This window comes from Deltaproteobacteria bacterium, assembly GCA_035063765.1.
Lineage (GTDB): Bacteria > Myxococcota_A > UBA9160 > UBA9160 > PR03 > CAADGG01.
This window is the reverse complement of record JAPSFT010000023.1, coordinates 1-55643: the sequence shown is the minus strand read 5'-3', so window position 1 is coordinate 55643 and position 55643 is coordinate 1. Positions and strand designations below refer to the sequence as shown.

Here is a 55643-nt window from a genome sequence, read left to right as displayed (position 1 = left end):
GACTTCGCGACCACCCCGCTGGACCAGACGCTGTGCGCCGGGGCCGGCACGTTCCAGAAGGTCGGCGTCTGCAGGAACAGCTCCAGCTACGACATCACGATCTCGCAGGCGCTCCAGACCGTGCACCAGTTCCCGCAGGCGCGGGGCAGTGAGCCGACCGGCGCGAGCCCGTTCATCGCCGACTCGCTCTGGACGGCCACCAACACGAGCGGCGAGACCTACGGGCGGGTGCTCCTGCTGTTCAGCGCGGTGAACCTCGCGCCCTACCCCGGGGCCATCAACCCGGGCGGCTACCCGGACCTCGAGGTGGGGCTCGACGGCGACCTGCTCGAGATCGTGAAGTACACGGCGGGGGGAAGCGACTACTTCTTCGGCGCCGTCGATCTCGGCGTCCTCGATCCGGGTGAGTCGCGGCAGTTCACGGTCCGCTATATCGTGAGCTCGGGGGTGATGCCGATCGTGAACAACCAGGTGGTGATGCCGCCGCTCAAGCTCGTGGCGCAGGTGGTGCCGGAGCCGGGGACGCTCGTGCTCCTCCTGACGGGCCTCGCCGGAATCGGGTACGCCGGGCGCGCGCGATGAGCTTTGGCCGCCGCGCAGCCGGCGCGGGCGCGTCGATCACGCTCGGAGTGCTCCTCGGGCTCGCCAACGGCGCCGCCGGGGCCGCCGAGGACCCCGCTGCGCTGCGCGATCGCGCCCGCGAGCAGGCGAGCGCCGGCCACTGCGACGAGGCGCTCCCGCTGCTCGACGAGGCGCGCGCCGGGCTGCCCGACGACGCCGGGGTCGCGAACCTGATCGGCCTGTGCCGGATGCAGCGCCAGGAGTGGGAGGCGGCCGCGCAGGCCTTCGCCGATGCGAAGCGCCTCGATCCCGACACACCCGACGTCGACCTGCACCTCGCGGTCGCGCGCTTCCACGCGGGCGACGTCGACGGCGCCGAGCTCGCGCTCGACGACGCCCGCGTGCGCTCGCCGGGCAGCGCCGAGGTGGACCTCTACGACGGCCTGATCCGGCTCGAGCGCGCCGAGGAGCCAGTGGCCGCGGCCGAGGCCCTCGAGCGCGCGCGCGGGCGCGATCCGGTCGGGGTCGAGCCCGTCGCGTCCTACTACGCCGGGGTGGCGTGGCTGCGCGCGAAGGAGCGCGAGCGCGCCCGCGAGGCGCTCGAGCGCGTGCAGCGCGAGGCGCCCGGCACGAGCTGGGCGGCTGCCGCCGAGCGCGCCCTCGCCGGCTCGGAGGGCCGCGCCCTCCTGCCCGACCGCCGCGACCTCCAGGGCCTCCAGCAGGCCGAGCGCCCGCTCGGTCGCGCGCCGGTCGAGGGCGAGCGCCAGGGTCCCTGGGTCGTCCTCTCGGGCGGCTTCGAGTACGACAGCAACGTCCTCCTGCGCGGTGACAACGTGTCGGTCCCCGACGAGATCTCCGACGAAGGCGACGTCCGCGGCGTGTGGACCGCGCAGGTCGGGACCGAGGTGTTCCGCAACCGCGACTGGGCGGTCGGGATCCTGGGCGCCTTCTACGGCTCGGCGCACTTCGAGCAGACCGACTTCGACACCCAGTATCCGTCGGCCACCGCCTGGGTCGACCGCCGGCTCGCCGAGGCCACCCTCGCGCGGCTCCAGTACGACTTCAGCTACGCCTGGGTCGGCTACGACGGCTACCTGCTCGAGCACTCGCTGACGCCGGCGCTCTTCCACGACTGGGGCGGGCGCTGGGGCAACTCGCGGCTGTTCGCCGAGCTGAGCTGGGACGACTACCGCTTCGACAGCGACGACGTGCCGGACGGGAGCCCCCCGCCGGCGGGCGGCCCGGGCAGCGCCTGCCCCGACCCGAACGAGCCCTGCGGCCCCTTCGGCCTCGACGAGAGCGAAGAGCGCAACCGCGACGGCTTCTGGTCGATCGTGGGCTTCGACCACATGGTGCCGGTCGAGGAGCTGCGCACCCAGTTCTCGGCCGGCTACCGCTGGCACCACTACGACGCCGAGGGCGAGGAGTACGACTTCCAGGGCCACGAGTTCGTGCTCGGCACGCGGACGCTGCTCCCGTGGCAGGTCGTGCTCGACCTCCAGGGCAGCTACACCTATCGGCCCTACGACCATCCCTCCACGTACCCGAACCCGAACGACCTCGTGAACGGCGTGGAGTACAGCCTGCGCAATGGCGACAAGCGGGAGAACGTCTGGCAGGCGGACGTGATCGTGGAGCGGCCGATCACGAACTGGCTGATCGGGTCGCTCCGCTACGAGTACACCCGCAACGACTCGAACGTCGAGGTCTTCGACTACGACCGCCACGTCGTGGGCGGCTACCTGACCTTGTACTACCAGCCCGACCTCTAGGGTTGCGGGCTGGTCGGGAGAAGGAGAGCTGGACATGCGGAAGACGAGCTGGATCGCCGGCATCGTGGTGGCGTTCGCGATCGCGACGAGCGCCCGTGCGGACGAGATCGAGGTGCCTGCCTGGACGCCGGAGCCCCCCGCGGTGAGCGCCGGCCCGGCGCTGCCGGCGGTCGCGGACCGCTTCACGCCGAACGACGTGGCTGCGCCGGCTCCGCCGGGCGTCCTCTACGCGCCGGGCCCGCCCGCCTTCGACCGCTTCTCGTGCGACACCTTCACCTGCGGCGGCGGCCGCGGTGGCGCGTCGCTCGGCGTGATCGAGTCGCCCGCGACCCCCGGCGAGCTGCCCGGCTTCGACAACTGAGGGTCGCGGATCCGTGAAGGAGGAGGCATGGACCGATCGACCGTCCGCGTGGCGCTCGGCGCCGTCGTGGCACTCGCGCTGCTCGGGGGCTGCGCGACGCGCGGCAGCGTCCGGGACCTCGAGCAACGCGTGAGCACGCTCGAGCAGCGCCTCGACGAGGTGAGCGCGACGGCCGAGCGCGCCGTCAGCGGCGCCGAGGCCGCCCAGGCCGCGGCCGAGCGCGCCGCCGACCGTGCCGACGACGCCGCCCGCACCTCCGAGGCGATCTTCCGCAAGGGCGTCTCGAAGTAGGGTCGGGGGAGGGGCCGCCTACAGGCGTCCCACGGCGACCGGGATCCCGCGCGCCTCCTCGACCGCCCGGCGCACGCGCAGCGGATCGACGGAGTCGGCGAGACCGAGCGCATGGAGGCGCTGGTACGCGCTCGCCAGCGCGTCGGGCTCGCGGCCGTAGAGGTCGGGGTGCGCCTCCACGTAGATCGTGCCGTCGCGCTGGCCGATCTTCACGGTCTGGTAGACGAGCCGCAGGGGGGTGCGCTCCCGGGTGCGCGCGAACAGGCGCGCGACCTCGTCGTTGTAGAGCCGGATGCAGCCGTGGGTGGCCTCGCGGCCGATCGACCACGGGTTGTTCGTGCCGTGGATCCCGTAGCTCGTGCTCCCGATCGTCATCCAGTGGTCGCCGAGGGGGTTCTCGGGGCCCGGCGGCACCACGGCCGGCAGCTCGGGCTTCTCGGCGCGGATCGAGGCGGGCACGGTCCAGGTGGGGTGCTCGCGCTTGCGCCCGATCCGGAACGCGCCCACGAGCGAGGGGTCCATCTGGTCGCCGATCGCGATCGCGAAGACCTCCGGCTCCGGCCCGGCCGTGTAGTCGTAGAGCTGCATCTCCGGGACGTTCACGACGAGCCCCTCGTGCGGCGCGTCGGGCAGCACGTGCTCGGTCGGGAGCTGCACGACGGTGCCGGGCTCCGGGATCCAGTGGTGGACCTCCGGGTTGAGGCGCGCCACGCGGTCGAAGCCGAGCCGGTGGCGGTAGGCCACGTCGAGGAGCGTGTCGCCCGGCTCGACGAGGTCGCTGCTCGGCGCGCCCACGAGCGGGGGGATCTTCGCGAGATCGGGGCGTGGCGCGGGCGGCAGCGGCGCGCACAGCGCCAGCGTGCAGGGCAGGAGCAGCGCGAGCACGGGCCGCGACATCGCGGGATCGTATAGCCTCCGCTCCCATGCTTCGCGCGCGACCCTGGCGTCGGATGGCGCTCGCCCTGGCCGCGGGCGCGGCCGCCTGGACCGGCGCCTGCGCGCGGCCGGCCCCCGCGCCACCGCCCGCCCCGCCGGCGCCCGAGGCCCGGGCACCCATCCCGCTCCCCTGCGAGCGCATCGAACGCATCGTCGTGAGCAAGGCGGCGCGCGTGCTCGTCGCGGCCTGCGCGGGCGGGGGCGAGCTGCGCCTGCCCGTGGCCCTCGCGCGCGCACCGGGCCCGAAGCGCGCGAAGGGCGACCAGCGCATGCCCGAGGGCGAGTACCGCATCGCCGGCCCGGCGCGCCCGAGCCGCTTCCACCGCTTCCTCCCGATCGACTACCCCGCGCCCGCCGACGCCGAGCGCGCGCTCGCCGAGGCCCGGATCGACCGCGCCGAGCGCGACGCCATCGTCGCCGCCCACCGCGCCGGCCGGCTACCACCCCAGACGACCGCCCTCGGCGGGCACCTCGGGTTCCACGGCGAGGGGAAACGCTGGCGGGGAGAGGGCGATCTCGACTGGACGGAGGGCTGCATCGCGCTCAGCGACGGCGACGTCGAGCGGCTCGAACGGCTCGCACCGCCGGGCACGCCCGTCCGCATCGAGCCCTGAGCCGGAGGGGCGCGGGTGCGGGTCTGCGCCGGGATGTCCCTGATTCCGGGGACAGCAGGACGCCGTCATGGGCTCGCGGCTTCGAGACGCAGTGCGGCACGAGCTCTATCATCGGCCTCTCGCCCGACCGCCTGCCCAGTCCGGCGCCCGCCACCACCAGGAGACCCCCCTGCCGGCCCACCTGCGCACGCCCCGAGCTGCCCCGGCTGTGACCGACCTCACAGCGCCCGCCTCGACCGCCGAGCGATGCTGTACGCCGCGAAGGAGGCGGGCCGTGATGCAACCCGAGGACCGGGGCCTGGTGGAGCGGATGCAGGCGGGTGACCGCGAGGCGTTCGGCGAGGTCTACGAGCAGTACGCGCGGCGCGTCTACGCCTTCGCGCTGCGGCGGCTGCGCGATGCCGACGAGGCCGAGGACGTCTGCCAGGACGTGTTCGTCGAGGTGGCGCGCTCGATCCGGGGCTTCGAGGGTCGCTCGACGCTCGGCACCTGGATCCTCGGCATCACCTTCCACGAGGTCTGCAACCGCCGCCGCCGCTCGAGCCGCCGGGCGGTCTCGCTCGAGAGGCACCAGGACGGCGTGCGGCCCGACGAAGGCTCGCCGGTCGACCGTCACGTCGAGGCCGTGCGCGTGCTCGCGCGCTGCACCGACGTGCTGGGCAGCGAGATCGGCGAGGCGCATCGCGTGATCTTCGAGCTCGCGCTCGCTGGCGCCACCGACGTGGCGGCGATCGCCGACCAGGTGGGAAAGTCGCGCCAGGCGGTGAAGATCAGCCTGTTCCGCACGCGCCGGCTCCTCGGCGAGCGCGTGGTGGGCCTGCGCGAGCTGCTCGCCCGGCACGCGTAGGCCGCTCGGAGCCGCCGCCGCGTCGTCCGGGCCAACTCCTCCGGTGCGCCCGCGCCCGGCCGGGGTCGCGCCGGCGCGCCCCTGGCGGCGCGTCCCCGGTGCGCCCCGTCGCAGGCACACCTGCATGCGACGCTATGGTCTCGCTGCACCCACGGAGGCCCCCGGATGCTTCGCGTCACGCTACGGCTGTCCTGCCCTGCCCTGCTGCTCGCCGTCCTGGCGATCGGGTGCGCTTCGACGAAGCTCACCTCCACCTGGCGGGACCCGGCGCTCGGCTCGCTCCAGTTCCGCAAGGTCGTGGGCATCGCGTTGACCGCCGATCCGACCGTGCGGCGGCTCGCCGAGGACGAGTTCGTGCGCGCCGTGGGGCCCGCGCAGGGCATCGCCGGCTACACCCTGATCCCGGACGAGGAGCTGCGCGACCGCGAGCGCGCCCGCGCGCGGCTCGAGGCGGCCGGCGTCGACGGCGCCGTCGTCTTCCGGCTCGCCTCGGTGGAGGATCGCGAGCGCTGGGTGCCGCCCACCAGCTACGGGACCCTGTGGGGCTACTGGGGCTGGGCGGGTCCGAGGGTCTGGGAGCCCGGCTATCTCACGACCGATCAGTTCGTGCAGGTCGAGGCGGCCGCCTACACGGTCTCCGATGCCCGCCTCGTGTGGGCCGCCCGCAGCGAGACGATCAACCCCTCGTCGGTCGAGGACCTGATCGGCGGGGTCGTGCGGGTGTCGGTCGACGAGCTGCGCCGGGAGAAGCTGATCCCGTGAGCGAGCGCGAGCGCAGCGCCACGCTCGAGCGGGCGATCCGCTGGCTGGCGGATCGGCGCCGCGAGGCGCCGGAGGCGCGGCCGGCCGCGCTTGCCGACGAAGCGGCGCGCCGCTTCGACCTCTCGCCGCGCGACGCGGAGTTCCTGCTCGCCTTCGCGAGGGACGCGGGCGAGCGCCATCCAGGCTAGGGATCCGCGCCGCGGAGGAGGAGCGATGGCGACGACGACCGGCCGCACGCTCGGGATCTCGGCCGCGCTCGCCCTCGCCCTGCTCGGCGGAGCGTGGATCGCGTTGCGCACGCTCGCGGGGGGCGGGGAGGAGCCGCCGCCCGCAGCGGCCGCCGCCGCGGACCCGGCCTCGCGCCGCAGCCCGCCCGCGGGTGAGGTGGTGGGCCGCGTCGGCCGCTACGGGAGCCACGTCTGGCTCGGCATCCCCTACGCGGTGCCGCCGGTCGGCGAGCGCCGCTGGCGGGCGCCGCAGGCCGCGGAGCCCTGGAGCGGGGTGCGCGAGACGCTGGCCTTCGGCTCGCCCTGCGTGCAGTACACGAGCCCCTTCGCCGGCATCGAGGGCCCGCCCGGCGAGCTGCGGGGCAGCGAGGACTGTCTCTTCCTGAACGTGTACGCGCCGAAGCTCGCGCCGGGCGCCGTGCCGCGCGGCGCGGAGCGGCTCCCGGTCCTGGTGTGGATCCACGGCGGCGGCAACGTGATCGGCCGCGCCGATTTCTACGACGGCGGCGCGCTGGCCGCGCGCGAGCGCGTGATCGTCGTGACGCTCCACTACCGGCTCGGGCCCTTGGGCTGGTTCCGCCACGCGGCCCTGCGCGAGGCCGACGCGAGCCCCGCCGAGCGCTCCGGGAACTTCGGCACGCTCGACCTGGTGCGCGCGCTCGAGTGGGTGCGCGACGACATCGGCGCCTTCGGCGGCGATCCCGGCCGCGTCACGATCTTCGGCGAGTCGGCCGGCGGCACCAACGTCGTGTCGCTGCTGCTCGCGCCCCAGGCGCGCGGCCTCTTCCAGCGCGCGATCGTGCAGAGCGGCGGCACCTTCTTCGCGACGGCGGCGGAGGCGGAGCACTGGCGCGACGACCCCGAGCCCGGCCACCCGCGCTCCTCGAACGAGATCGCCGCGCAGCTCGCGATCGACGCGGGGGAGGCGCCCGACCGCACCGCTGCGAAGGCGCTCGTCTCCGGGATGCCGCCCGCCGAGCTCGCGCGCTGGCTGCGCGCCGCCACGCCGGCCGCGCTGATGGCCGCCTACCGCGGCGCGGGCGATCCGCTGCTCGAGATGCCCCGCGTCTTCGCCGACGGTGCGGTGCTGCCCGCCGGAGACCCGCTCGCGCGCTTCACCCGCGCCGACGGCTGGAACCGCGTGCCGGTCGTCCTCGGCACGAACCGCGACGAGAACAAGCTCTTCCTGTTCCCGGACCCCCGCTACGTGCGCCGCTGGCTCGGGATCGTCCCGCGCGTGCGCGACCCCGATCTCTATCTCGCCCTCGCGGACGCGCAGAGCGCGATGTGGAAGGCCACCGGCGCCGACGCGCCCGCCGCGGCGATGGCGCAGGTCTCGCCCGAGGTCTTCGTCTACCGCTTCGACTGGCACGAATGGCCGAGCCTGCTCGGCTTCGACGCGGCCACCTACGTGGGCGCCGCGCACGGCCTCGAGATCCCCTTCGTCTTCGGCCACTGGAGCCTCGGCACGCGCGGCCGCTTCCTGCTGCGCGCCGAGAACCGCCCTGCGCGCGAGCGGCTCTCCGACGCGATGCGCTCCTACTGGGCCCACTTCGCCGCGAGCGGCCGGCCGGGTGCCGGGCTCGCCGGCGACCTCCCGGAGTGGAGCGCCTGGGACGCCCGCCCGGGCGGGCACAAGACGATGCTCCTCGACTCGGCGGCGGGCGGCGGCCTGCGCATGGGCTCGGAGCCGGTGACCGTCGAGACCGTGCTCGCGTCGGTGGCGGCGGACCCGCGGCTCGCGGACCCGAAGCGGCGCTGCTGGGTCTACCACGAGCTCGCTGCCCGCGGGCGCGGCTTCGAGCGCGCCGACTACGAGCGCGTCGGCTGCGACGACTTCCCCTTCGACGCCTTCCCCTGGCACTGAGGACCGAACCATGCCCGACCGATCCGACGCGCTGGTCGTCTTCGGCGCCACCGGCGACCTCGCCTACAAGAAGATCTTTCCGTCGCTCTACGCCATGGCCCACGACCGCGGGACGCCGCCCCTGATCTGCGTCGGGCGCGAGCCGGTCGAGGTCTCCTGGCTCGTCGAGCGCGCCCGCCGGAGCATCGAGGCGCGCGGGGGGAAGCTCGACGAGCAGGTCTTTGCGAAGCTGGTCGGCGCGCTCCGCTACGTGGGTGGCGACTACACGACGGCGGCTTTCTACACGGAGCTATGTCGAGCGCTGGGAGATGCGAAGCGCCCCGTCTTCTACCTCGCAATCCCCCCGAGCGCCTTCCCGACCGTCGTGCGCGGGCTCGGCGCCGCCGGCTGCGTGGAGAACGCGCGGATCGTGGTCGAGAAGCCCTTCGGGCGCGACCTCGAGTCCGCCCGCGCGCTGAACCGCACGCTGCACGAGCGGTTCCCGGAGCCCGCGATCTTCCGGGTGGACCATTTCCTCGGCAAGGAGCCGGTGCTGAACCTGCTCTACTTCCGCTTCGCCAACTCGTTCCTGGAGCCGATCTGGAACCGCCAGCACGTCGAGCACGTGCAGATCACGATGGCGGAGAGCTTCGGCGTGCAGGGGCGCGGGCGCTTCTACGAGGAGGTGGGCGCGATCCGCGACGTCGTCCAGAACCACCTGCTCCAGGTGGTGGCGCTGCTCGCCATCGAGCCGCCCACCTCGGGGCGCGCCGACGCGATCCGCGACGAGAAGGTGAAGGTCTTCCGCTCGATGCGCTCGGCGGAGCCGGCGCGGCTCGTGCGCGGCCAGATGCGGGGCTACCGCGACGAGCAGGGCGTTGCGAAGGACTCGACGGTCGAGACCTACGCCGCGCTCGAGCTCCACATCGACTCCTGGCGCTGGGCCGGCGTGCCCTTCCTGATCCGGACCGGGAAGTCGCTGCCCGTGACCGCCACGGAGGTGCGCGTGTCGCTGCACCGGCCGCCGCAGCAGGTCTTCGGGGGCGTCGCGCTCGAGCAGGGCCGCGAGCCCAACTACCTGCGCTTCCGGCTCGGCGGCGAGGCCGAGATCGCGCTCGGCGCGCGCACCCTCGGGCCGGGTGAGGGGATGCGCGGCGAGTCGGTGGAGCTCTCGGTCTGCCCGAGCCGTGGCGTCACGGCCGCGGCCTACGAGCGGCTCCTCGACGACGCGATCGACGGCGATCCCACGCTCTTTGCGCGCGAGGACGAGGTGGAGGAGTGCTGGCGCATCGTCGACCCGCTGCTCCGCGAGCCGGGGCCGGTGCATCCCTACGAGCCCGGCTCGTGGGGCCCGCCGCAGGCCGACGCGCTCGCCGCGCCGGTGGGCGGCTGGGACGAGCCCGGGCCGCCGCGCGGCGAGGGCCCGTGAGCCTGCGCCTCGAGGTGCTCGACGACGAGGAGGCGGTGGCGCAGCGCGGCGCGGGCGAGATCGCCGGCGCGGCCCGCGACGCCTTCCGCGCGCGCGGCCGCTTCGGCCTTGCGGTGAGCGGGGGGCGTACGCCCTGGCGCATGCTGGCCTGGCTCGCCGAGACGCCCGAGGTGCCCTGGCGCGCGATGCACGTCTTCCAGGTCGACGAGCGCGTGGCGCCCGACGGCGACCCGGCCCGCAACTGGGCGCCGCTCGAGGACGCGCTGCTCTCCCATGCGCCGCTTCCGCCCGGCCATGCCCACCCGATGGCGGTCGGCGCCTGCCGCGACGACGGCGACCTCGCCGCCGCGGCCGCCGCCTATGCACGCACGCTCGAGGCCGTCTGCGGGCGGCCGCCGGTGCTCGACCTCGTCCACCTCGGGCTCGGCGCCGACGGCCACACCGCCTCGCTCGTGCCCGGCGACCCGGTGCTCGACGCCCGCGCTGCCGACGTCGCCTTCACCGCCGTGCCCTACCAGGGACACCGGCGCGTGACGCTCACCTTCCCGGCGCTGGCCCGCGCGCGCCGCATCCTGTGGGTCGTGACGGGCGCCGAGAAGCGCGACGCGCTCGCGCGCCTGCTCGCGGGCGATGCCTCGATCCCGGCTGGCCGGGTCCGCAGCGACGCTGCGCTGGTGCTCGCCGATCGCACCGCCGCCGCCCGATGACCCGCGTCCGCCCGACGAGCCTCGCTCGCCCGAGTCAGGCCTAGGCGCCGAGCCCCTCCGCCATGAGGTCGAGGCGGAGCTTGCGGAAGAGCATGCAGTAGTTGGGCGGCTCACGGTCGTAGAGCGGGGTCCAGAAGGCGGAGAGCCCCGGCAGCGCGCGGGCGGCGAGCGTGCGCAGCTCGGGCGGGTTCAGGAAGCGCACCGTGCCGCGCGAGAGCGCACGATCCGTGATCCAGCCGAGGCCGGCGCGCAGGCCGCCGGGCGCGAACTCCTTCACGATGAAGAGCGCCTCGGGCGCCGCGCGCTCCTGGACGCGCCGCAGGTAGCCTTCGCGCGCTTCCGGGGCCAGGTGGTGCAGGACGTCGGAGAGCAGCACCACGTCGGGCTGCGGCGCTCCGGGGACGGCGTCCTCGGCGAGCACGATCTCGGGATCGAGCGGGCGCAAGTACGGGTTGCGCGCGAGCACCAGGTCGAGGAGCGCCCCGCCGTCGGCCGTGAGCGCCAGGATCGACGTGCGATCGGGAAGCGAGGGCAGGCTCGCGGCGACGGCCTCCGCGTGCGCGAACACCGTCGCGTGCCAGACGTGGGCGGCACGCGCCAGGAAGCCCATCTGGGCCGCTGCGCGCACCGGGAGTGCGCATACCCCTCCGATTGCACCCGACACAGCAGCCACCCTACCTCCCCGTCGATGACCTCCCGGTGAACGGCTGTCGGGCTCGTGACGCACTGCAGCAGCAATGCGTCGGATCGCCAACTTCCCGCAGCCGCTCGGCCACGGGCGCCTCCCCCGGGGCCTGCCGACCACCCGCGCCGGCAGTGCCCCCCTTCGCACTCAGGCCGCGAGGCCGATCTCCCGGTACTTCGGCGCCGTGCGCTCCGTGATGAGCCCGAGCTTCTGGAGCTGCGGGATCACGTAGTCGCGGAACGGGCTCGGCTGGCGCGCGCGGAAGGCCGGGTCGGAGAACTTCTGGCGGAACTCGGCGATCGCGGTGTCGCGGTCGACGCCCACCTCGGCGAGCACGTTCAGCGCCGAGATCCCGCCGACGCCCTGGCGCCCGATCATCGCGGAGACCGCGCCGAAGGCGAAGTCCTCGAGCTCGTCGTGCTCCTTCTCGGGCATGCGCGGCAGCTCGTCCTTCAGGTAGATGATCCCGTAGGAGACGTGGCGGGCCTCGTCCTGTGCGGTCAGCTCGACCACGTTGCGCAGCAGCTCGTCCTTGCTGCCCTCCTTCATGAGCTTGAAGGCGCCCATCGCCAGGCTCTCGACGATGATTTGCATGCCGACGCACTTCTTCTGCCAGGTGTCGGCGGCGAGGATCGCGTTCAGCACGGCCTGGAGCTGCGGGTCGATCGGGTAGACGCGGTCGAGGCGGGTGATGTAGCGGTGGAAGACCTCGACGTGGCGCGCCTCGTCGACCACCTGGGTGGCGGCGTAGAGCTTGCCGTCGGTGTCGGGCACCACGTCCACGAGCTGGCCGCAGCAGAGCAGCGCCCCCTGCTCGCCGTGCAGGAACTGCGAGAGCCGCCACGCCGCGATCCGGATCGCGAGGTCCTTGCGCTTGCGCTCGGGCAGCGCCTGGTAGAAGTCGAACTGGGTCATCGGATTCTGGCGCGGATCGAGGATGTCGCCCTCGCGGTCGATCTCGAGGTTCCAGGGGATGTCGGTGGCGGCGTTCCACTGCTGCTTCTTCGCGACCTCGTAGAGCTCGCGCAGCGCCTTGATCTTGGGCTCGTAGTCGAAGCGCCAGAGGGTCGTCATCTGGCTCGTGAGCTGGTCGATGGACATCGTGTCTCCTTCACTCCTCGACGAGGATTCCCCCGGTCGGGCAGTACTCCGCGGCCTCGCGGCACGCGGCCTCTTCGTGGTCGTTCGCCGGCTGCCGCACCACGCGGGCGACCGAGCTGCCGGGCCCCGTCTCCATGTTGTCCGGGGCACGCTCGCGGCACAGCCCGCAGCCGATGCAGAGATCCTCGTCGATCTCGAAGTGGCCGTGCGCGGCGTGCCCGTGCGGATCTGCGTTCGCGGCGCTCCGGTCGTCCACGGGCTGCTGCGCCATCAGCCGGCCTCCTCCACGAAGACGTAGCGATCCACCATCTCGATCAGCTCGGCGAGCACCTGCTGCGGAGCGGGCTCCGTCATGCGGTGCACGAAGACCTCGCGCGCGGCCGCCTGGATCGAGCGGCGGATCAGGAACGCGGCCGCGAGCGGGTCGAGCCCCGCGCGGACGATCCCGCGGTGCTGGCCGAGCACGAGCAGGTCGCGCAGGCGCTCGATCCCGACCTGGTGGATGCGCTCGAGGCGCGTACGCACGTCGCCGTCGCGCTCGGCGAGCTCGAGCAGGACCAGGTAGAAGCCGCCCTCGCGGCGCAGGCGCTCGTAGTTCGTGCGCAGGAAGTCGGCGAAGCCGCTGCGCAGGTGCTCGCCGAAGAGGCTGCCGACGTCGTGGGCGTCGCGCGCGCGCGTGAGCTCGCGGTCGCCCCAGTCGTCGATCAGCGCGAGCAGCAGCGCGCGCTTGTCGGGGAAGTGGTGGTAGAGCGTGCCGACCCCGACGCCGGCGCGCTCGGCGACGTCGGCCATGCTCGTCGGCTCGTAGCCGCGCCGCGCGTAGAGGGCCTCGGCGGCGTCGAGCACCCGGCGGCGGGTGGCGAGGGCGCGCGCCTGCGGGCGCCTCCCGCGCCTGCCGATCCGCGCAATCTCCGCGCCTGCCGGCCGAGCCATGAGGATCCCGATCCTACTCCGATCGAAAACCGAATACAAGCTCGATTTTTATAGGTAACCGACTGTTTTCAAAAGCAATCTAGAATCTGTCCAGATGGATCAGGACCTCAGCGTACGACCGTGAGATCCGCGTAGCGCGGGAGCAGGCAGCGCTGGTCCTGCATCGCGTCGCGGCGGAAGGGCGCGCCGAGCTCCCGGTTGAGCACGACCTCGACGAGCGTCGTCGTGCCCTGCGCCTGCGCGGCGCAGGCGTCGGCCACGGCCCGGGTGAGCTCGGGGGCGCGCGTCGCGCGCACGCCGGCGAGCCCGAAGGCGCGCGCCACCTCGGCCCAGGAGAAGTCGTCGCCGAGCTCGGTGCCGACGAAGCGCTCGCCGAACCAGAGGATGTCGTTCTTCTTCTCGGCGCCCCACTGCCCGTTGCGGAACACCACGATCGTCGCGGGGATCCCCATGCGCCGGCAGGTCGGCAGCTCGTTCATGCCGATCCCGAAGGCGCCGTCGCCGGCGAGCGCCACGGCCGGACGGTCGGGCCGCGCCACCTTGGCGCCGAGGATCGCCGGGAAGGCGTAGCCGCAGTTGCCGAACATGCCGGGCGCCAGGAAGCTGCGCGGCTGCTCGAAGTGCAGGTAGCTGTTGGCCATCGCGCAGACGTTGCCGATGTCGGTCGACACCATGGCGTCGTGGGGGAGCCCGGCCTGGATCGCGCGCAGCGCCTGGCGCGGCGAGAGCACCTCCGGCGCCTCGGCGCGGGCGCGCGCGTTCCAGGTGCTCCCGGGGTCGTCCTCCTCGTGGTCCCAGGTGGCGAGCTTCTGGGCCCAGGCGGCCTTGCGCGCCTCGGCCTCCTTGCGCCGCGCCTCGCCGGCCTCCCCCGGCGCGTGGCCCGCCAGGGCCTCGAGCAGCTCCTCCGCCACCGCCCGCGCGTCGCCGCAGATCGCGACGTCGACCCGCTTGGCGAGGCCCAGCATGTCGGGATCGACGTCCACCTGGATGACGCGCGCCTTCCCGGTCCAGTACTCGATCCCGTGCTGGGGCAGGGTGCTGAAGGGATTGAGCCGCGTGCCGAGGGCGAGGACCACGTCGGCCTGCCACAGGAGGGCCATGGCCGCCTCGGAGCCCTGGTAGCCGAGGGGCCCCACCGCGAGCGCGTGGCTCGCCGGGAAGCTGTCGTTGTGGAGGTAGCTGTTCGCGACCGGCGCCGCGAGGCGCTCGGCGAGGCGCCGGCAGGCGTCGGCGGCGCCGCCGAGCACCACGCCCGCCCCCGCCACGATCACGGGGAAGCGCGCCGCGGCGAGCAGGCGCGCGGCTGCCGCCACGGCCTCGCGGTCGCCCGGCTGGCGGGCCGGCGCCGCGGGTTCGGGGATCTCGCAGTCGACGACCTGGCAGAAGAGGTCGCGCGGCAGGTTGAGCTGCACCGGCGCCGCGTGCCGGCGCGCGCGCGCGAAGCAGCGCGCGATCGCCTCCGCCATGCGCGAGGGCTGGGTCAGCGTCTCCTGGTGGCAGGTGATCGGCTCGAAGTAGGGAAGCTGCCGGGTCTCCTGGAAGCCGCCGAGGCCGATCGTGCCGGTGCCCGTCTCCGGTGTCACGACGACGAGCGGCGTGTGGTTCCAGTAGGCCGCCGCCACCGCGGTCACGAAGTTCGTGACGCCGGGCCCGTTCTGGGCGATGCACACCCCCACCTCACCCGACGCGCGCGCGTAGCCGTCGGCCATGTGGCCCGCGCCCTGCTCGTGCGCCACGTCGACGAAGCGGATCCCGGCGCGCGGGAAGAGATCGAGGCCCGGCATGAAGGCGGAGCCGACGATGCCGAAGACCACCCGCACGCCCTGCGCCCGCAGCGCCTCCGCGAACGCCTCCTGCGACGTCATCCGCATCGCCCGCCTCCTTCCGGCCGCGCCGGCCGGCCCGTGTCTCCGCCTCGCCCCTCGCGAACGCCCGAGCGTGCCGCCCGCGCCCGGGAAGCGCTACCCGCGGCGGCCGCCGGCGCTATCGTCGCCCGCGTCATGCGCGCGCGCCCGGCATCCACGGTTCCGCAAGCCTGCTCCGGCCGTGCCGTCCTGCTCGCCGCCGCCTGCGCCCTGCTCGGCGCCCTGCCCGCGCGGGCGGCGCTCGTGCCCGTCGCCCTCGAAGTCGAGGTGGTGGCCGTCGATCCGGGGGTCACCGGGATCACGGTCGGCGACCGCTACGCGCTCGCCTTCACGATCGACGACCAGGTGACGGACACCGACGACTCGCTGGGCGCCGGCCACTTCCCGGGCCTGGTGACGGCCTTCTCCGCCGTGGCGGACCCGGGCAACGCCGGGGCCTGGAGCCCGGACGCCGGCGTCTTCTCGATGGCGGGCTCGAACTTCGTGACCAACGCCTACGGCGAGAACCTCACGCTCCAGATCCGCGGCACGGGCTTCCCCGCGGCCGGCTTTCCCTTCTACGACTTCGACCTCAGATTCGCGTGGCTGCCCGGCATCAGCGACTCCGGGCTCGGGGATCCCTTCTCGACACAGCTCGGCGTTGCGCCCGGAACGCTCGACCTCGCCGGCGCACCCTTCTACGGCTCGGTCCGCTTCACGGACGGCTACGACTACTTCGTCGCGACGATCGCCGTGCCCGAGCCCGCCCGCGCCGCAGCGGGCTGCGCGCAGCTCCTGGCGCTGGTCCTCGTGGCGGCCGTGCGGCGCCGCGGCTGCGCGGGCCGGCGGGCGGCTGGCTAGCTAGCGGCGCTGCTCGCGGGCGACGGCCCGGCGCAGCGCGGCGACCTGGCCGGCGAACTCCACGACGAGCTCGCGGCGGCCGCGGTTGGCGTTGGTCACGATCGCGCCCGAGAGCGCCCGCGCGGGGTCGGCGAAGCCGAGCGCGCAGAAGGCGCCGGCGTGGCCGAAGACGCCGCGGGCGTCGAGCAGCCCGTACACGCTCGGCCCGAGCGTGCCGAAGAGGAGCCCGCGCCCGACCGCGAGCGGCGCGCGGTTGCTGCGGTCGAAGCCGGTGTGCTCGCACCGGGTCCAGCGCGCGAGCGTCCCGTCGTCGAGCAGGCCCGGGCGGGCGGCGAGCGACGACGGCAGCAGGAGGTCGTAGAAGCGCGCGAGCGCCGGCGCGCTCGCGACGAGGCCCGCGCCCGGCACGCTCGCGGCGTGCAGCAGCGGCGAGTCGTTCACCGCCTCGAAGTCGCGCGCCACGTCGCGGCCCGCGACCACGACCGGGCGGCGCCCGAGCCAGTAGCTGCGGGCGATGCGCGGGCGCACGGACTCGTCGGCGCCGAAGCCGAAGTCCCCGAGGCCGGCGGGCGCCGCGATCTCCTCGCCGACGAAGCGCTCGAAGCGGCGCCCGTCCACCTGCTCGACGATCTCGCCGAGGATCCAGCCGTACTCGAGCGGCGCGTAGGCGAGTCTCCCGCGCCGGTACGCGGGCCGCGCCGCGGCGAGCGCCGCGCGCACCCGCTCTCGGTCCGCCCAGGCGGCGGGCGTCGCGCACAGCTCCGGGAGCAGGATCCCCGAGCGGTGGGTCAGGACGTCGAGGATCGTGACCGCGTCCCAGGCGGGGCCCCCCAGGCGGGGCGCATGCTGCGTGACGAGGTCGCCCGCCGCGAGCCGGCCGCGCGACTCGAGCAGCGCCACCGCGAAGGCCACGACCGGCTTGCCCGCGGAGAAGCAGGGGAAGCGTGTCTCGGGGCCGACGTCGAAGGCGCCCTCCTCGGCCGCGCGCAGGCCGCGGGCGACGCCGCCCCAGGCGCGCGCGACCTCGACCCCGCGATGGCGCAGCGCGAGCTGGGCGCCGGGGAAGCGGCCGCTCGCGATCCGGCGCGCGAAGCGCTCGACGGCCGCCTCGAGGCGGCGCGCGTCGACGCCCGGCGACCGCGAGAGCACGCGCTCGACCCCGACCGGCATCCGCCCTCGCATCCTCGCTCGCCACGACCCGCGCCGGGAACGATCGCGCGCGGCGCCCCCCGCCGGCCGCGGGAGCATGCCAGGGGATCGCCCCCGTGTCGCCCGCGCGGGCCGCCCGATAGAATGCCCGCCGCGCAATCGAGGAGGGATCGCATGCCCGTCCGTTCCGGCCCCGCCGTCCTGCTGGCCGCCGGCGCCCTCTGCATCGGCGCGCTCCCGGCACAGGCTGCCTCCCGCGAGGAGATCCAGAAGCGCGCCCAGCAGCTCTTCGGCGCCCTGCCGGCCGAGGCCGCGAGCCCGGCGAACCCGGTCACGCCCGCGAAGATCGAGCTCGGGCGGCGGCTCTACTACGAGAAGCGCCTCTCGCTCGACCAAGAGCTCTCGTGCAACTCCTGCCACGGCCTCACGACCTTCGGCGTCGACAACGAGCCGACCTCGGAAGGGCACGAAGGCCAGCACGGCGCGCGCAACTCGCCGACCGTCTTCAACGCGGCCTTCCACTTCGCGCAGTTCTGGGACGGGCGCGCCAAGGACGTCGAGGAGCAGGCGAAGGGTCCCGTCCTCAACCCGGTCGAGATGGCGATGCCGAGCCCGGAGCACGTGGTGGCGGTGCTCGCCTCGATCCCCGGCTACCGCCCCCTCTTCGAGGCCGCCTTCCCCGGGGAGGCCGATCCCATCACCTTCGACAACTTCGCGAAGGCCGTGGGCGCCTTCGAGCGCCGGCTCGTGACGCCCTCGCGCTTCGACGACTTCCTCGCCGGGCAGCAGGACGCCCTGAGCGACGCCGAGCTCGCGGGGCTCGAGACCTTCATGGACACGGGCTGCCCCACCTGCCACGCCGGCGCCACGCTGGGCGCGCAGATGTTCCAGAAGCTCGGCCTCGTCCATCCCTACCCGACGAAGGACCTGGGGCGCTTCGACGTCTCGAAGCAGGACACCGACAAGTCCTTCTTCAAGGTGCCCTCGCTCCGCAACGTCGAGAAGGCCGGCCCCTGGTTCCACGACGGCAGCGTCACGAGCCTCGACGAGGCGATCCGGCTGATGGCCTGGCACCAGCTCGGCAAGGAGCTCGCCCCCGCCGAGGTTGCGTCGATCGCGACCTTCCTGCGCTCGCTCACGGGCCGCGTCGACCTGGCCTTCGTCGCCGAGCCCGAGCCGCTCCCGAGCGGGCCGACGACGCCGAAGCCCGGAGCGCCGTAGGGCGGCGCCATGGCAGGCCGACCCCCGGGCGCGCCGCGCGTGGAGGCTCGCGGCGGATGACGCTCTCCCCGCTCGCCGGCCGGCCCGCGCCGCGCGACCTGCTGGTCGACGTGGCCCGCCTCGAACGCGCCTACTACGAGCGCGTGCCGGAGCTCGAGGACCCGGGCCAGCGGGTCGCCTTCGGGACGAGCGGGCACCGCGGCTCGTCGCTGCGCGGGTCGTTCAACGAGGCGCACATCCTGGCCGTCACCCAGGCGATCTGCGAGTACCGGCGCGCGCAGGGGATCGACGGCCCGCTCTTCCTCGGCAAGGACACGCACGCGCTCTCGGTTCCGGCCGAGCGCACCGCCCTCGAGGTGCTGGCCGCGAACGGCGTCGAGGTGCGCCTCCAGGGCGGGCACGGGCTCACGCCGACCCCGGTGATCTCGCGCACGATCCTCGCCCACAATCGCGGGCGCACGAGCGGGCGCGCCGACGGCATCGTGGTGACGCCCTCGCACAACCCGCCCGAGGACGGCGGCTTCAAGTACAACCCGCCCCACGGCGGGCCGGCCGACACCGACGTGACGAAGCAGGTGGAGGCGCGGGCGAACGAGCTCCTGGCCGCGAGGAACGCCGGCGTCGCACGCGTGCCCCTCGAGCGCGCGCGGCGCGCGGCGACGACGCGCGAGGAGGACTTCGTCCGCCCCTACGTCGAGGACCTGCGCAACGTGGTCGACATGGACGCGATCCGCGCCGCCCGCCTCTCGCTCGGCGTGGACCCGCTCGGCGGCGCGTCGCAGCCCTACTGGGAGCCGATCAACGCCGTCTACGGGCTCGAGGTCGCGATCGCGAACCCCGCCCTCGACCCCACCTTCTCGTTCATGACCGTCGATCACGACGGGAAGATCCGCATGGACCCGTCGAGCCCCTACGCGATGGCGCGGCTGCTCGCGCTGAAGGACCGCTACCGCGTGGCCTTCGCGAACGACCCGGATGCGGACCGGCACGGGATCGTGACGGCGGGCGGGCTCATGAACCCGAACCACTACCTGGCCGTCGCGATCCGCTACCTGCTCGGCCAGCGGCCGGGCTGGCCGGCGGGCGCCGCGGTGGGCAAGACGCTCGTCTCGAGCGGGATGATCGACCGCGTCGTCGCGGGGCAGGGCCGCCGGCTCGCCGAGGTGCCGGTCGGCTTCAAGTGGTTCGTGGCGGGCCTCTTCGACGGCTCGATCTGCTTCGGCGGCGAGGAGAGCGCGGGCGCGAGCTTCCTGCGCCGCGACGGCACGGTCTGGACCACCGACAAGGACGGCCTGATCCTCGACCTGCTCGCGGCGGAGATCACCGCGCGCAGCGGGCGCGATCCCGGCGAGCACTACCGGGAGCTCACCGCCGAGTTCGGTACGCCCTGCTACACGCGGATCGATGCGCCGGCGACGCCCGCGCAGAAGGCACGGCTCGCGAAGCTCACGCCCGACGCGGTACAGGCGTCGGCGCTCGCCGGCGAGCCGATCGAGGCGCGCCTCACCCACGCGCCCGCCAACGGGGCGGCGATCGGGGGGCTCAAGGTCGTGGCGGCGAGCGGCTGGTTCGCGGCGCGCCCCTCCGGCACCGAGAGCATCTACAAGATCTACGCCGAGAGCTTCCGCGACGAGGCGCACCTCGCGGCGATCGTGCGCGAGGCGCAGCAGATCGTCGCCGACGCGCTCGCCGGCTGAGCGCGCGGCGCGGGGCATCGCCCCCCGTTCTGGGCTACCCGTCGATCCGGCCGGCGCGGCGACGCCCATCGCTTCGCGCGCCGGGAAGAGGGGGCTCAGGAGGGGATCCATGGCCAAGACCGCAGCGCAGCTCGTCCAGGAGGCCCGGAGCGGGATCGAGAATCTCACGCCGGATCAGGTGCAGGCCGAGCTGGCGGCGGGCAACGCCACCCTCGTGGACGTGCGGGACGCCCCGGAGCTCGCAAACGGCACGATCCCGGGCGCGATCCACGTCTCGCGGGGCATGCTCGAGTTCCAGGCCGACCCGAGCAGCCCCCTCCACAAGTCCGGGCTCGACCCGAACCGCCGGGTGATCCTGCACTGCGCATCGGGCGGCCGCTCGGCGCTCGCGGCCCGGACCCTGCGCGAGCTCGGGTACACGGACGTGGCCCACCTCGACGGCGGCTTCAAGGCCTGGCAGGCGGCGGGCAAGCCGGTCAGCCGTTCGTAGCGGTCTCTCGCCCCCCCCGAGGAAGCCGAACCAGGCCGGCCGCCTGCAGCAGGTCCGGCTCGCCCGCCGGGTCCGGCTCGGGACGGGCGCCCTGCTTTTTTTCTTCCTCTCGCGAGGGGCTTTCGGTTCTAATGGGCGCCGCCGAGCACCTGACCGAAGGGAGGAGAGGCCGATGACGAGCAGGATCCGGATCCAGGCGACGAGCACCCCGAACCCCGCGAGCCGGCGAGCCGCTCGCGCCACGGGCTGGGCCCTGGCGGCGGCCCTCCTCCTCACGACGCTTCCGGGCGACGCCCGGGCCTGGTGCTTCTGGAACTGCAGCTACGCGAAGACGAAGTACCCGATCGTCCTCGCGCACGGCTTCCTCGGTGCCGACTCCTATCTCGGCATCCTCGACTACTGGTACGGGATCGAGAGCTACATCGAGGACAAGGGCGGCACGGTCTACGTGACCGAGGTGAGCCCGGCCAACTCGTCGGCGGCGCGCGGCGAGCACCTGATCGCCCAGCTCGACCAGATCCGCGCGATCCGCGGCGCCCCGACCCTCAAGTTCAACCTGATCGGCCACAGCCAGGGGGGCCTCGACGTGCGCTACGTCGCGGGCGTGCGGCCCGATCTCGTGGCCTCGCTCACGACGGTGGGCTCGCCGCACACCGGCATCGACCTCGTCGACCAGTTCGGCGGTGGGCTCGCGGGCATGCAGGGGCTGATCGCCTTCCTCGGCGACGCCGTCGAGCTGCTCTGGGGGCTGCTCGGCAACGACAACCCGACCGACATGCTCGCCGCGCTCGAGACCTTCTCGCCCGCCGCGATGGCGGCCTTCAACACGCACCCGGTCTTCGGCCAGGGCATGCCGGCGATCCCCTGCGGCGAGGGCGCGGCGGTGAGCAGCACCCCGGCCGGCCCGCGGCGCAACTACTCGTGGACGGGGGACACGCCCTACACCAATGCGCTCGACATCCTCGATCCGCTCTTCCTGATCTCCTCGCTGCTCTACGACGAGGCGAACGACGGCCTCGTGCCGGTCTGCGCCGCGCACTTCGGGGACGTGCTGCGCGACGACTACCGGATGAACCACCTCGACGAGGTGAACCAGCTCCTCGGCCTGACGGCGCTCTTCGAGACCGATCCGCGCGACGTCTTCCGCACCCATGCGAACCGGCTGAAGAACGCGGGGCTGTAGCGGCCTCCTTGGGAAGCAGCGCCGGTCGCGGGCGCGCGGCCGCCGGCGCGGGGCTGCTCGCGCTGGCGGCCGCGCTGCTCTTCGTCCTCGCGCGGGGCGGCGGCGAGCCTTCGCGGCCGGCTGCGAGCGCGCGGGACGGGCGTGCCGGGGCGCCGGCGGGTGCTCCCGCGCCCGAGCCCGGCGGCACGCCCGCGGGCGAGAGCGAGGTGGAGCGGCTCGCGCGCGGGCCGCTGCCGCGCTCGCTGCGCGGCACCGAGGTCGGCGGCGGCCTGACGCTCGGGGAGGACGGCCACTTCGTCCCGACCCCCGACGCCATCGCGCTCTTCGACTACTTCCTCGCCGCGAGCGGCGAGGAGCCCGAGGCGGTGCTCCGCCAGCGGATCGTCGACCGGATCCGCGCGGCCCTGCCCGCCGCGGCGGCAGCCGAGGCGGAGGCGCTGCTCGACACCTACCTGCGCTTTCGCGCGGCGCTGCGGGAGCTCGCCGAGGCGGGCGACGCGCCCGCCGACCTCGAGCGGCGGCTCCAGTGGATCCGCGAGCTGCGCCGCGAGCACTTCGGCGCCGCCGCGGAAGCGCTCTTCGGGGAGGAGGAGGAAACCGTTCGCATCGACCTCGAGCGCCGGCGCGTCGCCGCCGACCCGGCGCTCGACGAGGCCGGGAAGCGCGCGCGCCTCGAGGCGCTCGACGAGCGCCTGCCCGGGAGCGTGCGGGCGGCGCGGGAGCGGGCGCGCGCGCCGAGCGCGACCCAGCAGGAGGTCGAGGCGCTACGCGAGGCGGGTGCCTCCGAGCAGGAGGTCTTCGCGCTCCGCGAGGAGCGCTTCGGCCGCGAGGCCGCCGAGCGGCTCGCGGCGCTCGACGTCGAGCAGCAGCGCTGGCAGGACCGGCTCGCCGCCTACCGGGCCGAACGCGACGCGCTCGTGACCGAGCTCGAGGCCAGCGGCGCGGGCTCGGCCGCGCGCGATGACGCGATCGAGGCGCTCCGGCAGCGGCGCTTCTCGGAGGCGGAGCTCCTGCGCGTCCGCGCGCTCGACGGAGCGGGGCCGTAGCGCGCGCCGCGGACGACGATTCCCGGCCACTCTCTCAGCGCGGCGGGAAGCCCGCGAGCACCTGTGCGACGGCCTCGCGCAGGCGCCGGTTGCGGGCGGCGAGGCTCGCCTCGGCGTCGACCGCGCCGCTCACGGTCCCGCGCCAGAGGAGCGTCCGCGAGACGGGGTCGATCACGTCCACCACCAGCACACCGCGCTGCCCGAGCACGGCATGGGTGCCGCGCAGCGACGGCCGCATCCACTCGGGCGTCATCGAGTAGAAGTGCGCGGCCTCGGCGGCGACCACGTCCTCGACGACGGCGAGCGGATGGACCCAGAAGGTCGGCGCGACGGGGTCGTGCGGATAGCCGCGCGCCGCGAGGCCTTCGGCGACGGCGCTTCGCACCCGCTCGTCGAGGGCGGGCTGTGCCGACGCCGGCAGGTCGCCGCTGCCGGAGGGCGCGGGCAGCCAGTCCCAGGTACGCAGCGTCTCGAAGCGGGTGCCGTGGTTCCAGTCCGACTCGACGTGCAGCGTCGAGCAGCCTCCGCTGGCGAGCAGCCCGAGGAGCACGGCGAGCCCGCGTACCCGGCAGCGTCCCACGGACGCGGCGGTGCGGCTCAAGCGGCGTCCTCGCCGCGCTTCGCTTCCGCACGCCAGTGCGCCCAGCTCCAGGCGAGGAAGCGATCGACGGCGCGCACCACGTGCGCGGTGCGCTGCGAGTGGAAGATCTCGAAGGCGTGCTGCGCGTGGGGCAGCTCCGCGTAGCAGACCGGCTGCCGGGAGACCGCGCGCAGGCGCGCGGCGAAGTGGCGCGCCTGCTCGACCGGGACGAGCGAGTCGAGGGCCCCGTGCAGCACGAAGAAGGGCGGCGCATCCGGGTGCACGCGCGCCAGCGGCGAGGCACGCCGGTACGCGTCCGGGTCGTCGGCGAAGCGCTTCTTCAGCACCACCTTCTCGAAGAAGCGCTTGCGCGTGTCGCGCGGGTCGATGCCGAGCTCGTCGCACCAGTCGTAGACGCCGTAGAAGGGGACGCATGCCCGCACGGTCGTGTCCACGGACTCGAAGCCGGGCTGGTACTCGGGGTCGTTGGCCGTGAGCGCGAGCAGCGCCGCGAGATGGCCGCCCGCCGAGCCGCCCGTGACCGCGACGAAGCGCGGGTCGCCGCCGTGCTCGTCCGCGTGCTCGAGGACCCAGGCCAGCGCGAGCTTCGCGTCGATGAGGTGATCCGGGAAGGTCGCCTTCGGCGAGAGCCGGTAGTTCGCCGCGACGCACACCCAGCCCTTCGCCGCGAGGTGGTTCATGAGCGGCAGCGCCTGCTGCTCCTTGGTGCCGATGGTCCAGCCCCCGCCATGGATCTGGAGCAGCACGGGCGCGCCGGTGGCGCCTTCGCGCGGGCGGTAGACGTCGAGCCGGTGGCGGCGGCCGAAGCCCGGCGCGTAGACGAGATCGCGCTCCACGTGCACGTCCGGGTGGTGGAAGCGGAACGGGTTCAGGAGCGGCAGGTGCTCGCGCGCGGCGTCGCGCAGGCCGATCCCGAGCGTGTCGGCGCGGTAGCTCAGGCCGAGGCCTTCGGCGAGCGCCCCCTCGAGCAGATGCTCCGAGCGGCGCGCCACCGGCACCATCGCGAGCAGCGCCGCCCACGACACGAGCGTGACGCCGAGCCCGACCCAGCCCGGCCAGGCGTCGAGCGCGCCCATCCAGACGAAGAACACGGTGGCGCCGAGCTGCCACGCGAAGTGGTGCGCCACGAGCTCGCTCGTGAGCCAGCCCGCGAAGAAGCTCGGGATCGAGAGCCAGCTCCCCCCCGCCGGCCGCGGCAGGTACGCGTTGAAGGTGAAGAGCGCCCCGACGAGCGTCACCCCCAGGAAGAGCCACGGCCACGGCATGGCGCGCAGGATACCCCTGGCTGCGCGGGAGCCAACCGCCCTCGCCGCTGCCGCCTCGGCGGAGCGCGAGGACGTGACACCCGTTCGCTCGAGCCTGCTAGCGTCTGCTTGCGTGGGGGCCTTGGATGCGCTTCTGGTGGGTCAACCAGAACCAGACCTATCGCCACGAGGTCGCGGGGGGCTACCTCTGGTCCCCAAAGCGCAAACGCGGCGGCCAGCTCAACCCGTTCTACGAGTTCATGCGTGAGGTCGCACCCGGCGACCTCGTGTTCTCGTTCGCCGACACGAGGATCCGCGCGGTCGGCGTCGCCCAGTCGTATGCATTCGAGGCTCCCCAGCCCGTCGAGTTCGGTCGCGCGGGCCGGAACTGGGATCGGATCGGCTGGCGGGTCGAGGTCACGTTCCAGGAGATCGCGACTTCGTTCCGGCCCGTCGAGTGGATGGAGCTCCTGCGCCCCTTGCTTCCCGCGAAGTACTCGCCCCTGCTCCCGGACGGCCGCGGGAGCCAGTCCATCTACCTGACCGAGCTCCGGCCCCCGCTGGCGTTACAGCTGGCGGACCTCCTCGGATCGGAGATCAGCATGCTCGCGCGCGGGGAGGTGGCGAGGGAGGCACCTTTGATGGCGCCCGATCGCGAGCAGGTGATTTGGGAAGAGTACCTGCGCCAGCGGATCGAGCGCGATGATTCGCTGAGGGAGACCGACAAGGAGGCCCTGGTGATCGCACGCCGGGGCCAGGGGCTCTTCCGAGAGCGCGTGCAGGCGATCGAGAGCCGTTGCCGCGTGACGCAGGTCGATCGGCCCGAGCATCTCCGGGCCAGTCACTGCAAGCCCTGGCGCGACTCGAGCAACGCCGAACGGCTGGACGGGGAGAACGGCCTTCTCCTCACCCCCTCGATCGACCATCTCTTCGATCGCGGGTTCCTCTCGTTCCGCGACGATGGCCGGCTCCTCCTCTCGCCGGTGGCGCACAGGCCATCGCTCGCTCGCATGGGCGTCCCCGTGGACCGGGAGCTCGAGTCGGGCCCCTTCTCCAGCGGGCAGTGCCGATTCCTCGAGTTCCATCGCGACCAGGTGTTCCTCGAGGTCGCGCGGGCGCATCGTGAGTGGCGGGACCCGCGCGAACCGGATCGCTCCTGACCCGCGCTCGTTCGCCTCGCCGGACGTGGCAGGTATGATCGGTCCCGGGAGGATCCGATGAGCATCCCCGTCGAGCTCGAGAAGCTGCAGGAGGAGGTGGATCGCTACGGCGCGACGGCGTACCTGCTCACGACCGGTGACGACGGCCGGCCGCGCAGCGCGGTGGTGTCGGTGCGCTGGGAGGGTGGGGCGCTCGCCGCCGGGGTCGGCCGGCGCACGGCGGCCAACGTGGCGGCGCGCCGGCTCGTGAGCCTGCTCTGGCCGCCGCCCGAGCGCGGGGGCTACAGCCTGATCGTGGACGGGGACGGCGCGGTGGAAGGCGAGGGGGAGGGGGCGTGCGTGCGGGTGCGGCCCACGCACGGCGTCCTGCACCGCCCGGCGGCCTCCCCGGATCCGGCCGCGGAGGGCTGCAGCGCCGACTGCAAGCCCGTTCTCCGCTGAGGCGGCTTCCGGAGCGGCCGCGCCCGGGCGCGCTCCCGGCACGCTCGCGGCCTCGTGTATCGTCCCCGGGGCCGTGCTCCCGTCCGCGCCCGACGACCCCGCGCTCCTCGATCCGGATGCGTTCCTGGCCGCCTGGCCGGCGCTCCTCGCGAAGCTCCCGCCGGGAGTCGTTCGCCGACATGCCCTCGTGTCGATCCCGGTGGACCGCCCGCCCTGGACCGACACGGGCCTCGAGCTGGCCGCCGGCGAGCAGGTCACGATCTTCGGCGCGGGCCGCGCCTTCCTGGCGCGCGCGCTCGACCTCTGGATGGGCCCCCAGTTCCAGCTCTGGGCGCGCGTCGGCGAGGCGGGGCCGATCTTCAACGGCGCGCGCGACCATCAAGGCTTCGTGGCGGAGCGGTCCGGGCGCCTCTACCTGGGCTCGTACTTCCCGGGTCAGTGGGGCGACCCGAGCGGGCGCGTGTCGACGGACCTGCGCGCGTACGAGGCGATCGAGGGCGGCCTCGCAGCGGCCGTGCTGGTGTGGGGCGACGCCGGGGCGGAGGCCGGCCTCGACGCCGTGATCCGGGCCGGCGACGCCTTCGGGCTCGCCGCGGCCGAGCGCGCGCGCCTCGTGGCGCCCGTCGAGCCGCCGGAGGGCTGGCGCTACCTCTGGCTGCTCGGGCGCTCGGAGATCTTCCGGAGCGACACCTGCGACGGGCGGCCGGCGATCGCGTGCCAGGTCGGGCGCAACGTCGGCATCCTCCAGCGCGAGGTCTCGCTCGCCTTCGAGCCCGGGACGCGGCTGCGCTGGGCGTGGCGGGTCGACGAGCTCCCCTCGGCGGTTGCCGAGGACACGCTGCTCACCCACGACTACCTGAGCGTGGCCGTCGAGTTCAGCGACGGGCGCGACATCACCTACACCTGGAGCCGGCAGCTCCCGGAGGGTCACTCGTACTGGTGTCCGCTCCCGACCTGGGCCGATCGCGAGCACCACGTGGTGGTGCGCTCGGGCACCGAGGGGCTCGGGCGCTGGCACCAGGAGGAGCGCGATCTCCATGCCGACCACCTGGCGCGCATGGGCCCGCCGCCCGCGCGCATCGTGCGCGTGTGGCTGATCGCGGTGGGCCTCTTCCAGCGCCTCGAGGGGCGCTGCTGGTACGCGGACCTCGAGCTGGTGCAGGGGGAGCAGGGGATCCGGCTGGCATGACGGGATCGCCGGCGACCCGGCGGGTCCACGACGACCGCGACCCAGGGGAGCCTGCTCGAAGCTTCGATCGTTCGGTCTAAGCTCTACCTGCGCAGTGCGGCCGCGCGAGGCGTTCCGGGCGCCGCGTCTCGCCGCTCCGGCGCCCTCCCCCTGGACGCAGGTCGAAGGAGACGTCGCGATCCGGTTCCCGTCACCGTCCTCCCCGTGCTCCCGAGCCGAGCGGGGCTCGCGATGCGCATGAGCGGGCCGGTGTGGGTCCGGATCCTCGCGGAGGCACGGCTCCTGGCGGCCGGCCTCGCGCTCGTCACCGGAGTCGCGGTGCCGGCCGCTGCGCAGGAGCCGTCCGTTCGCGACGTGCTCGAGCAGGCGGCGGGCGGCGGGGATGCGCGAGCGCCGGCCGGTTCCGCGGGAGCGCCCGGCCCGGAGGGCCCGGGGGCGAAGGCCGAGCAGGGCGCGGGCGAGGCGGAGATCCCCGGCGCCACGCCCCGGAGCGCCGTGGTTTCGTTCATGAGGGCCGCGCGAAGCGGGGACTACGCAACGGCGGCCGGCTTCCTCGACACGCGCAACCTCGGGAAGGCGGCACGCCGCGCCACCCCGGCGCGGCTCGCGGAGCAGCTCTTCACGGTGCTCTCGACGAGCTGGTGGATCGACCCCGACGCGCTCTCCGGCGACCCCGAGGGCCGCCCGGAGGAGGGCCTCCCGGCGAACCGCGAGGAGGTGCAGCGCATCGAGACCGCCGGCGGCGAGGTGCCGGTCCTGCTCCAGCGCGGCCGCACGGCGGATGGCGAGCGGATCTGGCGCTTCGCAGCGCCGACGGTCTCGCGCATTCCGGCCCTCTACGAGGAGTTCGGCTACGGGCCGCTCGGCGACGTGTTGCCGCGATTCGTGTTCGAGTGGCGGATCGCGGGCGCACCCCTGTGGCAGTGGATCGGCCTGCCCGCGCTGCTGGTGCTCGCCGGCTTCAGCGGCTGGGGGATCGGGGCCGCTCTCCACCTGGGGCTGCGGCGGCTGCTGCGCGCGCGCTCCCCGAGGGCGCTCGAGGTGATCGAGTCGTTCGTCCGTGGGCCGCTGCGGCTTGCGGTGTCGGCCGGCGTGCTCAGCGCCGGACTCGTGCTGCTCCACCTCGGCATCGTGATGCGGACGATCGCGCATGCGGTCGTCCGGACACTGCTGATCGTGGCCTTCGTCTGGGCGTTCCTTCGCATCGTGGACGTGGGCACCCGGCTCGTCCGGCGCCGGCTCGTCGAACGAAACCAGTTGCAGGTGGTCCCGCTGCTTCCGGCGGCGCGCAAGCTGACGAAGGCGCTGATCCTGCTGCTCGCGGTGCTGGTGGCACTCGCCAATCTCGGTTTCGACGTGACGGCGCTCCTCGCCGGCCTCGGGATCGGCGGCATCGCCGTCGCGCTCGCGGCGCAGAAGACCGTCGAGAACCTCTTCGGCGGGATCACGCTCTTCGCCGACCGCCCGATCCGCGTGGGTGACTACTGCCGCTTCGGCGACAAGGCCGGCACCGTCGAGGAGATCGGGCTGCGCTCGACGCAGATCCGGACCCTCGACCGCACGCTCGTGATCGTGCCGAACGCGGAGTTCGCGAACCTCCAGCTCGAGAACTTCTCGGCGCGCGACCGGATCTGGTACCACCCGACGATCGGCCTGCGCTACGAGACGACCCCGGAGCAGATGCGCTACGTGCTCGTGGAGGTGCGCCGCATGCTCTACGCGCACCCGAAGGTGGATCCAGACCCGGCGCGGATCCGCTTCACGGCCTTCGGCCCCTACTCCCTCGATCTCGAGATCTTCGCCTACGTCACGACGCGGGACTTCGGCGAGTACCTGGAGATCGCCGAGGACCTGAACCTGCGCATCATGGACATCGTCGCGCGCGCCGGAACGGGCTTCGCCTTTCCTTCCCAGACCCTGTACCTCGGGCGCGACGAGCGTCCGCCCGCGGCGACCCGCGAGGAGGCCGAGGCCCTCGTCGCGAAGTGGCGCGAGCGGCAGGAGCTCTATCTCCCGAGGTTCCCGCGCGAGGAGGTGCAGAAGCTCGAGGGAACGCTCGACTATCCGAACGAGGGGGCTCCGGTGGTGGACGCGCTCGGGAACGTGGTGCGGAAGGGATAGCGCGCGATGCGCCCGCGGGTCGGCGCGCGGCTTCCGGGCGGCGCCGCCTCAGCGGGCTTCGTGGGGCGCGTCCGCGGTGCGGAGCCCGAAGCGCTCCTCGTAGCGGGTGAAGCGCTCGTGCAGGGCGCCCGGGTCGAGCCCGAACTGCGCGGGGTCGTAGTGGTGGCGGCCGCGCGCGTGCTGGCGATGGGCCCGGCCGTAGTGCTCGAAGCCCGCGACGACGCTCGCGGGCAGCTCGAGGTCCGCGGCCGCGTAGACGCGGCGGGCGGCCGCGATCGGGTCGGCGACGAGCGCGCGGTAGTCGAGGTCCACGAAGCGGGCGGAGCCGCGCAGGCCTTCGCCCGCGCGGAACGCGAGCGCGCGGTCGAGCCAGAGGGCGGTCTGCGCGGTCTGGAAGCGGCCCACGTCCACGGGATCGACGGCGTCGCTGTAGGTGGAGCGGAAGACCGCGAACAGGCTCGCGCCGGAGGCGATCGTCTCGACGACGTCGCGGTGCAGGTGCACGATGCAGGCGCCCGGGAAGGCGGCGACGAGGCTCGGCAGGGCGGCCAGGTGGGCGGGCGCCTTGAGGAGCCAGCGGCGCCCGTCGCCGGCATCGAGGGCCTGGAGCATCGCGCGGTAGCGGCGGTACGCGCCGCCGAAGGGCTCGCCCTCGAGCCAGGCGGCGTAGCCGTCGAGGCGCACGGTCGAGGGGAAGCCCCAGTTGCGGAAGTCCGTGCCCATCGCGAGCACGCACTCCTCGGGCAGGCGGGCGCCCGAGTCGTGGACGACCGCGAGCGCGGGGTTGAGCGCGTGGAGCCGCTCGTGGTGCGCGGCGGCCCGATCGATCGCGGCCTCGCGCTCGGCGCCGCGTAGCGGGCCGAGGCGCCACGGCGCCCCGAGCTCGGCCGGGAGCGGCGCGCGCAGGCGCGGGTCCGTGGCGAGCAGGCGGAACAGGAAGGTGGTGCCGGTGCGCCAGCCGCCGGTGATCACGATCGGCGCGCGGACGGGGCGCTCGAGAAGGGCGGGCGTCGCTGTCAGGTGTCGCGCCATCGCGAGGCGCGCGCGCAGGCGGCCGGCGGCCGCATCCCCCGCCATGCGCGTGCCGAGCGCGTTCAGGCGGCCGTCCTCGGCGGCGGAGCCCAGGTAGCGCTCGAAGCCGGCGCGCCAGTCGCCGTCGCCGAGGGCCTCCGCGGGCTCCTCGCCGAGCGCGCGGGCGAGCACGGCGGCCGGGTCGAGGCGGTAGCGTTCGGGGTGCGCGGCGCGCTCGGCCTCGGCGGCGGCGTGGAGGGCGCGGGCCGCGGCCGGGCGGACCGGCGGCGTCCAGGCGCCGCTCATGCCGGACGCGCGGCCCCGGCGAGCGGGACGACGCGCGCCACCGGCAGCGCGGGCGGCCGGACGGGCTCGAGCCAGCGCAGGACGAAGAGGCCGGTGGGGCGCCCCTCCGTGTCGAGCCAGCCGGGTCCCCCCGGATCCCCGGCGGCGATCACGAGCCGGTAGCGGCCCCCGTCGAGCGGGATCCGGGATCCCGTGAGCGACACCTGGCGATGCCGGTGGTCGAGCGAGTTCAGGAAGCGGCTGTAGAGCAGGACGTTCCAGTAGCGGCAGGCGACCGCCTCACCCTCGAGCACCAGCGCCTCGCCCGGCGCGAGCCGCCAGGCGCCGCGCAGGTAGTGGATGCCGGGCTCGGTGAAGGCGGCGCCGCCCTGCATCTCGCTCCAGTGCCGGACCTGGTTCGGCCGCGATTCCTCCTCGGCCTCGGCGGCCGCCCAGAGCGCCGTCACGCGCGAGAGGGTGGGCCCGAGCCTCGCGAGCCGGCGCGCGAAGCGGGCGGGCTCGATGAAGGGCGGCGGCGGCCCGCCGTCGAGCGCCTCGATGGCACAGCTCCCGGGCGCGTCGTGGCGGACGTCCTCGTAGAGCTGGCGGACCCAGATCGCGCTCGCGCCCTCGGGCAGCGGCAGCCAGTCGCCCGCGGCGGGGCGCTCGCCCCCGGCCGTCACCGTGAAGCGTCCCTCGCGGTCGAAGTGGAGCGCATCGCTGTCGAGACGCGCCGCAGCCCCGGCCGCCGCGAGGCCCGCAGCCGCGTAGGCCGTGAGCGAGACGAAGACCGCGCCGCCGCGCGTGCCGCGGATCCGGTAGCGGCGATCCGGACGCACGTCGGCCACCCAGTAGCGGAAGTCCGGGTTGTCCATGAGGAGCTTCTGGCGCCAGCCGTTGAAGGGCACCAGCTCGGGGCGCTCGCGGTCCACCTCGAAGCGGCCGAGCTGGTTGTGGAGCGCCCGCAGCAGCGCTCGGTAGCCGTCGGCCTGCTCCGCCGCCGACAGCTCCGTGCGCCGGGCCAGGCGCTCGCCGGCCTCGCCGAGGCCCGCGACGAATGCCCGCCACGCCTCCGCTGCGTCGACCGGGTCCTGCGGCACCGCGCCAACCTACCACGGGGCTCTACCCTCGGGACCGGAGGCCCCGTGACCACCCCCTACGAGCTCTACTACTGGCCCGAGATCCCCGGCCGCGGCGAGTTCGTGCGGCTCGTGCTCGAGGACGCGGGCGTGCCCTACGTGGACGTGGCGCGCCGGCCGCGCAAGGAGGGCGGCGGGATCGAGGCGGTCGTCGCGTTCTACGCCGGGAAGAGCGCGGGCCACCCGGTCTTCGCGCCGCCGGTCCTGAAGGCGGGCGAGCTCGTGCTCGCGCAGACGGCCCTGATCTGCCACTTCCTCGGCCGCCGTCACGGCCTGGCCCCTCCCGACGAGGCGGGCGAGCTCCACGCCCTCGAGCTCCAGCTCACGATCGCGGACCTGGTCGCCGAGGTGCACGATACGCACCACCCGATCAGCGCGTCGCTCTACTACGACGACCAGCGGCCCGAGGCGAAGCGGCGCGCGGCGCACTTCCTGGAAGCACGCCTGCCGCGCTTCCTCGGCTACTTCGAGCGCGTGCTCGCGGCCGGCGGCGCCGGTCTCCTGGCCGGCGACCGCGTCTCGCACGCCGATCTCTCCCTCTTCCAGGCGCTCGAAGGGCTCGCGTACGCGTTCCCGCGTGCCTTCGCGAGGGCCAGCGCCCCGACCCCGGGGCTCCTCACACTGAGAGAACGCGTTCGCGAACGACCCCGGCTCGCGGCCTACCTGGCCTCCGAACGGCGCAAGCCCTTCAACCAGGACGGGATCTTCCGGCACTACCCGGAGCTCGACCTCCGCTGACCCCTCTCCCCGGCCCGGTTGACGGTGAAGCCATATGGCGCAACAATCACGCCATATGGCCAGACCCTCTGCTCTCAGGGACCGCGAGCCTCCCGGGGCGCCTCCGGCGGGGCCCGGCGCACGCCCGGTCGAGGAGATCCTGGCCGTGCTCGGCGGCGGAGGGGCGCTCCCGGACGCACCCGCGAGCGCCGGGGATCTGCTCGCGCGCGTGCGCGAGGGCCTGCCCTTCGCGGCCGCCGCCGCGGTGATGGAGGGCTACGGCATCCCGCGCGACGACCTGTGCGCGGTCCTGCACCTCTCGCGGCGCAACTTCCTGCGCCGCCGCACCCAGGGGCGGCTCTCCGCCGACGAGTCGGACCGGCTCTACCGGCTCGCGCGCGTGCTCGCCCACGCGAACCGCGTCTTCGAGGACCCCGCCGCCTCGGCCGACTGGCTCCGCACGCCGAACCTCGCGCTCGGCGACGCGCCGCCGCTCGCGCTCCTCGACACCGACCTCGGCGTCGAGCAGGTGGACCAGGTCCTCGGCAGGATCGAGCACGGCATCGCCGGCTGATGCGGGTCTTCCGCCTGTGCAAGGCCGAGCACGCCCCGACGGCCTTCCGCGGCGAGGGTGCCGCCCTCTACCCGGGGCGCTGGCATCACGCGGGCACCCGCATCGTCTACACCGCAGAGAGTCGATCGCTCGCGGTGCTCGAGCAGCTCGTCCACCTCTCGCGCAACCGCCTGCCGCCGCACTTCGTCTGCTTCGCCGTCGACGTGCCGGACGACCTCGAGGTCCCCGCCCTGGCGCCCGCCGGCCTTCCGCCCGACTGGCGCCGCCAGCCGGGGCCGCCCGCCCTGCGCGACCTCGGGACGAGGTGGGCCGCGTCGCGCGCGAGCGCCTGCCTCGCAGTGCCCTCCGCCATCGTGCCGGGCGAGCGCAACCTGCTGCTCAACCCGGCGCACCCGGACTTCCCGCGCCTCGCGATCGGCCCCGCCGAGCCCTTCGCGCTCGACGAGCGGCTCGCCGCCGGGCGCTAGAAGCGCTCGCCCACCATCTCCTCCGACATCCCCCACAGCCGCTCGGCACCCTCGGCGTCGAGGGCCCAGGGCGCGTAGCCGGTGCGCGCCTCGGGGCCGGGCGAGGGGCCGGCGACGTGGCAGTCCTCGAGGTAGAGCCCGCCCCGGCCCTCGAGCTCGGGCGCGGTTGCGGCCCACACCTGGGTCGCGGCGCCCTGCGCGGGCTGCTTCCAGCGCGGCGGTCCGGCATCGGGCTGGGTCTTCGCGGCGGCGGCCACGCGCGCCAGCATCGCCTTGCGGTCGTCGTCGGTGAGGTGGCGGCCGAGCTCGGTGACGATCATGCCGGGATGGATCGCGAAGGCGCGCACGCCCTCGCGGCCGAGCCGGCGGTCGAGCGCGAGGGCGTGCCAGATGTTGGCGGTCTTCGCCTGGCCGTAGGCCTGCCACTTGTCGTAGGGGCGGCGGTGGTAGTGCGGGTCGTCGAAGTCGACGCTGCCCAGGCGGTGGCCGCCCGAGCTCACGCATACCACCCGCGCCGGCGCGCCCCGGCGCAGCGCCGGCGCGAGCAGGCCGGTCAGCAGGAAGTGGCCGAGATGGTTGGTGCCGAGCTGGAGCTCGAAGCCGCTCTCGGTGCGCGCGAGCGGGCACGCCATCACCCCGGCGTTGTCGACGAGCAGGTGGATCGCGGCGTGGCGGGCCAGGATCTCGCGCGCACAGGCGCGGATGCTCGGGAGCGAGCCGAGCTCGAGCCCGACGACCTCGACGGCGGGGTTGCCGGTGTCGCTGCGGATCCTGCCGGCGACGGCCTCGGCCTTGGCGGCGTCGCGCGCTGCACACACGACGGTGGCGCCGCGCGCCGCGAAGACGCGCGCCGTCTCGGCGCCGAGGCCGCTCGAGGCGCCGGTCACGACCGCCACGCGGCCGGCGAGGTCGACACCCGCGGCGACCTCGTCGGCCGTCGACTCGAACCCGAAGCGGGAGGGCTCCTGCTGCTGCACCGGGGGACTCCTTCCGGGCGGTCCGGTCCGCGGGGGAGTCCGCTGGCCGACCTCGGGCAGTTGATGCCACGTCCTGCCCCGCCGCCGCCACCGCCAGCGCGGCGGGCTGCGGATTCGGGCGGCCTCCCGGGCCTTGCTAGGCTCCGGCCCGGGGGAGCCGGATGAGCGAGGGAGCCGGGGTGGCGCCGGCCCGCGTCGGCCTCGTCCTGTCGGGCGGGGGCGCGCGCGGCGCCTACGAGGCGGGGGTCGTCTGCCATCTGCTCGAGCGGGTGCTCCCGCAGCTCCCGCCCGGAACCGAGCTCGACGTCGCGAGCGGGACCTCGGTGGGCGCGATCCACGCGGCCTACGTGATGGCGAGCGCCGGCGCCCCGCCGGCCGAGCGCGCCCGGCGCCTCGCGGCGACCTGGAGCGAGATGCGGGTCGCGGACGTGGTCCGCCTCGGGGTCCGGGACCTCGTCGGCGTACCGCTGCGCGCGCTCGGCTGGCGCCGGCTCGTGCGCCGCCCGCCCGGCGACGGCGAGGGCGACGTGGTCGGTGGCCTCGTCGACGTCGGCCCGCTCGAGGCGATCGTCGCCGAGCGCATCCCGTGGTCCGCGCTCGCCGCGAACCTGCGCCGCGGGCGCGCTCTCTGCGTGTCCTGCACCGACGTGAGCTCGGGCCTCGGTACGGTCTTCCTCGACGGCGCGCTCGCCGACCCGGGCCCCTGGGCCTTCGACCCGAACGCGCGGGCGCTGCGCACCACGATCGGTCCGGTGCACGTGCGCGCCTCGGCCGCGATCCCGTTCCTGTTCCCGGCCGTGCGCGTGGGGGAGCGCTTCTACGTCGACGGCGGCCTGCGCATGAACACGCCGCTCTCGCCGGTGCTGCGCCACGGCTGCAATCGCGTGCTCGTGGTGGCGGTGAAGCACGAGCGCGCACCCGACGCGGCGCTTCCGGAGTTTCCGGTGGAGGCGATCACCCAGCCCGCCTTCCTGCTCGGCAAGGTGCTCGACGCGCTGCTCCTCGACCACCTCGAGGTCGAGCTGCGGCGGCTCCAGGTCGTGAACGCGGTGCTGGCGCGCGGCCAGGAGGCCTTCGGCACCGGCTTCCTGCCGAAGATCAACGTGGCAGTGCGCGCCCAGCGCGGCGTCGGCTACCGGCACGTCGAGCACGCGGTCGTGCGGCCGAGCGAGGACCTCGGCGGGGTCGCCGCGGCGGCCTATCGCGGCGCCGGCCGCGGCTCGCTCGGCGCCCTGCCGGCGCTGCTCACCCGGCTCGCGCTGCGCGGCGTTCCCGATTTCGAGGCCGACCTCCTCTCCTACCTGCTCTTCGACCGCTCCTTCACGAACGAGCTCCTGGCGCTCGGCCGCGAGGACGCGCGCCGGCAGGAGGACGCCCTCCTGGCCCTGTGGAGCTGAGGGCGCGGTCCGGCGCGCGGGGGCCGCGCCGCTCCGCCGGGGGGGACCGCTCGCCACCTCCGCCCGAGCGGGCCCTCCCCGGGGCGGAGCTATCCTCTTCCGGCCCATGGCGACGCGCGCCCCGCTGCCGGTGACCCACCACGTGCTCGAGCTTCCGGGCCACGGCCGGCTCCGCGTGCGCGACATCGCGGGGCCGCCCGGCGCCCCGCCGCTGCTCCTCCTGCACGGGCTCGGCGCGACGGCGCGGCTCAACTGGGGCGCCAGCTTCCGCTCGCTGGCGCGACACTTCCGGGTCCTGAGCCTCGACCACCGGGGCCACGGCAGCGGCCTGCGCACGGCGCACTTCCGGCTCGAGGAGTGCGCCGACGACGCGGCGGCCGCGATGGCGGCGCTCGGGGTCGGGCGCTTCCTCGCGGCCGGCTACTCGATGGGCGGGCCGATCGCCTCGCTCGCCTGGCAGCGCCATCCGGAGCAGGTGGCGGGCCTCGTGCTGTGCGCGACGGCGCGCCACTTCGTCCCGCGCCGGGTGGCGCGCCTCGCGCGCGCGACCCTGCCGGCCGCGTCCGCCGCGCTGCGCCTGGTTCCGCTCACCGCGCGCCGCCACATGATCCAGCGCATGCTGGTGCGCGTCGAGCACCCGGAGCTGCGCGACACCGTGCGCGAGGACTTCCTCGGCCACGAGCCCGCCACCGTGATCCAGGCCGCCGAGGCGCTGACGCGCTTCTCCTCGCACGACTGGATCGGCAGCGTCGACGTGCCGACCGCGGTCGTCGTCACGACCGCCGACGAGCTCGTCCCGACCCCGCGCCAGTACAAGCTCGCGCGCTCGATCCCGGGCGCCGAGGTCTTCGAGGTCGACGGCGACCACGACGCCTGCGTGCGCTGCCGCGCCTTCGTGCCGACCCTCGTGCAGGCGTGCCTGTCGGTGGCGGGGCGGGCAGGCCTGCTCGGCCCGTCCGCGAGCGACACCACAGAGAGACGATCGGTCTCCTAGGCCCCGTCCCCGAGCAGCCAGCGCAGGGCGCTTCCGCCCGCCGCGTACTCCGCGCGCAGGCGCGCGCCGAGCTCCCGGGCGCGCTCCGCCAGGATCTCGTTGTCCACCACCACGCGGATCGCCTCCGCCAGCGCGCTGCTCGCGAGCCCGCGCCGCCGGCCGGCGGCGAGCCCGATCCCGAGCGCCGTCACGCGCCCGGCCCAGTAGAACTGGTCGAGGACGTGCGGGACCACGATCTGGGGCACGCCCGCGCGCGCCGCCGTCGTGGTCGTGCCGGCGCCGCCGTGATGGACGACCGCCGCACAGCGCGGGAAGAGGCTCGCGTGCGGAACGCTCCCGATCGCGAGGACGCCCTCCGGCAGCGCGCCCTCGCCGAGCCCCGCCCAGCCGCTCCCGATCAGCGCGCGCTGGCCCGCGGCCGCGATCGCGTCGAGGAGCTGCGCCGTCGTCGCGCGCGGATCGGGATCGGTCATGCTGCCGAAGCCCAGGTAGACGGGCGGCGGGCCGGCCGCGAGGAAGTGCTCGAGCTTCGCGGGGAGCGGCTCGTGCGGATCGAAGCCGTGCAGGCAGGGCACCTGCTCGAGGCCGGCGAGGTCGGCCGGCAGCGGGGCGAGCGCGCGGTCGGCGGCGAGCACCGGGCGCTCGCCGAGGAAGTGCGCCACGAGGTCGCCGGCCGGCGGCAGGCCGAGCGCGCGGCGGTAGCCGTCGAGCGCGGGGCGCAGGGTCAGGTTGAAGCCCGCGCGCAGCAGCCCCCAGGCCGGCCGGTGCGCCCAGCGCGGCAGCCGGACCGGCAGGAAGGCCGGCGCGTGCTCGGCCGAGGGCAGGATCGCGGGGCAGTAGACGACGTAGCGGTACGGCACGCCATGGATCTCGGCGACCGAGCGCGCGGCCGCCGCCACGCCGCCGGCGACCACCAGGTCGGCGCCGCGCGTGGCGGCGGGCAGCGCGGCGAACTGCGCTTCCAGCATCCGCCGGCTGTAGGAGCTGGTCTCGCGCAGGACGGCTACCGCATGGCCGTGCATCACGTGCGCGCGCTCGCTCAGGTACTCGCGCACCGGGCGGCCGACCGGGCGGTGCTCGATCCCGTGCTCGCGGGCCGCCCCGGCGAAGTCGGGCGGGCAACACAGGACCGGGTCGTGGCCCGCGGCCTGCAGGGTGCCGCCGAGCGCGAGCAGGGGATGGATGTCCCCGCGCGTCCCATCGGCGGTCAGGACGATACGCATGGGGCCGCCATCGATCGGGCGGGTACCGGACTTGAGGCAGACCGGGAGGTGCCCCCTCAGGGCTCGAAGGTCTTGCCGGGGTTCTGCCGCTTCCAGAGCTCGATCGTGTCGGGGCTGCAGGTGTCGGAGACCTTCTTCGACACGATGTGGTTCTTGTTCTGCGTGACGCCGCCCACCTGCGACTCGGCGTCGATCGTGCCGGTCGTGCCCCGGAAGTCCTGCCGCACGAGCAGGCGCACGCCGTCCTGGCAGGTGAGCACGACCGAGACCGCGCTGCCCTCGCGCTTCGACGACTCGACCTTGCAGCCGGCCTTCGGGTTGGCGCCCACCATCTCCTGCGCCCAGCGCTCGTGGTCGCTGAAGATCGCGGCGTCGGAGCGGGTGATGCACTGGCGCACGGTCCGGGGCGGCGGAGCCGGCTGCCCCGGGGCGGTGATCGTCATCACCTGCTCCCACTCGCCGGGCTCGAGGTCGGCCTCGGCCCCGGCCGGCGCGGCGGCGAGCAGCGGAACCAGGGCCAGGAGGAAGGAGGCGCGGGTCATGGATGCTCCTGCGGCTCCGCGCGCCGGTACGGCGTGCCGGGAGACCGCGGCGCGAGAGGCTACCGTAGGCGCGATGCGCGAGCGCCCCGAGCCGGTGGAGGTCCCGATCGACGCCCTCGGCGCCGACGCGCTCCAGGGGGTCATCGAGAGCTTCGTCGGCCGCGAGGGCACCGACTACGGCGAGCGCGAGCGCACCCTCGCCGAGAAGGTGGCCGACGTGCGCCGCCAGCTCGAGCGCGGCACCGCGCGCATCGTCTTCGACCCCGAGACCGAGAGCGTCGACATCGTTCCGGTGGGCTAGAACCACCTCGGTGTCGCCCCGAGGGAGCGGTGTGGGGCGGCGGCGGGCGGGTGCTTGCAGGATCGCCCGCGTCGGCGACCCTCGAAGGTGGAGGTGCCACGATGTCGTCCCCTCGCCTCCCGTCCTCACTCGCAGATCCCCCCCGCACCGATCCCGTCACGCTCGGGCGCCCGCCCTCCTCGGGGTCGGTTGCCGGCGGTGCGGCCGTCGCGCTCGAGCGGCACGTCGCCCGGCGGCTGCTCGCGGGCGTGCCCCGCGCGCCCTTCGCCCTCCGGCTTCCGAACGGCGAGACGCTCGCCCACCCGGGCGAGCGCCCGCGCGCGACGCTCGTGTTCCGGGATGCGGGTGCCCTGCTCGGCATGCTCGGGCCCGAGGGCGAGGTCCACTTCGGCGACGCCTACGCCGCCGGCCGCATCGAGGTCGAGGGCGATCTCCTCGATGTGCTGCTGCCGGTCTTCCAGGCACCGAAGCCCGGCGGGCCGATCGGTGCCGCCGGCGCGCTCTGGAAGCGCGCCCGCCGCCGGCGCAACTCGCTGCGCGGCTCGCGCGAGCACGTCCACCACCACTACGACCTCGGCAACGACTTCTACGCGCTCTGGCTCGATCGCGAGATGGTGTATACCTGCGCCTACTTCCCGAGGCCCGACGCCTCGCTCGAGGAGGCCCAGCTCGCCAAGCTCGAGCACGTGGCGCGCAAGCTGCGGCTGCGGCCGGGCGCGCGCGTGATCGAGGCGGGCTGCGGCTGGGGCGCCCTTGCGCTCCACCTCGCGCGCCGCCATGGCGCCCGCGTGCGCGCCTTCAACATCTCCCGCGCGCAGCTCGACTTCGCCCGCGCGCGGGCGCGGGCCGAGGGCCTGGCCGGCCAGGTCGAGTTCCTCGAGGACGACTACCGCAACGTCACGGCGCCCTGCGACGCCTTCGTGTCGGTGGGCATGCTCGAGCACGTCGGGCCCGAGCACTACGACGACCTCGGCCGGGTGATGAACCGCACCCTCGGCCCGGACGGGCGCGCCTTCCTGCACTTCATCGGCCGCCACCGGAGGGCGCCCTTCAGCCCGTGGGTCGAACGGCGGATCTTCCCGGGCGCCTACGCGCCGACCCTCGCCGAGCTCGGGCCCGCGCTCGAGACCGCGGAGCTCGCGATCGCCGACGTCGAGAACCTGCGCCCGCACTACGCGCGCACGCTCGAGCACTGGCTCGCGCGCTTCGAGGCGCATCGCGACGAGGTGCGCCGGCGCTTCGACGAGCGCTTCGTGCGGATGTGGCGCCTCTACCTGGCGGGCTCGATCGCCGCCTTCCGCGCGGGCTCGCTCCAGCTCTTCCAGGTGCTCCTCGCCCGGCCCCGCGGCGACGCGCTGCCCTGGACGCGCGACGACCTCTACCGGGACGCCTGACCCATGGAGCGCTGCGACGTGCTCGTGGTGGGCGGAGGTCCGGGCGGATCGTCCTGCGCGCGCGCGCTCGTGCGCGCGGGGCTCGAGGTCGTGGTCCTCGACCGGCGCCGCTTCCCGCGCGACAAGGTCTGCGCCGGCTGGATCACGCCCCCCGTGCTCGCCTGCCTCGGGGTGGACCCGGCCGAGTACGCGCGAGGGCGCGTGCTCCAGCCCGTGCACGGCTTCGCGGTGTCGCAGCTCGGCGCGGCGGCGGTGGCGCGCGTCGACTACGGGCGGCCCGTCTCGTACGGGATCCGTCGCTGCGAGCTCGACCACTTCCTGCTCGCGCGCGCCGGCGCGCGGCTGCGGCTCGGCGAGCCGCTGCGCTCGCTGCACCGGGCGGGCGGGCGCTGGGTCGCGAACGACGCCGTCGAGGCCCCCGTCCTGGTGGGCGCCGGCGGCCACTTCTGTCCGGTGGCGCAGCAGCTCGGCTGCGCCACCGGGCCGCCCGCGCCGGTCGTGGCGGCGCAGGAGATCGAGGTGCGCCTCGCGCCCGGCGCGCTCGAGAAGCTGGCCCTCGATGCCGCGCTCCCCGAGCTCTTCTTCGAGCCCGATCTCGCGGGCTACGGCTGGGTGGTGCGCAAGGGCGAGTGGCTGAACGTGGGGCTCGGCCGGCAGGGCCCCTCGCCCGGCGGGCTCGGCGAGTTCGTGGCGCGCTTCCTCGACCACGTGCGCGCCCTCGGCAAGGCCCCGGCCGCCTTCGAGGCGCGCTTCCGGGGCCACGCCTACCTGCTCCATGGCCAGGCCGCGCGCCCGCTCGCGGGCGAGGGCGTGCTGCTCGTCGGCGATGCGGCGGGGCTCGCCTATCCGCGCAGCGGCGAGGGAATCCGGCCGGCGGTCGAGTCGGGGCTCCTGGCCGCCCGCACGATCGCCGAGGCGGGCGGCGATCCGGCCGTGGCGAAGCTCACCGCCTACGCCGAGCGCATCGAGGCGCGCTTCGGCCCGCGCGGGCCGCGGCTGCCCGCCGCCGCGCCGGGCTGGAAGCGCGCGCTCGCGGGGCGGCTGCTCGCGAGCCCCGCCTTCGCGCGGCGCGTCGTCCTCGACCGCTGGTTCCTGCACCGGGAGGCGGCCGCGCTCGCCGCGTAGCTGGCGCATACTGCGCCCCCATGCGACGCCTGCTCCTCGGGATCGCGCTCTTCGGCCTGCTCGTGCTCGCCGGCTGGGGCCTCGCCTGGCTGCGCACGGGCGCCCGGGTCGGTGCCGGCTTCGCCGCCAAGGTGACCTGCTCGCTCGTCCACCTCTCGCGCTTCGACGCCGCGCACGTGGTCGGCGACTACGTCGCGCACGAGGTCGCCCCGCTCGGGCCGGTGCTCTCGGTCACGACGACACCGGACGGTGCCGAGGCGCGCGTGCTCGGCGGCGTGGTCTCGGCGCGGGCGGTCCTGCGCCCGGGGCTCGGCTGCACCCTCGTCGAGGCCGGCGAGACCTGGCCGCTCGCCGGGCCGGCCGCCGGCGTCGCGTTCGCGCGCCCCCGGCTCGACCCGGCCCTGCCCTGGCCGGCCGGCGAGGCGCCGCCCGCGGAGCCGCCGCCGCCGGCCGTGGCCGCCGCGATCGAGCGCGCGTTCGCCGAGCCGGGCCCGCCCGGGCGGCGCCAGACCCAGGCGGTGGTCGTGGTCCGCGACGGGCGGCTCGTCGCCGAGCGCTACGCCCCGGGCGTCGGGCCCGAGACCCCGCTCCTCGCCTGGTCGATGGCGAAGAGCGTGACGATGGCGCTCGTCGGCACGCTCGTCCTGCACGGGCGCCTCGACCCGGCCGCGCCGGCCCCCGTCCCCGAGTGGCGCGGGGCCGGCGACCCGCGCGGCGCGATCACGCTCGACCAGCTCCTGCGCCAGTCGAGCGGGCTCGCCTTCGGCGAGGACTACACCCCGGGCGGCGACGCCTCGCGCATGCTCTTCACGCGGCCCGACACGGGGGCCTTCGCCGCGGCCATGCCGCTCGCCTTCCCGCCCGACACGCACTGGTCCTACTCGAGCGGCACCTCGAACGTGATCGCGAGGCTCGTGCGCGACGTCTTCGGCGGCGACCTCGCCGCGATGGTGCGACACGCGAACGAGTCGCTCTTCGACCCCGCCGGCATGACCAGCGCCTTCTTCGAGCCCGACGCGTCGGGCAGCTTCGTGGGCTCCTCGTACCTGCACATGACGGCGCGCGACTGGGCGCGCTTCGGGGAGCTCTTCCGGCAGGACGGGGTCTGGAACGGGCGGCGCCTCCTGCCCGAGGGCTGGGTGCGCTACGCGGCGACGCCGACGCCGGCCGCGCCGCAGGGCGCCTACGGCGCGCACTGGTGGCTGAACGCCGGGACGCCGGGCCATCCCGAGGACCGCCCCTGGCCGCGCATCCCGGCCGAGGTCCGGGCCGCCCGCGGGCACAGCGGGCAGTGGGTGGCGGTGGTGCCCTCGGCGCGCCTCGTCGTCGTGCGCCTCGGCCTCACCGTGCCCGACGAGGAGCCCCTCGACGGCACCGAGACGCTGATCGCCGAGCTGCTCGCGGCCTACGCGCGCTAGACCACGTAGTGCAGCGGCATCTCGCCTCCGTCGGCGCCGCGGCGCGGGCACTCGGGGCAGTGCTCGTCGAGCAGCGAGTAGGCGTGGCGGACCGCGAGCATCGTGCTGGTCTGCCGAACGGGCTGCTCGCGGAAGATCCGGCCCGCGAGGCGGCGGGCGAGGTCGGTGCGGCCGAGCTTCTGGAAGAGCTCGCCGCGGACGCCGCCGAGGACGACCTTCACACCGCGCTCCTCGACACGATCGACGAAGCCTTCGAGCAGGGCGACGCCGACCGCGTCCGGGTTGCGCGCGCGCTTGACCCGCAGCACGAGCGCCTGGGTGCGCTCGTCGATGCGGTCCTCGATGGTCTGGAAGTGGGCCTCGAGGGCGGCCGTGGAGCCGAAGAAGAGCTCGCCCTCGAGCCCGAAGATCAGGATGTGCGCGCAGGGCCGGTCCTCGGGCAGCCGCTCGTGGATCTGGCCCTCGGGCGAGATCACGAACTCCGTGAGCAGCATGCGGCCGGCGCGCGGCACGGTCAGCAGGAACGACATGAAGATCCCGATCAGCACGCAGAACTCGATCGAGATCGCGATGGCCGAGATCGCCGTGACCCAGACGATGGCGGCGTCGAAGCGGGTCATGCGCAGGTGATAGAGAAGCGCGTGCCGGTCGATCATCTTGTACGCCGAGACCATCAGGATCCCGGCCAGCGCGGCGCGCGGGATGAAGCGCGCGTAGGGCGCGAAGAGCAGCACGATGAGCGCGACCGCCAGCGCGGACCACACGCCCGACCACTGCGTCGCGGCGCCCGCTTGCTGGTTGATGGCGGAGCGGGTGAGCGAGCCCGAGCCGGGGAAGCACCCGAAGAAGCTGCCGGTGAGGTTCGCGACGCCTTCGCTCAGGCACTGCTGGTTCATGTCGAGCTTCTGGCGGGTCTGGGCCGCGATCGCCTTCGCCATCGCGATCGCCTCGAGCAGCCCGAGCACGGCGATCGCGAAGGCACCGGTCGAGAGCTGCTGGATCATCGCGAGGCCGAGCGCGGGCGTCTGGAACGACGGCAGCTTGGCCGGGATCTCGCCGACCACCGCGACACCCCGCGCGTCGAGCCCGAGCTGGTCCACGAGGACCGCCATCGCGATCACGACCAGCAGCAGGTCCGGCAGCAGGCGCCAGCCGAGGCGCGCCTTGAGCCAGCGCAGGCCCACCACGGCCGCCACCGTCCCGAGCCCGATCGCGGCCGTCTCGGCCTGGATGCCGCCGCCTTCGGTGAGCGTGCGCCAGAAGCGCACCAGGAAGTGGTCGTGGACGCCGCCCCGGCCGTGGAGGCCGACCAGGTTCTTGAGCTGGTCGAGCACCAGGAGCGTTCCGGCACCCAGCGTGAAGCCCACGATCACCGAGTGCGAGATGTAGCGGGTGAGGTCGCCGAGGCGGAGCAGGGTGATGCCGAGCTGGATCGAGCCGACCAGGAGGGCGAGCAGGATCGCGGCCTCGACCCGGCTCTCGGGCACGACGCCCGAGATCGCGCTCAGGATCGCGATCGAGATCGCGTTGGTCGGGCCGTTGACGAGCTGGCGCGAGGAGTCGAAGAGGGCGCCCACGAACGTCATCACGATCGCGGTGTAGAGGCCGTGTTCGGGCGGGAGCCCGGCGACCAGCGCGTAGGCCATCGCCTGCGGCACGGCGACCGCCGCGACCGTGAGCCCTGCGAGGAGATCGGCGCGCGCGGCGCCGAGGTGGTAGCCGCGCAGCGCCCCGAAGGCGGGGACGATCCGGAGCAGCGCCTCCAGGAGGGGCTAGCTCCTGCCCGCCGCGCACCGGGCGGAGCGCGCGGCGGGGATCGCCACGGCGGTGCGGTCGGCGCGGACGCGCGGGACGGGCATCGCGGGGAGCCTAGCCCAGCGGTCGGCCGGAACCGGGGCGCGGCGCTGGCGCCCGGGTGGGCGCGATCCGCTCACGGGAAGACCAGCCAGCCGAAGCGGTCGGGCCGGTGGAAGTCGGGCGGCTCGGCGAGGGTCGGCGACCAGGCCGAGAACTGCCCGGCGCCCTCGCGGTCGATGCGATGGAAGTTGGCGCGCCAGCGCGTGCCGGGCGCGGGCGGCTCCGCGCCGAGGGCCGCGAACGGGATCGCCCACTCCGCGCACCACCAGGCGTGCCGCCCGTCCTGGTCGGCACACAGGCGCACGGCCCGCTGCCAGCCCGCGCAGCGCCAGGCGGGGTCCACCTTCATCGTCGCGCGCCGGCCGTAGGGGCTCTCGATGCGCGCCTCGAACCAGGCGCCGCGCGGGCTCTGCTCGAGCTCGTAGTAGCGGCGGGGGTCGGGACCGGGCGCCAGGAAGGCCTCCACGACCTCCTCGTCGTAGATCGGCTGGTTGCGCCCCTCGTAGCTCCCGCTCGCATCGCGGTCGACACAGTGGAAGCAGACGAGCAGGTGCTCGTCGTCGCGGGCGACACGCAGGGCGGTCGGCTGGAAGCGCCAGCGCGGCGCGAGCGGCGCGGCGTCCGGGGCGAGCGCGGCGAGCGCCACGGTCGTGGGCGGGGCGCCCTCGGCGCGCCGGCCGTGCGACGGCGTGAGCCAGACCGGGGCGAGCGCGTTCCAGGGCGGCTTGTGCGGGTCGCCGTCGATCGCGCCGGGCGCGCGGACCTGCGGACAGGCCAGCTCGGGAAGCGGCGGCTCGCGCATCGCTCAGGCCGCCTCGCCCTCGGCCGGCAGCCGGAGCTGCCCGCCGCTCGCGCGTGCGAGCGACTCCGCCAGCGCGCGGCGCATGCGCAGCGGGATGGCGGGCGCACGCGCGCAGCGGAGCGTGACGACCGGGACCCACAGCGCGCGGCCCGCCTCGGCGCGGAGCTCGGACCACGGCACCTCGATCGGAGGATGGCCGAAGGCCAGCGGGCGCGGCAGCGAGAGCCGCAGCGCCGACGGTCCCGCCGTGAAGGTGACGCAGCCGTTGTAGTCGATGCGGGCGCGAAGCCGCAGCGAGCGCATGCGAAAGGTCTCGCCGATCCCCGCGCTCACGATCCCGAGCGGCGGATAGGCCCGGGCCAGCTCCCGCCAGCCGCCCACCCGGCCGAGGAGCTGGAAGATCCCGACCCAGAGGGCGACGAAGCCGATCCCGACCCCGAGCGGGACGAGCCACGAGGGCGACGGTGCGTCCATCGGGCCGGATCCTAGTCCGTCCCTTGTGGGCGGCACGCGGGGCGCGATCCTCCCGGCGATGGAAGGGGCCGGGGAGGAGGCGCGGCGGCGCGCCGTGGCGCAGGCCTTCGCGATCCCGGGCCGCTGGCTCGGCTCGCAGCCGCTGCGCACGGGCTGGATCAACGAGACGCTGGTCGCCGCCTTCGACGAGGGCGGCCGGCGTGTGCGCTACGTGCAGCAGCGCATCAACCGGTCGGTCTTCGGCGACCCGGCGCAGTTGATGGAGAACGTGGCGCGCGTGAGTGCACACGTGCTGGCGGGGCTCGAGCGGGCGGGCGCTCCCGATCGCGAGCGGCGTGCGCTCCAGCTCGTGCCCGCGCGCGACGGCGCCCCCGCCTGGCGCGACGCGGCCGGCGAGACCTGGCGCACCTGGCGCTTCGTCGAGGGGGCGAGCAGCCGCGACGTGGTGCGCACGCCCGCCGAGGCCGGCGCCGCCGCCCTGGCCTTCGCCCGTTTCCAGGCGCAGGTGGCCGACCTCCCGGGGCCGCGCCTGCACGAGACGATCCGGGGCTACCAGGACGCGCGCCTGCGCTTCGAACAGCTCGTCACCACGGTGCGCGCCGACCCGGCCGGCCGCCTCGGCGCGTGCCGCCCCGAGCTCGGCTTCGTCACCGCGCGCGAGGCGATGGTGGACCGCCTGAACGGCCTGCGCGCCGCGGGAGCCATCCCCGAGCGCATCACCCACGGCGACACCAAGATCAACAACGTGCTCCTCGACGACCGCACGGGCGAGGCCTTGTGCGTGATCGACCTCGACACCGTGATGCCGGGCTTCGCGGTCTACGACTTCGGCGACCTCGTGCGCACCGCCGCCACGCGCGCCGCCGAGGACGAGCGCGACCTCGCGAAGCTGCGCGTCGACCGCGCGCTCTTCGCCGCGATCGCCGCGGGCTGGCTGCGCGGTGCCGGCGGCCTGCTCCTGCCGGCCGAGCGCGCCGAGCTGGTCTTCGCCGCCCGCCTGCTCCCGCTCGTGATCGGGATGCGCTTCCTGGCCGACCACCTGGCCGGCGACCGCTATTTCCGCTGCGACCGCCCCGGCCACAACCTCGACCGCGCCCGCGCGCAGCTCGCCCTCGCCGCCGACTTCGAGCGGCGCGCCGCCGAGCTCGAGGACGTGCTCGGCGCCGCCGATCCGGCGCCGGACCGCTGAGGCCCGGTCAGCGCAGGGCCGGCAGGAGGTCGCGTACGACGACCGGGGTGCCCGGGGCCGCAAGCGGCTCGACGGACTCGTCGGCGCGCGCGAAGCGCTGCGCCCGGTAGCGGCCGCCGGCCGCATCGGGCTCGCGCAGCACCTCGACCCCCCGCTCCGCGAGGTTCACGATCCAGTACTCCGGGATCCCGGCCCGCGCGTAGATCGCTGCCTTCGTGATCCGATCCTGGTGGAGCGACCAGTCCGAGACTTCGATGACCAGCAGGGCCGTGGCCGGATGGCGTAGCGAGTAGTCGCGGTGGGAGCCCGCGACCAGCGCGACGTCGGGCTCGGGTGCCGACCACGCGCCCAGGAGCAGCGGGGACTGCACGCGCAGGCAGCGCCCCGTACCCGCTATCGGCCGCAGGGCCTCGCACACGAGCCCGAGCGCCGCGGCGTGGGGCGGGTTGCTCGGCGGCATCGAGACGATCACCCCTTCGAGCAGCTCCAGGCGATCCCCGGCGAGCGTGCCCTCTTCGAGCAGGGCCAGATAACGCTCTACGGTGACGCGCAGCGGCTCTTGCGGAACGTGCGGGGTGACGTCGGCGGTCATCGGATCGGCCTCGATGCGGGCCTGGAGGAGGAGCCCGGACAGGGTAGCTGCCGGCCCGTCGCGGGCCAACGAGAACGGCCGGTCTCCGCGCGCGCGACAGCCAAGGGCCGCACGATACCATCGCCCCGGTGACGGTGACCGAGCCGGGCTACGACCTCGACCACGTGATCGCCCTTGCGACCGAGCTCGCGCGCCCGGCGCGGCCGGCGCTGCTCGCCGCCTTCACGCGCGCCTTCCTGCGCGGCATCGACCGCGTGGACGCGGGCGGCGAGCGCGCGCTCGCGCTGCGCGTGGCGGAGGCCTTCGCGTTCGCCGCGCAGCGTGCACCCGGCGCCATCGAGGTGCGGGTCACGAGCCCGCCCGCGCACCCGGGCCGGACGCTCCTCCAGCTCCTCCAGGACGACCGGCCCTTCCTGGTCGACACGACGCGGCTCCTGCTGCGCCGGCTCGAGCTGCGCGAGCGGCTCTTCCTGCATCCGATCCACGCCGCGCGCCGCGACGCCGAGGGCCGGCTGGTCGGGCTCGACGAGGAGGCCGGCGGGCTGCGCGAGTCGCTGCTCCACGTCGAGGTGTCGCCGCGCAGCGAGGATCCCGCGCAGCTCGCGGAGCTGGCGGCGCGGCTGCACGCGGCGATGGAGGAGGTGCGCGCCGTCACCGACGACTTCGCGGCGATGGTCGCGGGGGTGCGCGAGCTCGGCGCGCGCGCCGAGCAGGCCGGCCCGCGGCTGCCCGACGGGCGCCAGCGCGCCCGCCGCGTGCGCGCCTTCCTCGACTGGCTGATCGAGGGCCACTTCGTGTTCATGGGCGTGCGGCGCTACGCGCTGCGCGCGCTGCCCGAGGGCGGCACCGAGGTGCAGCTCGTCCCCGGCTCCGGCCTCGGTCTCTTCCGCTCCGACGCCGACAGCCGGCTGCGTGAGCCCCGCCGCGGCGACGCGATCCCCGACGAGCTGCGCGACGTCCTCGACGACCCGCGCATCCTGGTCGTCGGCAAGTCGCGCCGCGAGGCGCCGATCCACCGCGCCGGCCGCCTCGACCGGCTCGCGCTCACGGACTACGACGAGGCCGGCCGCCCGAGCGCGCTCACCCTGGTCTTCGGCCTGTTCACCGCGCAGGCGCTGCGTACGCCCGGCTCCAAGGTCCCGCTGCTCTCCGCGCGCCTCGAGCAGATCCTGCGCGACGAAGGGGCGGAGCCGCGCTCGCACCGCCATCGCGCGCTCTTCGACGCCTTCGACTCGGCGCCGCTCGAGGTGCTGCTCGGCCGCGACGTCGAGGGGGTGGCGGCGCTGATGCGCGAGATCGTCGGCGCCGAGGGCTCGAAGACGGCGCGCCTCGTGCTGCGGGCGGACCGCCGCGGGCGCAGCCTCTACGCCGCCGTCCTGCTGCCGCGCGAGCGCTACGGCGAGGAGCTGCGCGCGCGGCTGCGCGCGTTGCTGGGCGCCCGCACCGGCGCCACCTGGATCGACGACCGTGCCTCCTTCATCGAGGAGGGGACGGCCGTCATCCACTTCTTCTGCACCGCGGCGACCGCCCTGACCCTGCCCGACCCCGCGGCGCTCGCGGAGGAGGTCCAGGCGCTCGGCGCGAGCTGGGAGGAGCGGCTGCAGGAGGCGCTGGTGGCGCGCTTCGGCGAGGACGCGGGCGCGGCGCTCGCGGCTCGCTACGAGGACGCCTTCCCGGCCGAGCTGCGCGTCGCCACCGATCCGCGCGACGCCGTGCGCGACGTCGAGGCGCTGGAATCGCAGGCGCGCGACGGCGGCCCGCGCTTCGCGCTCTTCTTCGCGCGCGACGAGCCGGAGCGCGAGACCACGACCCTGCGCATCTTCCTGCCTGCCCCACGCCTGCTCTCGGAGCTGCTGCCGGTCGTCGACGGCTTCGGGATCCGCGTGGTCGACGCGCAGCAGGTGACGGTCACGCCGGCGGGTCGCGAGCCGGTGGCGGTCCACACCCTGCGCGTGCTCCCGCTCGGCGCCGACCAGGCCGACCTCGACGCGATCGCGCCGCGCCTCGCGGGCGCGCTCGGCGCGGTGCTCGCGGGCGCGGTCGCGAGCGACCCGCTCAACGGGCTCGTGCTCGGCGCCGGGCTCGACTGGCGCGAGGTCGACGTCGTGCGCGCGCAGCTCGAGTACTTCCTGCAGATCCAGGGGGCCCTCACGCGGCCCTTCGTGCGCACGGTGCTGCTCGAGAACCCGCTGGCGGTGCGGCTCCTCGTGCAGCTCCACGCCGCGCGCCTCGACCCCGCCGTGTCCGAGGCCGGGCGCGCGGCGCGCGAGGAGGAGCTGCGCCGCGCCTTCGAGGGCTATCGCGACCGCATCCCCTCGCTCAACGAGGACCGCGCGCTCGCCGGCCTGCTCTCGATCGTCGAGGCGACGCTGCGCACCAACGCCTTCGCGGCCAGGGCGCGCGCCGCGGGCCCGGCGCCCGGCGCGCCCGAGGGCCCCCACGTCCTCGCCTTCAAGCTCGACCCCGCCCGGGTGCCCGAGATCGCCGCTCCCCGGCCGTACCGCGAGATCTTCGTGCACTCGGTGGAGCTCCAGGGCGTCCACATCCGGGGCGGAGCGGTCGCGCGCGGCGGCCTGCGCTGGAGCGACCGGCTCGACGACCTGCGCGTCGAGATCCTGGGCCTCATGCGCACGCAGATGCTGAAGAACGGCCTGATCGTGCCGGTCGGCGCGAAGGGCGGGTTCGCGCTGCGCCGCCCCGGGCTGCCGCCGCGCGAGGCCCGCGCGCGCGCGGACGAGCAGTACCGGGTCTTCGTCGCGCACCTCCTCGACCTGACCGACGACCTCGATCCCTCCGGCGCCGCCGTCCCGCCGCCCGGCCTCGTGCGCCGCGACGGCGACGACCCCTACCTGGTCGTGGCGGCCGACAAGGGCACCGCGCACCTCTCGGACACCGCCAACGCGATCGCCGAGGCGCGCGGCTTCTGGCTCGGCGACGCCTTCGCCTCGGGCGGCTCGAACGGCTACGACCACAAGAAGTACGGGATCACCGCGCGCGGCGCCTGGGAGTGCGCGCGCCACCACCTGGCCGAGCTCGGCATCGACCCCGAGCGCGACGTCTACACCGCGACCGGGATCGGCGACATGTCGGGCGACGTCTTCGGCAACGGCTTCCTCCTGATGCGGCGCGTGAAGCTGCTCGGGGCCTTCGACCACCGCCACGTCTTCGTCGACCCGGACCCGGATCCGGCCACCGCCTGGGCCGAGCGCAAGCGCCTCTTCGAGACGCCGGGCTCGAGCTGGGCCGACTACGACCCGGCGAAGCTCTCGCCCGGCGGCGGCGTCTTCGCGCGCGGCGCGAAGGCGATCGAGCTGGCGCCGGCCGTGCGCGAGCGGCTGGGGCTGGGCCCCGGCCGGATCTCGGGCCCCGAGCTGGTGCGCGCGCTCCTCGCGCTCGACGTGGACCTGCTCTGGAACGGCGGCATCGGCACCTACCTGAAGGCGAGCCACGAGTCGCACGCCGACGTCGGCGACCGCGCGAACGACGCCGTGCGCATCGACGCGGCGCAGCTCCGCGCGCGGGTGGTCGCCGAGGGCGGCAACCTCGGCTTCACCCAGGCCGCGCGCGTCGAGGCCGCGCTCGCCGGCGTGCGGATCGAGACGGACGCGGTCGACAACTCGGCCGGCGTCGACCTCTCGGACCACGAGGTGAACTACAAGATCCTGCTGGCGCCGCTGGTGCGTGCCGGCAAGCTCGGCGTCGGGGAGCGCAACCGCGCGATCCACGGCGCCGCGGACGACGCCTGCGCGAGCGTGCTCGCCCACAACCGCGGCCAGGCGCTCTCCCTCTCGCTCGACGAGCTGCGCGCGCGCCGCGCGCCGGGCGCCTTCCTGCACGCGATCGAGGAGCTCTGCGCGGCGGCGGACCTGGACCCGGGCGCCCTGCGCCTGCCGGACGGGAAGGCGCTGGCCGCGCGCGCAGCGGCGGGGCGCAGCCTCGTGCGGCCCGAGCTCGCGGTCCTGCTCGGGATCGCGAAGCTCGTGGTGCGGCAGGCGCTCGCGGCGAGCCCGTGGTCGGAGGCGCCCTACCTCGAGCCGCTGCTGCAGGGCTACTTCCCGCCGCGCTTCCGGGCCGAGTGGCCGGCGGCGATCGGCGAGCACCCGCTGCGGCGCGAGATCACGGCGCTGGTCGCGACGAACCGCCTCGTCGACGCGGGCGGGGTGACCCTCGTGCCAGCGCTGGCCGGCGAGCTCGGCGTCTCCTTCGCCGACGCCGCCGCGGCCGCCCTGCTCGCCGAGGACGTGCTCGAGGCGCCGGTGCGGCGCGCGGCGCTGCTCGCGCTCGGGCGCCCCACCCCACGCGTAACGGTGTATGGTGCGCTCCTCGAGCTCGACCGCGGCGTGCGCGCGACCGCTCGCTACCTCGCGCGCAGCGGCGTGCTCGCGCTCGACCCCGCGCGGGTCGAGCGGCTGCGGGCGGGCCTCGCGGGGCTCCAGGCCGAGGCGGAGCGGCTGCTCACACCGGCCGAGCTTGCCGAGGCGGCCGCCCGGCGCGACGCGCTCGCGGCCGACGGCCTCCCGCCGGAGCTCGCGGGCGCCGTCGCCTCGGCCGCCTTCGCCGACCGCGGGCTCAACGTCCTGAGCGTCGCCGAGCGAACCGGCACAGCGCCGCTCGACGCCGGCCGCGCGCTGGCCCGGATCGGCGAGGGCGCGGGGATCCTCTGGCTCCACCAGCGCCTGCGCGCGATCGATCCGGGCGATCCCTGGGACCGGCTGGCGCTCGCCGACCTGCGCTGGGAGCTCCTCGACCTCCAGCGCGCGCTCGCGGAGGCGGTGCTGCGGGCCGGGCCCGCCGACCCTGCCGCCGCCGCCGACACCTTCCTGGCCCGCCACGAGGCGCTCCTCGGGCAGGTGCGCGAGCTCCAGCAGGAGGCGGGCGCGCACCCCTCCCCGAGCGCCCTCGTGGTGATCGCGAGCCGGCTGCGGGCGCTGCGCGGCTGAGCGCCGCCGTGGCCCCGGAAGCCCCGAGACCGCCCCGGGCGCCTCAAGACCGGCCCGGAAGCCGCCGCTATGCTCGGCCGGGCGCGACCCCAGCGAGCCCCCCGCCCGTCGAGCCGTCCTCCGTCGAGTCGCCTCCGAGGATCCGAATCCGCTGCGAGGAGCCGTTTCGTTGTCGCACCCGCCGCCTGCTGCGCCCGCCCCGCTGACGCCGGTCGAGCGCTGCCTGCGCGTCTTCACCGACGTGCGCGCCGGCGAAGGCCGCATCGCGCTGCTGATGTTCGCGAACGTGTTCCTGCTGCTCTGCGCCTACTACCTGCTGAAGCCGCTACGCGAGGGCTGGCTCGCGATCTCGGACGTCGGCGACCTCTCCAAGACCGAGCTCAAGGCCTACACGGCCTTCGGCCAGACGGTGCTGCTCGCGGGCTTCGCGTCCTGGTACGGGCAGCTCGTCGAGCGCTGGCCGCGCCGCGTGCTGATCACGCGCGCGACGCTCTTCTGCATGGCGAACATCGTGGTCTTCTGGCTCGTGCAGCCCGACTTCCTGATCGGCCACGTCCGGGGCCTCGGCTTCGCCTACTACGTCTGGGTCGGGATGTTCGGGGCCTTCGTGGTCGCGCAGTTCTGGGCCTTCGCGGCGGACCTCTATCCCCAGGAGCAGGGCAAGCGGCTGCTGCCGATGATCGCGATCGGGGCCACGAGCGGCGCCATGACCGGCGCCTGGCTCGAGGGCCAGCTCGTGGCCTGGAAGCTGCTCGACGCGCGCTTCCTCCTGCTCGCGGCGATCCCGCTGCTCGCGATCGCGCTTGGGCTCACGCGGCGGGTGGACCGCGCGATGGGCGGGGTCGGCAAGCGGCAGGGCGCGCGGCCCGAGGGCCAGGTGCTCGAGGGGCGGGCGGCGCTTCCGATGGTGCTCGGCAACCGCTTCCTGCTGGCCGTGGCCGTCACCACGCTCCTGCTGAACGGGGTGAAGACCCTCGGGGAGAGCATCCTCTTCGGGGCGGTCGGGGACGTGGTCGCGGCCCAGGCGGCGGCGGCCGGGGTCACCGGCGAGGCCGCCCTGCGCGCCTTCGAGCACTCGGTCACGACCGCCTTCTACGGGAACTTCTTCTTCTGGATCAACGCATTGGCCCTGGTGCTACAGGCCTTCTTCGCATCCCGGCTGCTCCGCTACGGGGGGTTCGGCGCGCTGTTCCTGATCCTCCCGGTGGTGGCACTCACCTCGTACGCGGCGATGTGGGTCCTGCCGCTGCTCTGGGTGATCAAGAGCATGAAGATCGTGGAGAACGCGACCGACTACTCGATCCACAACACCGCGCGGCACGTCCTGTGGCTGCCGATGTCCCAGGAGGTCACGTTCAAGGCCAAGCCCACGATCGACACGTTTTTCATGAGGGCTGGCGATGGGTTGGCGGCCCTTACCGTCCTCCTCGGCAGTCAGGTATTCTCGGCCCCCGACCGATCCTACTTCGCCGTCAACATCGCTCTGTGCCTGGCCTGGCTGGGGCTCGCGGTGTGGATCGTGCGGGAGCATTCGAAGCTGAGCGGCGATGCCGACCCCCGAGGCGCGCCCGATCGGAGAGACGTCGAGATGGAGCCCCGGACGGCGCCCGCCGGCTGAAGGCGGGCCGTGCCGCGGGCGTTCCAGGAACCCAGGGGGGAAGCGATGGGGGTGCAGGGACCGATGCACGAGGCGCCGCGCTGCCGGATCCGGGCCGCCACGGCCCTGCTGGCGACGGCGCTCCTGCTCGCGGCGGGTACGGGCACGGCCCACGCGCAGGGCATGCGCAGGTCGGTGCGGCTCCACCCGAAGCCGGCCGCGGCTCTTCCCGCCCCCGCGCCGGCCGCAGCGGCTCCCGTCCTGCCCGCGCCGCCGGCGCCCGCCACGCCCGCCGTCGACGGGGGGCTCGGCACCGCGGCGCTCCTCTCCGACCTCACCCAGCCGGCCCCGGGCGACCTCTTCCAGCCCAAGCCCGGGCGCTGGGACCCCGCGCCGCTCTGGAGCTACCTCGACCCCGTCCTCGAGGACGGCCTCGCCGACGCGCTCCGCCAGCTCGGCCTGCAGTGGGCGATCGACCAGCACAAGCTCGGCGTGGCGCTCGTCGACATCACCGACGTGCGCCAGCCGCGGGTCGCCTCCATCAACGGCGACACCATGCTCTACGCGGCGAGCCTCCCGAAGATCTGCGTGATGCTCGCGATCTACCAGAAGGCCGCCGAGGGCCGGCTCCAGATCGACGACGAGACCTACGTCGAGATGCTGCGCATGATCCGGCGCTCGTCGAACGCGGACTCGACGACGCTCATGCACAAGGTCGGCAAGGACTACATCGCGCGCGTCATGCTCTCGCCGCGCTACCGCCTCTACGACCCGTTCCACAACGGCGGGCTGTGGGCGGGCAAGGACTACGCGGCGGTCGGCGCCTGGCGCCGCGACCCGATGTACAACCTCTCGCACGCCGCGACCGCGATGCAGGTGGCACGCTTCTACTACCTGCTCCAGACCGGCCGCCTCGTGAGCCCGCAGGCCAGCGAGGAGATGAAGACCATCCTCCGCCACTCGGCGAGCGACCACAAGTTCCTGCGCGGCATCCGCGCGATCCGGCCCGACGCGCTCGTCTACCGCAAGGCCGGCACCTGGGGCGAGGCGCACGCCGACGGCGCCCTGATCGAGCGCCGCGACGGCGCCACCTACATCGCGGTCGGCCTCGCCGAGGACCCGATGGGCGGCGAGTGGCTCAAGCAGATCATCATCCAGATGGACCGCCTGATCGACGACCAGCCCTACCAGCAACGCGTCCGCCGCACCCGCCTCCCGAGCGAAGCCCCCCTCTCCGTCAGCGCCGGCGGGTGAGGAGGGGACAGACCCGGCGATCCGGCGATTCGCCAGAGCGAATCGCCGGATCGCC

At 74.9% G+C, this 55643-nt stretch carries 52 protein-coding genes (1 of these 52 running past the window's edge); 34 read left to right on the top strand and 18 right to left on the bottom strand.

The genetic code is table 11. The annotated features are described in order from the left end of the window. The 4 genes in view from OZ948_16145 to OZ948_16130 are tightly spaced (at most 34 nt apart) and all read left to right on the top strand, a layout consistent with a single transcriptional unit that may run on beyond the window. Positions 1 to 582, top strand: the 3' portion of a protein-coding gene (locus OZ948_16145; protein MEB2346257.1) for a PEP-CTERM sorting domain-containing protein. It extends 159 nt beyond the left edge of the window; 582 of the gene's 741 nt are visible here — the last part of the coding sequence; the start codon falls outside the window, past its left edge; it ends in the stop codon at positions 580 to 582. Next, positions 579 to 2333: a tetratricopeptide repeat protein gene (locus tag OZ948_16140; GenBank protein ID MEB2346256.1), complete on the top strand. Its 1755-nt coding sequence runs from the start codon at positions 579 to 581 to the stop codon at positions 2331 to 2333. Before OZ948_16145 ends, OZ948_16140 begins: the two co-directional genes overlap by 4 nt. Positions 2334 to 2367: 34 nt before the next feature. After that, complete coding sequence (locus tag OZ948_16135; protein MEB2346255.1) at positions 2368 to 2694, top strand: hypothetical protein; 327 nt, start codon at positions 2368 to 2370, stop codon at positions 2692 to 2694. Between the two features lie 27 nt (positions 2695 to 2721). After that, positions 2722 to 2985: an Lpp/OprI family alanine-zipper lipoprotein gene (locus OZ948_16130; GenBank protein MEB2346254.1), complete on the top strand. Its 264-nt coding sequence runs from the start codon at positions 2722 to 2724 to the stop codon at positions 2983 to 2985. A gap of 18 nt (positions 2986 to 3003) precedes the next feature. Here OZ948_16130 and OZ948_16125 read toward each other — a convergent pair whose 3' ends face one another. After that, positions 3004 to 3882, bottom strand: a complete 879-nt coding sequence (locus tag OZ948_16125; GenBank protein ID MEB2346253.1) for a L,D-transpeptidase family protein — start codon at positions 3880 to 3882, stop codon at positions 3004 to 3006. A gap of 26 nt (positions 3883 to 3908) precedes the next feature. On the opposite strand from OZ948_16125, the gene OZ948_16120 reads away from it, so the two are divergent. The 7 genes from OZ948_16120 to pgl all read left to right on the top strand — a co-directional run bounded on the left by OZ948_16120 (position 3909) and on the right by pgl (position 10353). Continuing rightward, positions 3909 to 4535, top strand: a complete 627-nt coding sequence (locus tag OZ948_16120; protein MEB2346252.1) for a L,D-transpeptidase — start codon at positions 3909 to 3911, stop codon at positions 4533 to 4535. A gap of 277 nt (positions 4536 to 4812) precedes the next feature. Further along, positions 4813 to 5382 carry an RNA polymerase sigma factor gene (locus tag OZ948_16115; protein ID MEB2346251.1) on the top strand — a complete coding sequence of 190 codons (570 nt, stop codon included), beginning with the start codon at positions 4813 to 4815 and terminating at the stop codon, positions 5380 to 5382. A gap of 165 nt (positions 5383 to 5547) precedes the next feature. Next, positions 5548 to 6144, top strand: a complete 597-nt coding sequence (locus tag OZ948_16110; GenBank protein ID MEB2346250.1) for a hypothetical protein — start codon at positions 5548 to 5550, stop codon at positions 6142 to 6144. Continuing rightward, positions 6141 to 6332 carry a hypothetical protein gene (locus OZ948_16105; GenBank protein ID MEB2346249.1) on the top strand — a complete coding sequence of 64 codons (192 nt, stop codon included), beginning with the start codon at positions 6141 to 6143 and terminating at the stop codon, positions 6330 to 6332. Before OZ948_16110 ends, OZ948_16105 begins: the two co-directional genes overlap by 4 nt. A 25-nt stretch (positions 6333 to 6357) precedes the next feature. Further along, positions 6358 to 8238: a carboxylesterase family protein gene (locus OZ948_16100; protein ID MEB2346248.1), complete on the top strand. Its 1881-nt coding sequence runs from the start codon at positions 6358 to 6360 to the stop codon at positions 8236 to 8238. A 10-nt stretch (positions 8239 to 8248) separates the two neighbouring features. Further along, on the top strand, positions 8249 to 9646 hold the full coding sequence (gene zwf, locus OZ948_16095) for a glucose-6-phosphate dehydrogenase (protein ID MEB2346247.1): 1398 nt from the start codon (positions 8249 to 8251) through the stop codon (positions 9644 to 9646). After that, on the top strand, positions 9643 to 10353 hold the full coding sequence (gene pgl, locus OZ948_16090) for a 6-phosphogluconolactonase (GenBank protein ID MEB2346246.1): 711 nt from the start codon (positions 9643 to 9645) through the stop codon (positions 10351 to 10353). The genes zwf and pgl overlap by 4 nt, the downstream gene beginning before the upstream one ends. Positions 10354 to 10393: 40 nt before the next feature. On the opposite strand, the gene OZ948_16085 is transcribed toward pgl, so the two are convergent. The 5 genes from OZ948_16085 to xsc form a co-directional block, all read right to left on the bottom strand. Continuing rightward, positions 10394 to 10981: a hypothetical protein gene (locus OZ948_16085; GenBank protein MEB2346245.1), complete on the bottom strand. Its 588-nt coding sequence runs from the start codon at positions 10979 to 10981 to the stop codon at positions 10394 to 10396. 204 nt (positions 10982 to 11185) lie between these two features. After that, the gene (locus tag OZ948_16080) at positions 11186 to 12139 is read right to left on the bottom strand and encodes a ferritin-like domain-containing protein (GenBank protein ID MEB2346244.1); all 954 of its coding nucleotides are present in this window, start codon (positions 12137 to 12139) and stop codon (positions 11186 to 11188) included. 10 nt (positions 12140 to 12149) lie between these two features. Beyond that, positions 12150 to 12410 (bottom strand): ferredoxin, encoded by a 261-nt coding sequence (locus tag OZ948_16075; protein ID MEB2346243.1) that lies wholly within the window; start codon positions 12408 to 12410, stop codon positions 12150 to 12152. After that, the gene (locus OZ948_16070) at positions 12410 to 13072 is read right to left on the bottom strand and encodes a helix-turn-helix domain containing protein (protein ID MEB2346242.1); all 663 of its coding nucleotides are present in this window, start codon (positions 13070 to 13072) and stop codon (positions 12410 to 12412) included. The genes OZ948_16075 and OZ948_16070 overlap by 1 nt, the downstream gene beginning before the upstream one ends. A 107-nt stretch (positions 13073 to 13179) precedes the next feature. Further along, on the bottom strand, positions 13180 to 14943 hold the full coding sequence (xsc, locus tag OZ948_16065; GenBank protein ID MEB2346241.1) for a sulfoacetaldehyde acetyltransferase: 1764 nt from the start codon (positions 14941 to 14943) through the stop codon (positions 13180 to 13182). Positions 14944 to 15072: 129 nt separating this feature from the next. Between xsc and OZ948_16060 the strand changes: the two genes are divergently transcribed. Then, on the top strand, positions 15073 to 15777 hold the full coding sequence (locus OZ948_16060) for a hypothetical protein (GenBank protein ID MEB2346240.1): 705 nt from the start codon (positions 15073 to 15075) through the stop codon (positions 15775 to 15777). Here OZ948_16060 and OZ948_16055 read toward each other — a convergent pair whose 3' ends face one another. Beyond that, on the bottom strand, positions 15778 to 16947 hold the full coding sequence (locus OZ948_16055; GenBank protein MEB2346239.1) for a serine hydrolase: 1170 nt from the start codon (positions 16945 to 16947) through the stop codon (positions 15778 to 15780). 153 nt (positions 16948 to 17100) lie between these two features. Here OZ948_16055 and OZ948_16050 point away from each other — a divergent pair, with 153 nt between their 5' ends. From OZ948_16050 to OZ948_16030, 5 genes are all read left to right on the top strand, one after another. Further along, positions 17101 to 18147: a cytochrome-c peroxidase gene (locus tag OZ948_16050; protein ID MEB2346238.1), complete on the top strand. Its 1047-nt coding sequence runs from the start codon at positions 17101 to 17103 to the stop codon at positions 18145 to 18147. Between the two features lie 56 nt (positions 18148 to 18203). Continuing rightward, positions 18204 to 19844, top strand: a complete 1641-nt coding sequence (gene pgm, locus OZ948_16045; GenBank protein ID MEB2346237.1) for a phosphoglucomutase (alpha-D-glucose-1,6-bisphosphate-dependent) — start codon at positions 18204 to 18206, stop codon at positions 19842 to 19844. A gap of 109 nt (positions 19845 to 19953) precedes the next feature. Next, positions 19954 to 20334, top strand: coding sequence for a rhodanese-like domain-containing protein (locus OZ948_16040; protein MEB2346236.1), 381 nt, complete (start codon positions 19954 to 19956; stop codon positions 20332 to 20334). Positions 20335 to 20506: 172 nt separating this feature from the next. Next, positions 20507 to 21517 (top strand): triacylglycerol lipase, encoded by a 1011-nt coding sequence (locus OZ948_16035; GenBank protein ID MEB2346235.1) that lies wholly within the window; start codon positions 20507 to 20509, stop codon positions 21515 to 21517. A gap of 8 nt (positions 21518 to 21525) precedes the next feature. Beyond that, positions 21526 to 22563, top strand: coding sequence for a lipase secretion chaperone (locus tag OZ948_16030; GenBank protein ID MEB2346234.1), 1038 nt, complete (start codon positions 21526 to 21528; stop codon positions 22561 to 22563). A gap of 34 nt (positions 22564 to 22597) precedes the next feature. On the opposite strand, the gene OZ948_16025 is transcribed toward OZ948_16030, so the two are convergent. Then, positions 22598 to 23164, bottom strand: a complete 567-nt coding sequence (locus tag OZ948_16025) for a DUF4136 domain-containing protein (protein MEB2346233.1) — start codon at positions 23162 to 23164, stop codon at positions 22598 to 22600. After that, complete coding sequence (locus tag OZ948_16020; protein ID MEB2346232.1) at positions 23161 to 24429, bottom strand: alpha/beta hydrolase; 1269 nt, start codon at positions 24427 to 24429, stop codon at positions 23161 to 23163. The genes OZ948_16025 and OZ948_16020 overlap by 4 nt, the downstream gene beginning before the upstream one ends. Positions 24430 to 24554: 125 nt before the next feature. On the opposite strand from OZ948_16020, the gene OZ948_16015 reads away from it, so the two are divergent. The 4 genes from OZ948_16015 to OZ948_16000 all read left to right on the top strand — a co-directional run bounded on the left by OZ948_16015 (position 24555) and on the right by OZ948_16000 (position 29319). Next, a complete protein-coding gene (locus OZ948_16015) occupies positions 24555 to 25568 on the top strand; it encodes an HNH endonuclease (protein MEB2346231.1) in 1014 nt (337 codons plus the stop codon). Positions 25569 to 25625: 57 nt separating this feature from the next. Continuing rightward, the gene (locus OZ948_16010; GenBank protein MEB2346230.1) at positions 25626 to 26009 is read left to right on the top strand and encodes a hypothetical protein; all 384 of its coding nucleotides are present in this window, start codon (positions 25626 to 25628) and stop codon (positions 26007 to 26009) included. 73 nt (positions 26010 to 26082) lie between these two features. Beyond that, positions 26083 to 27198, top strand: a complete 1116-nt coding sequence (locus OZ948_16005) for a DUF3047 domain-containing protein (GenBank protein ID MEB2346229.1) — start codon at positions 26083 to 26085, stop codon at positions 27196 to 27198. 237 nt (positions 27199 to 27435) lie between these two features. Next, positions 27436 to 29319: a mechanosensitive ion channel gene (locus OZ948_16000; GenBank protein ID MEB2346228.1), complete on the top strand. Its 1884-nt coding sequence runs from the start codon at positions 27436 to 27438 to the stop codon at positions 29317 to 29319. Positions 29320 to 29367: 48 nt separating this feature from the next. On the opposite strand, the gene OZ948_15995 is transcribed toward OZ948_16000, so the two are convergent. Both OZ948_15995 and OZ948_15990 read right to left on the bottom strand, forming a co-directional pair. Further along, positions 29368 to 30636 (bottom strand): sulfotransferase, encoded by a 1269-nt coding sequence (locus tag OZ948_15995; protein ID MEB2346227.1) that lies wholly within the window; start codon positions 30634 to 30636, stop codon positions 29368 to 29370. Continuing rightward, a complete protein-coding gene (locus tag OZ948_15990; protein ID MEB2346226.1) occupies positions 30633 to 31715 on the bottom strand; it encodes a DUF1214 domain-containing protein in 1083 nt (360 codons plus the stop codon). The genes OZ948_15995 and OZ948_15990 overlap by 4 nt, the downstream gene beginning before the upstream one ends. A 45-nt stretch (positions 31716 to 31760) precedes the next feature. Between OZ948_15990 and OZ948_15985 the strand changes: the two genes are divergently transcribed. From OZ948_15985 to OZ948_15975, 3 genes are all read left to right on the top strand, one after another. Beyond that, positions 31761 to 32492, top strand: a complete 732-nt coding sequence (locus tag OZ948_15985; protein ID MEB2346225.1) for a glutathione S-transferase — start codon at positions 31761 to 31763, stop codon at positions 32490 to 32492. A gap of 145 nt (positions 32493 to 32637) precedes the next feature. Further along, the gene (locus tag OZ948_15980) at positions 32638 to 33045 is read left to right on the top strand and encodes a DUF2384 domain-containing protein (protein ID MEB2346224.1); all 408 of its coding nucleotides are present in this window, start codon (positions 32638 to 32640) and stop codon (positions 33043 to 33045) included. After that, positions 33045 to 33512: an RES family NAD+ phosphorylase gene (locus OZ948_15975; protein MEB2346223.1), complete on the top strand. Its 468-nt coding sequence runs from the start codon at positions 33045 to 33047 to the stop codon at positions 33510 to 33512. Before OZ948_15980 ends, OZ948_15975 begins: the two co-directional genes overlap by 1 nt. On the opposite strand, the gene OZ948_15970 is transcribed toward OZ948_15975, so the two are convergent. Next, positions 33509 to 34489, bottom strand: a complete 981-nt coding sequence (locus OZ948_15970; protein MEB2346222.1) for an SDR family NAD(P)-dependent oxidoreductase — start codon at positions 34487 to 34489, stop codon at positions 33509 to 33511. The two genes, OZ948_15975 and OZ948_15970, sit on opposite strands and share 4 nt — an antisense overlap. Before the next feature lie 161 nt (positions 34490 to 34650). On the opposite strand from OZ948_15970, the gene OZ948_15965 reads away from it, so the two are divergent. Together OZ948_15965 and OZ948_15960 are read left to right on the top strand one after the other, a co-directional pair. Beyond that, positions 34651 to 35886: a patatin-like phospholipase family protein gene (locus OZ948_15965; GenBank protein MEB2346221.1), complete on the top strand. Its 1236-nt coding sequence runs from the start codon at positions 34651 to 34653 to the stop codon at positions 35884 to 35886. Between the two features lie 106 nt (positions 35887 to 35992). After that, positions 35993 to 36880: an alpha/beta fold hydrolase gene (locus OZ948_15960; GenBank protein MEB2346220.1), complete on the top strand. Its 888-nt coding sequence runs from the start codon at positions 35993 to 35995 to the stop codon at positions 36878 to 36880. Here OZ948_15960 and OZ948_15955 read toward each other — a convergent pair. Beyond that, on the bottom strand, positions 36877 to 38103 hold the full coding sequence (locus OZ948_15955; GenBank protein MEB2346219.1) for a glycosyltransferase: 1227 nt from the start codon (positions 38101 to 38103) through the stop codon (positions 36877 to 36879). The genes OZ948_15960 and OZ948_15955 overlap by 4 nt on opposite strands. Before the next feature lie 56 nt (positions 38104 to 38159). Next, entirely contained in the window at positions 38160 to 38645 is a 486-nt protein-coding gene (locus OZ948_15950; GenBank protein MEB2346218.1) for a DUF3617 family protein, read from the bottom strand. Positions 38646 to 38718: 73 nt separating this feature from the next. Between OZ948_15950 and OZ948_15945 the strand changes: the two genes are divergently transcribed. The 4 genes from OZ948_15945 to OZ948_15930 all read left to right on the top strand — a co-directional run bounded on the left by OZ948_15945 (position 38719) and on the right by OZ948_15930 (position 42883). Further along, positions 38719 to 38946 carry a YheU family protein gene (locus OZ948_15945; protein MEB2346217.1) on the top strand — a complete coding sequence of 76 codons (228 nt, stop codon included), beginning with the start codon at positions 38719 to 38721 and terminating at the stop codon, positions 38944 to 38946. A 101-nt stretch (positions 38947 to 39047) separates the two neighbouring features. Beyond that, positions 39048 to 40340 (top strand): cyclopropane-fatty-acyl-phospholipid synthase, encoded by a 1293-nt coding sequence (locus OZ948_15940; protein ID MEB2346216.1) that lies wholly within the window; start codon positions 39048 to 39050, stop codon positions 40338 to 40340. A gap of 3 nt (positions 40341 to 40343) precedes the next feature. Then, positions 40344 to 41465, top strand: a complete 1122-nt coding sequence (locus OZ948_15935; GenBank protein ID MEB2346215.1) for an NAD(P)/FAD-dependent oxidoreductase — start codon at positions 40344 to 40346, stop codon at positions 41463 to 41465. 20 nt (positions 41466 to 41485) lie between these two features. Further along, positions 41486 to 42883 (top strand): serine hydrolase, encoded by a 1398-nt coding sequence (locus OZ948_15930; protein ID MEB2346214.1) that lies wholly within the window; start codon positions 41486 to 41488, stop codon positions 42881 to 42883. Here the strand turns inward: OZ948_15930 and OZ948_15925 are convergent. The 3 genes from OZ948_15925 to OZ948_15915 all read right to left on the bottom strand — a co-directional run bounded on the left by OZ948_15925 (position 42880) and on the right by OZ948_15915 (position 46016). Continuing rightward, positions 42880 to 44610, bottom strand: coding sequence for a SulP family inorganic anion transporter (locus tag OZ948_15925; protein ID MEB2346213.1), 1731 nt, complete (start codon positions 44608 to 44610; stop codon positions 42880 to 42882). The two genes, OZ948_15930 and OZ948_15925, sit on opposite strands and share 4 nt — an antisense overlap. A 203-nt stretch (positions 44611 to 44813) precedes the next feature. Then, on the bottom strand, positions 44814 to 45542 hold the full coding sequence (locus OZ948_15920) for a carbohydrate-binding family 9-like protein (GenBank protein ID MEB2346212.1): 729 nt from the start codon (positions 45540 to 45542) through the stop codon (positions 44814 to 44816). 3 nt (positions 45543 to 45545) lie between these two features. Beyond that, the gene (locus OZ948_15915) at positions 45546 to 46016 is read right to left on the bottom strand and encodes a hypothetical protein (protein ID MEB2346211.1); all 471 of its coding nucleotides are present in this window, start codon (positions 46014 to 46016) and stop codon (positions 45546 to 45548) included. Positions 46017 to 46074: 58 nt separating this feature from the next. Here OZ948_15915 and OZ948_15910 point away from each other — a divergent pair, with 58 nt between their 5' ends. Continuing rightward, on the top strand, positions 46075 to 47205 hold the full coding sequence (locus OZ948_15910; protein ID MEB2346210.1) for a phosphotransferase: 1131 nt from the start codon (positions 46075 to 46077) through the stop codon (positions 47203 to 47205). A gap of 7 nt (positions 47206 to 47212) precedes the next feature. Here OZ948_15910 and OZ948_15905 read toward each other — a convergent pair whose 3' ends face one another. Next, entirely contained in the window at positions 47213 to 47797 is a 585-nt protein-coding gene (locus tag OZ948_15905) for a Uma2 family endonuclease (GenBank protein ID MEB2346209.1), read from the bottom strand. Positions 47798 to 47925: 128 nt separating this feature from the next. On the opposite strand from OZ948_15905, the gene OZ948_15900 reads away from it, so the two are divergent. The 3 genes from OZ948_15900 (at position 47926) to OZ948_15890 (ending at position 55588) form a co-directional block, all read left to right on the top strand. Then, the gene (locus OZ948_15900; protein ID MEB2346208.1) at positions 47926 to 52737 is read left to right on the top strand and encodes an NAD-glutamate dehydrogenase; all 4812 of its coding nucleotides are present in this window, start codon (positions 47926 to 47928) and stop codon (positions 52735 to 52737) included. Between the two features lie 169 nt (positions 52738 to 52906). Next, complete coding sequence (locus tag OZ948_15895; protein MEB2346207.1) at positions 52907 to 54355, top strand: hypothetical protein; 1449 nt, start codon at positions 52907 to 52909, stop codon at positions 54353 to 54355. 51 nt (positions 54356 to 54406) lie between these two features. Beyond that, positions 54407 to 55588 carry a serine hydrolase gene (locus tag OZ948_15890; GenBank protein ID MEB2346206.1) on the top strand — a complete coding sequence of 394 codons (1182 nt, stop codon included), beginning with the start codon at positions 54407 to 54409 and terminating at the stop codon, positions 55586 to 55588. Positions 55589 to 55643 lie beyond the last annotated feature (55 nt).

Coding starts and splice junctions, on each gene's coding strand:
- OZ948_16135 (MEB2346255.1), top strand. CDS start 2,368: ATGCGGAAGACGAGCTGGATCGCCGGCATCGTGGTGGCGTTCGCGATC.
- OZ948_15965 (MEB2346221.1), top strand. CDS start 34,651: ATGAGCGAGGGAGCCGGGGTGGCGCCGGCCCGCGTCGGCCTCGTCCTG.
- OZ948_15935 (MEB2346215.1), top strand. CDS start 40,344: ATGGAGCGCTGCGACGTGCTCGTGGTGGGCGGAGGTCCGGGCGGATCG.
- OZ948_16010 (MEB2346230.1), top strand. CDS start 25,626: ATGAGCATCCCCGTCGAGCTCGAGAAGCTGCAGGAGGAGGTGGATCGC.
- pgm (MEB2346237.1), top strand. CDS start 18,204: ATGACGCTCTCCCCGCTCGCCGGCCGGCCCGCGCCGCGCGACCTGCTG.
- OZ948_16120 (MEB2346252.1), top strand. CDS start 3,909: ATGCTTCGCGCGCGACCCTGGCGTCGGATGGCGCTCGCCCTGGCCGCG.
- OZ948_15905 (MEB2346209.1), bottom strand. CDS start 47,797: ATGACCGCCGACGTCACCCCGCACGTTCCGCAAGAGCCGCTGCGCGTC.
- OZ948_16080 (MEB2346244.1), bottom strand. CDS start 12,139: ATGTCCATCGACCAGCTCACGAGCCAGATGACGACCCTCTGGCGCTTC.
- OZ948_15910 (MEB2346210.1), top strand. CDS start 46,075: ATGGAAGGGGCCGGGGAGGAGGCGCGGCGGCGCGCCGTGGCGCAGGCC.
- OZ948_16110 (MEB2346250.1), top strand. CDS start 5,548: ATGCTTCGCGTCACGCTACGGCTGTCCTGCCCTGCCCTGCTGCTCGCC.
- OZ948_16140 (MEB2346256.1), top strand. CDS start 579: ATGAGCTTTGGCCGCCGCGCAGCCGGCGCGGGCGCGTCGATCACGCTC.
- zwf (MEB2346247.1), top strand. CDS start 8,249: ATGCCCGACCGATCCGACGCGCTGGTCGTCTTCGGCGCCACCGGCGAC.
- xsc (MEB2346241.1), bottom strand. CDS start 14,943: ATGCGGATGACGTCGCAGGAGGCGTTCGCGGAGGCGCTGCGGGCGCAG.
- OZ948_15950 (MEB2346218.1), bottom strand. CDS start 38,645: ATGACCCGCGCCTCCTTCCTCCTGGCCCTGGTTCCGCTGCTCGCCGCC.
- OZ948_16130 (MEB2346254.1), top strand. CDS start 2,722: ATGGACCGATCGACCGTCCGCGTGGCGCTCGGCGCCGTCGTGGCACTC.
- OZ948_16100 (MEB2346248.1), top strand. CDS start 6,358: ATGGCGACGACGACCGGCCGCACGCTCGGGATCTCGGCCGCGCTCGCC.
- OZ948_15915 (MEB2346211.1), bottom strand. CDS start 46,016: ATGGACGCACCGTCGCCCTCGTGGCTCGTCCCGCTCGGGGTCGGGATC.
- OZ948_16125 (MEB2346253.1), bottom strand. CDS start 3,882: ATGTCGCGGCCCGTGCTCGCGCTGCTCCTGCCCTGCACGCTGGCGCTG.
- OZ948_16050 (MEB2346238.1), top strand. CDS start 17,101: ATGCCCGTCCGTTCCGGCCCCGCCGTCCTGCTGGCCGCCGGCGCCCTC.
- OZ948_16060 (MEB2346240.1), top strand. CDS start 15,073: ATGCGCGCGCGCCCGGCATCCACGGTTCCGCAAGCCTGCTCCGGCCGT.
- OZ948_16035 (MEB2346235.1), top strand. CDS start 20,507: ATGACGAGCAGGATCCGGATCCAGGCGACGAGCACCCCGAACCCCGCG.
- OZ948_16070 (MEB2346242.1), bottom strand. CDS start 13,072: ATGGCTCGGCCGGCAGGCGCGGAGATTGCGCGGATCGGCAGGCGCGGG.
- OZ948_15995 (MEB2346227.1), bottom strand. CDS start 30,636: ATGAGCGGCGCCTGGACGCCGCCGGTCCGCCCGGCCGCGGCCCGCGCC.
- OZ948_15960 (MEB2346220.1), top strand. CDS start 35,993: ATGGCGACGCGCGCCCCGCTGCCGGTGACCCACCACGTGCTCGAGCTT.
- OZ948_16055 (MEB2346239.1), bottom strand. CDS start 16,947: ATGCCGGTCGGGGTCGAGCGCGTGCTCTCGCGGTCGCCGGGCGTCGAC.
- OZ948_15920 (MEB2346212.1), bottom strand. CDS start 45,542: ATGCGCGAGCCGCCGCTTCCCGAGCTGGCCTGTCCGCAGGTCCGCGCG.
- OZ948_16075 (MEB2346243.1), bottom strand. CDS start 12,410: ATGGCGCAGCAGCCCGTGGACGACCGGAGCGCCGCGAACGCAGATCCG.
- OZ948_15955 (MEB2346219.1), bottom strand. CDS start 38,103: ATGCGTATCGTCCTGACCGCCGATGGGACGCGCGGGGACATCCATCCC.
- OZ948_15945 (MEB2346217.1), top strand. CDS start 38,719: ATGCGCGAGCGCCCCGAGCCGGTGGAGGTCCCGATCGACGCCCTCGGC.
- OZ948_16040 (MEB2346236.1), top strand. CDS start 19,954: ATGGCCAAGACCGCAGCGCAGCTCGTCCAGGAGGCCCGGAGCGGGATC.
- OZ948_15930 (MEB2346214.1), top strand. CDS start 41,486: ATGCGACGCCTGCTCCTCGGGATCGCGCTCTTCGGCCTGCTCGTGCTC.
- OZ948_16015 (MEB2346231.1), top strand. CDS start 24,555: ATGCGCTTCTGGTGGGTCAACCAGAACCAGACCTATCGCCACGAGGTC.
- OZ948_16115 (MEB2346251.1), top strand. CDS start 4,813: ATGCAACCCGAGGACCGGGGCCTGGTGGAGCGGATGCAGGCGGGTGAC.
- OZ948_15940 (MEB2346216.1), top strand. CDS start 39,048: ATGTCGTCCCCTCGCCTCCCGTCCTCACTCGCAGATCCCCCCCGCACC.
- OZ948_16000 (MEB2346228.1), top strand. CDS start 27,436: ATGAGCGGGCCGGTGTGGGTCCGGATCCTCGCGGAGGCACGGCTCCTG.
- OZ948_16020 (MEB2346232.1), bottom strand. CDS start 24,429: ATGCCGTGGCCGTGGCTCTTCCTGGGGGTGACGCTCGTCGGGGCGCTC.
- OZ948_15975 (MEB2346223.1), top strand. CDS start 33,045: ATGCGGGTCTTCCGCCTGTGCAAGGCCGAGCACGCCCCGACGGCCTTC.